Source organism: Agromyces solani (genome assembly GCF_058349925.1).
In genome coordinates this window covers 1,638,308-1,683,454 of sequence record NZ_JBYRER010000001.1, presented here as the reverse complement: position 1 = coordinate 1,683,454, position 45,147 = coordinate 1,638,308, and the positions used below count along the sequence as shown (strand labels likewise).

Here is a 45,147-nt window from a genome sequence, read left to right as displayed (position 1 = left end):
AGGTACTGGATCGCGAGCAGCACCTGCTGCATGCGCTCGCCGATCTCGACGCCGCGCAGCGACACCCAGGTCATGACCGCGATGATCACGCAGCCGAACGCCGTGACGACGAAGCGGTCCTCCGCGAGCGAGCCGTCGCCGATGAGGGTCAGGAGGTAGGCCGAGGCGATCTCCGCGAGGTTCGCCATGACGAGCACGCCGGCGACGGCGATGCTCCAGCCGGCCATCCAGCCGGTACGGGGGCCGAACGCCTTGGCCGCCCAGGTGAACACGGTGCCGCAGTCGGGCACGTCGTTGTTGAGCTCCCGGTACGCGTAGGCCGTGAACAGCATCGGCACGAACGCGAGCACGAACGCGATGGGCGCCTGCGCGCCGACCGCGATGACGACGTAGCCGAGCGTCGCGGCGAGCGAGAACAGCGGCGCGGTCGAGGCGATGCCGATCACGGTCGAGCCCCAGAGCCCGAGCTTGCCGATGGCGAGGCCCTTCGTGGGGGTGCCGGGTGCGGGTTGAGATGCAGTGGGCGCGGTCTTGACCGCTGGGGGGTTCGTCACAGGGGGCCTTCTCGTCGTCGAGTTCAGGGGACTCGACCGAGCATACATGACCGACCGACTAGTTGGTCGGTCCGTCCTAAGCGCGCGATCAGGAGGTGCAATCGGCCGCTCTTGATCCGCTTGCGTCAGGTCAAGAGGCGGCCGAGCGACGCATCGATGAGGGTGTGAACTCGCTCGCGGTGTGCGGGTACCCACTCGGCGTCATAGCCACGGATATCGATCTCAGTGGCGAGAATGAGCGAGTAATAGAGGCGGTACAGCGCGAACCGAACGAATCCGGTGGGCGAGCCGAGTTCGGGAGACAGGACACCCCCAGCGGTCGAGTTGCCGGCGAGGAGGTCCGGGTCGATGTCCCATAGTCCGAGTTGGTCGGCGCCGATGAGGTCGAGCAGCGGATCCCCCCACACGGTCCGTTCAGTGTCGATGACGCCCGTGATGCTCCCGCGCTGATCGAGGAACACGTTCGCCGGCCAGAGATCGTTGTGCACGACGGCTGGCCGTTTGACCGCATCCAAGGCCGGTGCGTGCCGAGCCATCGCATCACGGATGCCAGCAGTGGGGAGGGTCGTGCTGGCGCTGGCCGCGTCTTGGAGGATGCCGTCGACCATGGCGGTGAACGCGGCGCGCCAGGTCGCCGCACGCATGTTCGCCTGCGGTGCCGGGTATCCGAACGCCGGGGGGTGAATGCGGTGCATCCTGGCCATAAGGCTCCCGAGACCACCGCGGACCCTTGCAGCTTCGACTCTGTCGAGGTCGCACTCACTCCACGGAGCCCCCGCGACGTGACTCGTCACGACAACATCGGCGTCGACAACCGTGCGGGAGAAGTCCGTGAGGAGAAGGTCCGGTACTGGGAGTTCGTGCTGAGCGAGCATCGTGTACGTTCGCGCTTCGGTCTGAGCGATGCCGCGTTCGTAGCGGCAGAGCCCACCGATATCTGTGGCGGTCAGCTTCACCACAACCCGCCGGCCACAGTCGAGCGTCACACGATACGTGGAAGCGAACATACCCCCGGTCAACGGTTCCGCATCGAGCAGTTCCCCAAGCGGCCGTACCAGTGCGTCCAGCGGCGGCAGGTATCCAGGAGTGTCAAGCGCCATGCCGATTCCCTGCTCCGACTCGTTCGAGCCAGCGCGTGATGTTGAGCATCCCCTGCTCGAAGTCTCCGCTCACCGGATCATTGAGGAATCCATGCGACGAGCCGGGTACGACTGTTTCCGTGACGCCGACGCCGGATTCTCGGAGTTGTTCAGCGAAGCGCCGACCCGAGGCGCGCAGGCTGTCACGCTCGGCATCCATGATCAGCGTTTCGGGGAGCCCGGTTGGGTCGCCCGCTCCTGGAAACACCTTCGGGTCGGCCAGGAGTCCGTGCGAACCCGCGTAGTTCAGTGTCATGCGCTCCACCCACTCCCCTGCTTCCGCGTCGGCCGGGGAGATCGGACGATCCGCTTCCGCCCCGGTCGGCACCGGCAGGCTCGCATGGAACACCCCGTAGGCGAGCACCAGGCCCGACGGCGGCGGGCTGCCATCCTCCCTCAGTCGTACGGCGACGCTCGCGGCGATGCAGGCACCGGCGCTCGCGCCGCCCAGGAATGCCGCACCGTGCTGCGCGAGGTCGAGAAAGGCGGCAGTCACGTCGTCTTGCGCGGCGGGGTAGCGCCCCGGCGCAGGCTCGAGATTGAGCGGTCCGTGGTCCGGCCACGGCGGAGCCAGACGATACTCCACCGTTCGGACCGGCCACCCACACGCGGCGAGCTGACTGGCGACGGCGTCGGACTCCGGCATGTCGATGCTGCCGCCGGCGAAGCCGCCCCCGTGCACCCAGAGCAACGTCGTCCCAGAGGGATGCTCGGGAACGTAGTCGCGAACGGCCGTCCGCAAGCTCGCGAGCTGCCGATCGTGCACGACGAACTTCACGCGATCCTGTCCTATTCCGTGATCGATGCGGGCACCTCACGATGTGCGGCGAGCACCTCGCGGTAGACCGCTCCCGACTGCTTGACGGTGCGTCGCTGGGTTTCGTAGTCGACGCCGACGATGCCGAAGCGCTTGCTGTACCCCTCCGCCCATTCGAAGTTGTCCATGAGCGACCAAGCGAAGTAGCCCCGTAGCGGCATCCCCGCATCGGTGCACCGGGCCGCCGCCGCAAGATGGTCGAGGAGGTAGGCGACCCGTGACGGATCGACGATCGATCCGTCGGCGGCGGGCTCGTCGGCCCATGCGGATCCATTCTCCGTGATGTAGATCGCCTTCGGGGCGTAGCGTTCGTGCGTCTGGGCGACGATGTCGGTGAGCCCTTGCGGGTACACCTCCCAGTCCATGGCCGTGTAGGTGCCGTCAGGTCGGATTTCCCGGGCGCGAGTCACTGGGATGGTTTCGTCACCCACCACCACGGCTCGCGAGTAGTAGTTGATGCCGACGAAGTCGATCGGTTCGGCGATCGTCTCGAGGTCGCCCGCTTCGACGGGGATCTTCTCGCGGAAGAGTTCCTCCGTGAGCGGGTGGTACTCGCCGTGCGTGATCGGGTGGAGGAAGAGCCAGTTGCGGTACAGGTCGTTGCGCTCGGCCGCCGCAATGTCCTCCGGCCCGGGAGTGGCCGGTTCGGTCGGACTCATGCTGAGCGCGATCCCGATCTCTCGTTCGGTGGGGAGGGCCGCGCGGAGCGCCTGCACGCCGAGGCCGTGCGCCAGCAGCGAGTGGTGCATTGCACGCACGGCGCTCTCCTCGGATGTCAGGCCTGGGGCATGGACGCCCGCGAGGTGCCCGAGGAAGACATACACCCACGGCTCGTTGAGGGTCATCCAGTGCTGCACTCGGTCCCCGAGCCGTTCCCCGACGTGCGTGGCGAACTCCGCGAAGCGGTGCGCGGTGGAGCGATCGGCCCACCCTCCGACTACCTGCTGCCACTGCGGCAGGTCCCAGTGATAGAGGGTGACGAACGGGTCGATCCCGCTCGCCATCAGTTCGTCCACGAGCCGGTCGTAGAAGTCGAGTCCCGCCCGGTTCACGACCCCGTACGGCGAGGGCACGACGCGAGGCCACGCGATCGAGAAGCGGTACGCGCCGAGGCCGAGGTCGCGCAGGAGTGCGACGTCGTCACGCCACCGCCGGAAGTGGTCGTCGGCGACATCGAGCGTGTCGCCCCCCGCGACGGCGCCCGGCACACGGGCGAACGTGTCCCAGATGCTGGGGGTGCGGCCCTCCGCCGAGACGGCGCCTTCGATCTGGGGCGCGGCGGTCGCCGCGCCCCAGACGAAGTCGGCGGGGAAGCGCCCGCCGAGGTCGCGGGCGCGTGCGGTCAGCGCGGCAGGCAGACGAGGGATGCCGCTCATCCGGCATGCCCTTGGACGAAGCGGGAGGTGCTCGAGCCCTGCAGCTCGGCGTCAGTGACCAACGGCGGGATCGTGGTGTCATCGGGCAACTCGATGACCTCGGAGAGGCGGATGTCGCGCGAGGACGCCCCGACCTCTATACGGAACTCGCCCCCTTCCCTGCGCCAGAGCCCGAGACGACCGTCGTCGCGTTCGGCGACCGAGTCCCAGTACGAGAAGTCGCGGTTCTCGAGCTCGAACGCGACGCGGGTGGACTCTCCGGGCGCGAGTCGGACCTTCTCGAACCCCCGCAGCTCGCGGACGGGACGGTACACCTCGGCGTCGGGGTCGCCGACATAGAGCTGCACGATCTCGTCGCCGGCGACCGGCCCGTCGTTCGCGATCGTGACCGACACGATAACGCGTCCGGCTGCGGCATCCGTGATCTCGACCGAGAGGTCGGAGTAAGCGAACGAGGTGTACGACAGTCCGTGACCGAACGGGTATCGCACCGACCGGTTCAGAGCGTCAAACCAGCGATACCCGATGAATACGCCCTCGCCGTAGAGCACGGTGCCGCGTTCACCGAGCCAGTTCGGCTGGCCGGGTGTGTCCTCGAGGGCGAGCGGGAAGGTCTCGGAGATCTTGCCGGCCGGGTTGACGCGTCCGAAGAGGACGTCGGCGACGGCGCCGCCGAGCGCTTGCCCCGTGAGCCAGGACTCGACGACCGCATCGACGCGGTCGTGCCACGGGTCCATCGTGACGGCCGTGCCGTTGGAGAGGACGACCACGAGCGATGCTCCAGTGCGCTCCCGGAGGTCGGCGAGGCGACCGATGAGGGCGACCTGGTCTTGCGGCAGAGCGAGAGTGTCGCGATCGTTGGCCTCCTGCTCGAAGGCGAGCGGCAGGCCTGCGAAGACGACGATCGTCTCGGCGGCTTCGGCAGTGGCGACGGCCTCGTCGATGAGTCGCGCTGCGGTCGGTGAGACCGGACCGTTCACGGCGTGCTGCACGGCCTCGGCGAGCTGGAGTTCTCGTGCAAGGGTCGCCGAGCGGCGTGCGACGGTCGGGCGCTCCTCGACGAACTCGACCTCGTGCGTGGCGAGGGTGGCGACGTTGTCGTCCTGGTACGCGTTCTTGGGCAGGTAGACGTAGCCGGGCGCGTAGACGACCCGTTCTCCGGCGATCGCGCGGATGGCGTCGAGCGGCGCGTCGACTCGGGTGGGATCCACGCCCGACGAGCCACCGCCCTGGATGCGGGCGTGCTGGGCGAAGGCGCCGACGACCGCGACCGTGCCTGCGGCATCTTCGGCCAGTGGCAGGGCAGCAGCGCCGTGGGGTGCGGGTTCGTTGCGCAGCAGGGTGATGCACGCTGCGGCGGCTTCACGCGCGAGCGCATGGTGCTCGTCCGCGCGCAAAAGCTCCAGTTGCGCGGGGGTGAGGCGGTCGCCGGCCTTATGACCAAGACGCATCACGGGGCCGTCGACGAGGTCGGCACCCGGGTAGGCGCGCGCCACGAGACGCAACACTCGACGGGCGGCCTCATCGACCACCGACTCGTCGAGCTCACCGGCGCGCACCGCTGCGACGACGTCGGCATCAGTGCGGCCTTCCGTGCCCGGCATCTCGAGGTCAAGCCCCGCGCGGACGGCGGCGACGCGATCGTGCACGGCGTTCCAGTCCGAAACCACTGCGCCTTCGTAGCCCCAGTCCTCACGCAGCACCTCGGTCAGCAGCCAACGGTTCTCCGAGGCATGCACACCCCGCAGGCGGTTGTACGAGCACATGACCGTCCATGGGTCCGCTTTGAGAACCACCCGCTCGAATGCGGCCAGGTAGGTCTCGCGAAGCGTCCGCTCGTCGGCGACGACCGAGATGCGGGTGCGCTCGATCTCCTGGTTGTTCGCCGCGAAGTGCTTGAGCGACGTGCCGACGCCGGTCGACTGCACACCCTCGACGTAGGCGGCGCCGAGCTCGCCCGAGTGCATCGGGTCCTCCGAGAAGTACTCGAAGTTCCGGCCGCAGAGCGGTGAACGCTTCATGTTGACCCCCGGGCCGAGCACCACTTGGACGCCCTGTGCGCGCGCCTCCTCACCGATCGCCATGCCGACCCGACGCATCAGGTTGCGATCCCACGACGCGCCCATCGCCGACGCCGTCGGGAAGCCGGTCGCCGGCACCCACACCATGTCGACGCCGGTCTCCTTGCGCAGTCCGTGCGGGCCGTCGCCGACTTCGATCGGGGGCACGGGGGCTGTCAGTCCCGGGCGGTCGATGGGCTGCGTGAACCAGTCATCGAGCCCGGACAGCAGCGACGCCTTCTCCTCGAGCGTGAGCTCGGACAGCACGGTGTCGACGTCGAACGGCGGGAGGGTCATGTTTGTGCTTTCTGGTGAATGTTCGTGTGGTCGGCAGTAGCTCGGTCCTGGCCCGGACGAGTCCGGACGGTCATGCCAGTGGCGGCAGGGCGTCCTTCTGGAGTTCGAGGAACTCATCGAGCATCGCGACTGCGCGGTTATGGTTGTCGACGATCGGGTCGAGGAGGATCGCCTGCAGCAGCTTCGCCTTGGACTGCTCGACGTAGGCCTCGACGAGCAGTTTGTGGATCGATCCCTGCAACCGCACCATCGCGAAAATGCCCTCCGGCAGCGCCTCCATCGGCAGCGGTACGAGCGTGCCGTTCTCCGCTCTCGCGGGCACCTCGACGACCATGTCGTCGGGCAGTCCCGGGATCGCCCCTCGGTTCGGGATGTTCACCGCGGGGAGCGGTCGCTCGACGCCGCAGGCGACCCACTCGATGATGGGGATGGCGAGCTCCTCGGAGGCTTCGAGCGGCTGGTCTTCGAGCGCGCCGCTCGGGCGCGGGCCATGGAACGGACGGTCGGTGTCGGCGAGCCCGATGTGGTAATGCCACTCGGGCGTCGATGCGCCCTCACGCCAAGGCGAACCATCGCCGGGGTCGTTGAAGTACTGCAGCTGCGCGGGCACGTAGTCGTCGGCCCACGAGATGTACTCGCCGATGTGGTTCGCGCTCGGCGACGGCCACAGGCCGAAACGGCGGAAGAGGATGCGGGAGAGCCCGATCTCGTGCCAGTCCGACACCCAGTTCGCCTCGTGCTCGAGCTCGCGCAGTCGCGGGTACAGGTCTTCGCCGGTGGCCCTGTCGCGGACCGCCTGGAACCACGTGAAATGGTTGATGCCGGCGGCGGGCAAGTCGAGCTGATCGCTCGGAATGTCGAGCAGCGCCGAGATCTGCCGTACGCCGTAGAAGTAGCCGTGGCAGAGCCCGACCACCTTCACCGAGGTGAGCCGCGAGATCGCCTCGCAGACCTTGTGCTCCGGGTTCGAGAAGTTGAGGAACAGCGCGTCGGGGGCATGCGCCTCGATCGCACGTGCGATCTCGAGCAGCGGGCCGAACTGACGAAGGGCGTGGAAGAGGCCGCCGGGGCCGCCGTTCTCGCCATACACCTGCTTGAAGCCGTACTTGCGCGGAATCGTGAAGTCCTGCGACCAGTAGTGGTAGCGGTCGACCTCGATCGCGGTGACCACGAAAGCGGCCCCGGTGACGGCGTCGTTCAGGTCGGTGGTCGCCGAGACGGTGGCGGCATGGTCGAGCCGCTCGATGAGCTGTCGGGTGTACGTCTCCATCTCCGCGAGCGGCTCGGCGGCGATGTCCATCAACACGATCTCGAGGCCCTTTTCGGCGATGGGCTCGCTCAAGAGGAGGTCGCGGACGATTTTTCCGGCGAACTCGCGGCTGCCTGCTCCGATCAAGGTGACTTTCATGTGCGCGAACGCTCCGTTCTCAGGGGTTGTTGGTGGCTTATCCGGCGATGCCGCGCGCGAGGGCGACGGCACCCATCACGGGAGACCGGGAAAGGATGTGCAATTCGGCGTCGGTATCGTCCCGTTCGAGCGCGGAGCGCAACGCGCTCTGAAGCCGGGGCTGGCGTTCGATCACCGAGCCGCCCGCGACGACGGCATTCGCATGGACGCTGCGCGCGCGGAGCCGTCCGACGAGACTCGCGAGTTCGTCGCCCGCCTTCCGGATGACGTCGGCGGCGAGCACCGACCCTTCGTCGGCGGCGGTGAACACCTCAGGCGCATGGACACCCCAGACCTCGGCCGAAGCGGTCTGCGTCACCGCGAGCGCCAGCTCGGCACCGTCACGGGCGGCGAAAGCGGCCATCAGCCGTTGCCCGAGCACGTCGATTGCCTCGCCTCGGTCGACGTGGGCCAGCACGGCCCGAGTGGCATCGCGGACGAGCGCGGGCGCGCTGCCCTCGTCGCCGAGCAGCCAGCCCCAGCCCCCGGCAGTCAGCAGTTCGCCACCGTCGTCGCGGACCGTTGCGATCGATCCCGTGCCGACCACGACGCCGATCGCACCGCTCACGCCGATGGCGGGTGCCATGAGCTCGGCGTCGTTCACGACGACGACGGGACCGGTGAAATGCCACCGGAGCGATTGTTCGAGCTCGCGGCATTGGCCGGTGTTGTCGCAGCCATGCGCCCCCACTGCGAGCGGCGCCGAGAGCACCGACTCACCGAGATGGCCGACGAGGAGAGCCCGCAGTCCGGCAGCGTCGGCGCGGAAATCCCCGAGCGCACCGCGCCAGGAGGCCGAGGAGACGACGAACTCGTCAGTCCGCCCGCTCCCGGCGGCTTCGACGGGTGCGACCGCCACGTGGGTCTTGGTACCGCCGATGTCCACGGCGACGACGTGACCCGACAACGCGATGCCGTCGCCCGCGATCGGGAGGGTCATGTCATGCTCCTTCAGGCTGATGTAGAGATCCGGCAGTAATTGCAGCGAGTCGTCGCGATAGGGGCTCAGACCGGCAGCGCAGCGGCCTCACGGTCGACGAGCAGCTCCGCGTTGCGGCATTCGGTGACGATCGTGGCCGGCCAAGCCGCTTCGTACGCGTCCGCCGCCGTGATGCGGGCGAACGCCTCGCGCTTGTGCTCGCCGCACAGGATCATCGCAACCTCCGCTGAGAGTCGCGCGATCGTATCGATGCCGACGGTGACGCCGTTGCGCGGGACCATGTCCAGATGCGTGAACTCGGGGAACGTGCCCATGTTGTCTCGGCGAGTCGCCTCGCCGAGGTCGACGATGTGCGTCTTGGTCGCACGCGGTGTGCCGGGCTGGTTGAAGGCGATGTGGCCGTCGCTGTCGCCCGATGCGAGCAGGAACAGGTCGATGCCACCGGCGGCGGCGATACGCCGGTCGAACGCCTCGGGAGCCTTCGGGTCAGCCGTCCACAGGTCTGTGGGCGGCACGGTACCGGCGTCCGCACAGGCCTCCGCGATGGGCGCGAGGATATCGCGACGGGCGAACCCGAGACACGAGTAGGACGCCTCTGGGTCGACGATCTGGAATTCACCCCGCTCATCGGCGACGACGTAGTCGTCCATCATGACGATGACCAGTCGGGACAGGTCGCGTCCCTCGGCGGCATGACGGGCCAACGCCGAATAGACCGGAGCCGCCGTGCGGCCGCTCGGGCAGCCGAGCAGGAAGGGCGCGTCGCCCTTCGCGGTCATCCGATCGAGGATGCGGTCTGCGAGGAGGTCTCCGATCGCGCTCGCGGAAGGGAGGATTTGTGGAGTCAGTTGCACGTTGTTGCCTTTGCTTGAAGAGCACGTCTGCGCAGGGTCATTCCTTGATGGCCCCGGCGAGCATTCCGGAGATGAACTTGCGCTGGAAGATCACGTAGAGGATGAGGACCGGTGCGGCGACGATGAGTCCGCCTGCCGCCATCAGGTTGATCTGGGTCACGTACTTGCCTTGGAAGACGCCGAGCGCGACGGTTGCGGTCTGGTTGTCGCCGTGAAGGAACACGAGCGAGAGGAAATAGTCGTTCCAGGTCCACATGAAGCTGAGCAGGATCAGCGTGTAGACGGCGGGCATCAAGTTGGGCACGGCGATCGACCACAGCATCCGCATCGGTCCGGCGCCATCGAGCGAGGCCGACTCGAAGATGCCCCGTGGCAGGGCCCTGAATGCTGCCCGCATCCAGAAAATCCCGAACGGCACGCCCATTCCCAGGTGGATGAGGATGACGCCGAGGAGGTTGTCGGTCAGCCCGAGAGTACGGAACTGGTAGTAGAGCGGCACGATGATCGCTTCGAGTGAGATCATCATTCCCAGCAGGATCAGGGGGAAGAACCACCGGTCCCCGACGACGCCCAGGACGCCGAATGCGTATCCGCCCATGAGGGCGAGGATGACGCCGACGACGACGACGGAGACGGTGATCACGAGCGAGACCGTCATGGAACGGGCGAACGCGGCGTTCTCCCAGGCCGTGACGAAGTTGCCCCATTGCAGATCGGCGCTCGGGCGTCCGGCACGGTCGGGGCTGAGTGCCGCTGCGAGGAAGGTGCCGACCGGCCACAGCACGATCAGTGCCAGGATGCCGAGGATGAGGTAGTTCCAGATTTTCTCCGCACGGGAGGACATGTTCACTCCTTCTCCGAGATGCGGGTGATCACGAGAGCGATGACGAGGCAGAGGACGGCCATGACGACCCCGATCGCGGCCGCTTGACCGACGTTCGGGTTGACGAACGCCGCCTTGTAGAGTGCGACTGCAGGGGTCAGCGTGGACGTGCCCGGGCCACCTCGAGTCGTGATCCAGATGAGGTCGAACGCGCGCAGGGCGGCGGTGATCGTCAGGGTGAGGGCGACGGCGAGCTGACCGCGCAGCCCGGGGAGGGTGACCGCGAAGAACTCGCGCACGGGCCCAGCGCCGTCCATGCGAGCGGCTTCGTAAAGCTCCGGGGAGATCGAAGAGGCGCCGGCGATGAACAGCACCATGCAGAAGCCGAACGTCACCCACGTTCCGATCAGACCGACGGCAGGCAATGCCCAGGTGAAGTCTCCGAGCCAGTTCTGGGCGAGTTCGCCGAGGCCGACCGCGCGCAGGGCTTCGTTGATCGGTCCTTCAGGTGCGTACATCCGCTTGAAGATGAGCGCGATGACGACGCTCGTGAGCACCTGAGGCAGGAAGAAGATCCACCGGAACACGGCCATGCCGGGCCGTTTGGCGCTCGTGATCATCGCCGCCGAGAGCAGACCGAGCGCGATGGGCAGAATAGCGAAGAAGACGAGCAGGACGAGCACGTTCCCGAGGGTCGAGCGCAGCACGGGGTCGGTGAAGAAGTTGACGTAGTTCTGCAAGCCCACCCATGTGGCGCTGCTGAATCCGTCCCACTTGTAGAAGGAGTACTGCAGCGACTGCACCAGCGGCCAGAGCACGACGGCCGCGTAAAGCAGCAGCCCCGGCGCCGCGAAGAGCAGTCCGACCCAGCGCGTACGGCGATTCGCGTGTGAACCACGGCGCCGCTTTCGCGGGAGCAGCATCGCCCGAGTGGCCGTGGGGCCGCCGCTGTCCGCTACCGAAGTCGCGGCGGCCCCAACCTGCGTAATGCTCATCGTCCGTGCCTACTGCGCGAGGAAGGCGTCGCGGTCCGCGTCGACGGCGGCGGTGAGGTCTTCGGGCGTGGTCTTGCCTGCAAGAAGGAGCTGCGTGTTCTGCGTGAGGATGTCGAGCATCGTCGGGCTTGCCCAGTCGAAGTAGGGCACATAGCCGTCATCGGAGTCGAGGGTCGCGGTGGCCGCGGCCTCGCCGCTCTGGCTGAGCACATCCGGGATCGTGACCTCGTTGAGCATCGGGACGAGGCCCAAGTCGACTGCAGTCTGGCTCGCGTCTTCCGACATCAGGAAGTTCAGGAACGCAGCCGCGACGTCGGGATGCTCGGCCTTCGCCGAGATCACCATGGCGCCGGGCGCTGCACCGACGCCGACGGTGGTGTCGTCCGCTGCTTGCGGCAGTTGGATGTACCCGAACTGGTCGAGCTGGTCACCGCTCAGGCCGAGTGCACCGGTGTAGTCGAAGCGGAAGACGCCGTTTCCGTCGAGGAAGTCGGCCAGTGAGGTCTGGTAGTCGATGCCCTCGAAGTCAGGGGTGAGCCAGCCCTTGCGGTTCCAATCCTCGAGAGTCGTCGCGGCGACGGTGAGTCCAGTGTCCTCCGCCTTGACGTCAGGGTCGCCGTAGACGAAGTCGTTGATGTCGGCTTCGGCACCGTAGAGCGACTGCAGACCGAGGAGCGCTGCGGTGTTGCCGTCCAGGCCGCTGTAACTGAAGGGGATCTCGCCTGCATCCTTCGCAGCGGCTGCTGCCGACTCGAGTTCATCGAGCGTGGCCGGCGCCTCGATGCCGAGTTCCTTCAGCTTGTCGGCGTTGTAGTAGATGCCGATGAGGGACGCGCGGGCGGGAGGGGTCGCGAACCAGGATCCTTCGCCGATCGTGGTGAAGTCGGTCGTGAACTGGTTCTGCCGAGCGATCGTGGTCGGCACAGTGTCGTTCCAGTCATACAGGTCGGCGTACGCGTCGAGGTTGAGCACGAGGCCGGCCTTGGCGAGAGTCCCGAGGGACGACCATCCGTTGTTCGCGGATGCGATGTCGGGCCCCCCCTCGTCCTGGAGCTGCAGGTTCAGCGTGCTCGTGAGCTGGCCCCAGTCCTCACGCGTTCGCTCGATGGTGACGTTCGGGTACTTCTCCTCGAACTGGTCGATGAGGGAGACAATCCACTCCTCCTCGGCCGAAGTCCAGAAGTCCGAGAGCTTGAGCGTGACGTCGCCGGCGGCGGCCACATCGTCTGAGACCGAGGTCGGCGCCGCCGGGCCTGGTGTGCTCGCCGCTGGAGCGCACGCGGTGAGCGCAAGCGCCGCCATCGAGCCGATTGCGACCGCCGCGAGGCGAGTCTTCTTCGAGAACATTTTCACTCCGTCGTGGTGTGTGGGGACGAGAAACCTAATCAGGCCTAGTGCAGCAGCCCGGACGGCGGGGGGACCGTCACGGGCAAGCTACCACGAATAAACCAGTTATTCCAGTTGCGAACCAATACTCAGCAATCTTGCACCAGTCTCGACATGTGGTACCGTGTCGTCGTGACTCTCGCTGCCGCCGCCACGCAGGCCTATGACCAGCTCGCTCAGGAGTTGGACCAGGGCGTCTACGCCGCTGGAACGAGGCTGCCCGGCGAACGCGAGCTGTCTGCACGCTTGGGCGTCAGCCGCGTCACGCTTCGCGCAGCGCTCGCCGCGCTTGAAGACGAGGGTCGCCTCACCCGCTCGGCGCAGCGCGGCTGGTTCGTTCCCGCCAACGTGGTCGGCGAGCCACCGAGCACCCTGCAGTCGTTCACCGAGATGGCACGCGCCCGAGGGCTGCGACCGACGGCGCGAGTCCTCCGCCAGGAGGTGCGCCCGGCCACGTTGTCCGAAGCCGACACGCTCCGCGTCGCGCCCACCTCCCCCGTGATTCAGATCGATCGGCTTCGCGGTCTTGATGGGCGCCCGGTGTGTTTCGATGTCGTCGTCGTGGCCGAGGAACGAGCGCCGCGGTTGGTCGACGCTCCACTCGACGACGCCTCGCTCTACGAGACGCTCCGCGAGCGCTGCGGTATAGCGATCCATCGGAGCGCCTACAGTGTCATGGCCGCAACCGCCGATGCGTCGATGGCGCGGCTTCTCGACACCGTCGTGGGCGCCGCCGTGCTCATCGGCGAGGAGGTCGCCTACACGACCGACGGCACTCCCATCCTCCTCGGCACGAACACGTACCGGGGCGACGCCTACCGATTCCAGGCCGACCTCTTCCGCCGAGCCTGAGCGTTCACGATCTCGCTGCAACGGCCGCATCGCTTCGTCAACGCCGGACCATTCGCTCCAGACAGGGCGCGAACCCGTCGGCGCGCAAGCTCATTCGAAACGACACCCAGCTGGGAGACACCGGCATCCCGACCTGGATGGTCCAGTAACCGGCACGCTGCAATGCATCGATCGCCTCGAGGGTGGCAAGCTGGTTGGAACCGGCCTCGATCGCTGAAGCGCTGAGTACTGCGATTCGATCGGACGACTGCCAAGTGTCGTCAGGACCCGGAACGATCGACAACTGGAATCCTGCCTGCCCAACGAGTTCCGACAAACTTGCAGGCGTCTGCTCGGTTCCTTTCCCGGCGCCTGGTCTTGATCGCATCCAGATCTCCGAGTGTGGCTCGAATCCATGCCGAAGGTAGAGCGACTTCGCTCGATCGTTTCCACTCACGACGTCGAGCGCGGCGACGAGGCCGCGTCGGCGCACTTCGCCGTCGAACGCCGCCATCAGTCGTGTTCCCAGACCACTCGCCCGCGCGTTGGGAGCAACGCTCAGCGTCTCCAGCATCCTGCCCTCGGATCCGGCGACGAACTCGTCGAATGCTAAGGCGTACCCGATCGCCGTGGATTCCCGCCGGGCGATCCAGAGAGTGGGGTTCGCCTCCCCCGCGAATATACGCTCGTAGTGGGCGCGGCGAAGCGACCATGTCTGCTCCCGAGGAATGACGGCGAACCCGGCCGCCCCGATGGAGCGATGATGGTCGAACAGCGTCTCCCACAGCGGCGCCACGACGTCGATCGACTCGAAGCCGACTTCGGTGATGGTCGTCCTCGCGCTCACGAGCTCCTCCTTCGACGCTCTGGGCGAGTCATCTGTCCCTCACGATTGTTCAGCCGCGAGTGGTGTCCACCGCGTTCTTCCCCGCTCGAGGGACGGATCGGGTTGGACCCACGATGGTGACGGGGTGCCCACCACGGGCTCACCGCTCGTACACGATTTCGCCCCCGACCACGGTGACTGCCGTCTGCAGAGAGACGATCGCCTCGGCGGGCAACTCGAACGGGTCGCCCGTGGCGACCGCGAGGTCGGCTCGCTCGCCGACCCGCACGCGGCCCGGGCGGCCGAGCACGAGCTCGGTCGAACCCGACGTGTAGGCCACGAACGCCTGCTCGAGCGTGAGCGCCTGGTGCTCGGCGTCGAGGGTCGGCGGCAGGGCGCCGGACTCGGCGCCCTCGGGCAGCGGCGGCACCTCGACGCCGAGAGGCGGCGGCGCCCAGCGGTTCACGACCACGTGGATCGCGAGCCACGGGTCGGGTGGTGAGACCGGCCAGTCCGAGCCCATCGCGAGCTCCGCCCCGCCGTCGGCCATCGCGCGGAAGGGGTAGCCCGCGAGCATCCGCTCCTCGCCGATCATCGGCACGACGTACGGGTCGGGAGCGGCCCACAGCCCCTGGATGTTCGCGGTGATGCCGAGCGGGCCGAAGCGCGCGGCATCCCCGGGCTGCACCATCGAGAGGTGCGCGATGTGGTGGCGCGGCGCCTGGCCGCCCGCCCCGGAGCCACGTGCGGCCCCGTTCGCCGCGCGCGCCGCCTCGATCGCGTCGAGCGCGACCCGGATGCCGCGATCGCCCATGATGTGCAGGTGCAGCGCAAAGCCCGCCGCATCGAGCTGCGTCACGAACGCCCGGATCACCGCCTCGTCGAAGTGCAGCTCGCCGCTGAACCCGTCGCCGTGGTTGCAGTAGGGCTCGAGCAGCGCCGCGGTCTCGCCGTGCGGCACGCCGTCGATCATGGCCTTCGCCGTCGACGTCGCGAAGCCGGCGTCGGCGTTCCGCGAGCGCTGCTCGACGAACCGGGCGACGAGCGCCGGCACCTCGTCGAGCTGGAGGCCGGGCGCGATCCAGAGCGCCCCCGAGACAGAGCTCCGCAGGCCGCCGGCGGCGATCCCACGCAGGTACGCGGGCGTGCAGTCGGCCTTGCCGTTGTACTCGCCGAGGATCGCCTCGTGCCAGCCTGTGACGCCGATCGACCACAGGTACTCCTGCGCGTTCAGCAGGCCCGCGAGCACCTCGTCGTCGGTCGCGGGCGGGATCACCCGCCCGACGAGCTCGGCCGCGGTCTCGTTGAGGTACCCGGTCGGGTCGCCAGCGGCGTCGAGGTGGATGCGCCCGTTGTGCGGCTGGGGGGTGTCGCGGTCGACGCCGGCGAGCTCCAGCGCCCGCGAGTTGACCCACAGCGTGTGGTGCCCGGCGTCGCTGAGCGCGACCGGGCGGTCGGGCACGATCGCGTCGAGCTCGTGCCGGGTCGGCGCGGGGAACAGTTCGTGGCTCCACCCGCCGCCCGTGATCCACTCGCCGTCGCTGCGCTCGGCACCGGCGCGGATGAGTTCGAACGTCTCCTCGACGCTCTGCGCGGGCGTCAGATCGAGACTCAGCCGCTCGACCCCCGCGAACGCCGCGTGCACATGCGCGTCGACGAACCCGGGGTGGATGACCCCGCCGGCGGCGTCGACGACGCGCGTTCCGTCGCCGCGAAGCTCGAGCACGCGTGCGTCCGAACCGACGCGCACGATGCGGTCGCCCACGACCGCGACGGCGGTGTGCGCCGTGCGCACCCGGCCGTCGAAGACGCGGCCGTTCACGATGGCGAGGTCGGCTGGTTCAGTCATGTCGGTCTCGATTCTCTGCGCGAAGTGCTGCTGGTCGAGATGCCTCGGCCAAGGCATCCCGGTCGGGTGATCCGGTTCATACGAGCCGGAACACCCGGATGATCACAAAGCCCGGTTCGGCCCGGGCGTAGCCGACGAACTGGGACTCCATGAGCCACTGCAGCTCGGGGTGGTCGGTACGGAACTGGAAGGCGGTTCGGTAGTAGAGGTCCTGCTCGGCGACTTCCTCGCCGGCCTCGATGCGCGCCCAGGTGGCCTCGTCGGTGCGCCAGATGCCGCGGTTCACGACCTCGACGGCGGCCGGGCCCGAATCGAGCGCCGCCTCGATCACGTAGCGGGCGTCGAGTTCGACGGTGAGCCCGCGGCCGACCCACCAGTCACCACCGCTGCTCAGCACGACGCCGCGCAGCCGCGGGCCATCGAACGTGCCACCCGAGACACGGGCGAAGTGCCGCCCCTCCCCCGGCGTCGAGCCGCCGAGCGGCAGCTCGTCGTCGACCTGGCAGCGCAGCTCGAAGCAGTACTCGAAGGCGGGTTCCATGAGCGTGGTCGACATGGGCGGGGCGGCTCCGTTCATTCGGTGACCCGAGGTGTCGGGATCAGGCGTCGGGGATCATGGCGCTCGACCGGGTGACGGTCGGCAGCGACTGCGTACGACCCAGTCTGCGCCGTCTGGGCGTCCAGCCCTCACGTGGGATCGAGTCGAGCAGCAGCCGGGTGTACTCGGCCGACGGTTCGTCGAGGATCTGCGCTGCGGTGCCGCGCTCCTCGATGCGCCCCTGCCGCATCACCACGACCTGGTCGCACAGCCGCCGGATGACGGTGAGGTCGTGCGTGATCATGAGCAGCGCCACCCCCGTCTCGCGGCGGATCGAGTCGAGTAGCGTCAGGATCTCCACCTGCGTGGTCACGTCGAGCGCCGACACCGCCTCGTCGAGCACGAGCAGCACCGGGTCGGCCGCGAGCGCGCGTGCGATCGCGACGCGCTGCCGCTGACCGCCCGAGAGGGCGCGCGGCCGGCTGTCGAGCAGGCTCGTGTCGAGCCGCACTTGGGACATGAGCTCGCCGACGCGCGCCTCGACGGCGGCCTTCGCGTCGCGCGGACGGTGCACGCGCACCGCCTCGACGAGGCACTCGCGCACCGTCTGGCGGCGGTCGAGCGACTGGTACGGGTCCTGGAAGACCATCTGCGCGATCTTCGCGCGGCGCCGTCGTTCGGCGCCGCGTCGCGCGGGCGCGCTCCAGTCCTCGCCGTCGACGACGATCGTACCGCCGTCGGGGCGCTCGATCCCGAGCAGCAGGCGCGCGGTGGTCGACTTGCCCGACCCCGACTCGCCCACGATGCCGAGCGAGCCGCCAGGGGTGAGCTCCATCGAGACGTCGTCGACGGCGACGAGTGTCTCCCGCCGACCGCTCGCGCCGCGGACCTGGTACGTCTTGCGGAGGTTCGCCAGCGTCATGATCGGGCGCGCGGCCGAGGCATCCGCGTCGATCGGTGGCGCCTCGTCGAGCGAGGCCGACATGAGCACCCTCGTGTAGTCCTCGCGCGCGTCCTGCCGCATGGTCGCGGCGCGCAGGGCCTCGACGATGCGGCCGTGCTGCATGACGTTCACTCGGTCGCAGACGGCACCGGCGAGGGCGAGGTCGTGCGTGATGAACAGCAGCGACAGCTCGCGGTGCGCCCGTAGGTCGGCGATGACCGCCATGACCTCCTCCTGCGTCGTCACGTCGAGGGCCGTGGTGATCTCGTCGGCGAGCAGGAGGTCGGGGTCCATCGCGAGGGTGGCAGCGATCATGACGCGCTGCAGCAGGCCGCCCGACAGTTCGGCGGGATGCTGCCGCAGGCGCCGGGCAGGATCGGTGATGCCGACCTCGTCGAGCAGGTCCATGGCGCGCCTCGCCGCCGTCTCCGGCTTCTCGCCCTTGACGTGCACGAGCGCTTCCGTCATGAAGTCGCCGATGGTACGCAGCGGGTTGAGGTGCGCGCGCGGCGTTTGGAAGACCATGCCGAGCCGGCGGGCGCGCAGGGCCCGGAGCTCGCGTGCGCCCATCGCGGCGAGGTCGTGCCCGTCGATGCGGATCGTGCCGTTCGTCGTGAAGCCGTCCGGCAGGAGGCCCGCGACCGCCCGCACCGTGAGCGTCTTGCCGGAGCCGGACTCGCCGACAAGCCCGACGGCCTCGCCGCGGCCGACCTCGAGTGTGCTGCCGAAGACGAGCTGCCGGGCGCCGTCGGCGGCCGGGCCGAAGACGTCGAGGCCGGCGATCCTGAGGACTGGTTCGTTCATCGTTCCTTCTCCTCGGCCCAGTCGGTGACGCGGGCGCCGATGATGCCGACGGCGAGCACGGTGACGACCACGAGGATCGCCGGGAAGACCGACTGCTCGGGAGCGCCCGCGAGGATGCTCGCCTGGCCGCTCGAGATCATCGAGCCCCAGTCGGGCGCGGGCGGCTGCTGACCGAGCCCGAGGAACGAGATCGCCGCGAGGTCGAGCATCGCGTAGCCGAAGCCGACGGCCATCTGCGCCGCGACGATTGGGATCATCGCCGGCACGAGGTGCCGGAAGCAGATGGCGAGGCTCGACACGCCCTGCACCCTGAGGGCGGCGATGTACGGCTTGCCGAGCTCGCGCGACGCGGCGGTGCGGGTGAGCCGTGCGACGACGGGGACGTACGCGATCGCGAGCGCCACGACCGGGGCGACGAGCCCCTTGCCGAACAGCGTCACCGCGAGCACCGCGATCACGAGGCCCGGGATCGCGAAGATCACGTCGATGAGGCGCGCGATGCCGCCCGACACCCAGCCGCCGAACCACGCCGCAGTGAGCGCGAGCGCCACGCCGAGGATGGTCGAGAGCAGCACCACGACGACGGGTGCGAACACGCTCGCCCCTGCGCCGATGAGCACCCGCGAGAGGATGTCGCGGCCGAGGTCGTCGGTGCCGAAGAGGTGCTCGGCGCTCGGTGCGCCGTTCACGGGGCCGACGTAGAGTTCGTACGGGTCGTAGGGTGCGAGCCACGGTCCGGCGATCGCGACGATGACGACGATCGCGAGCACGGCGAGCGCGACGACGAACGTCCAGTCGCGTTTCGCCGCGCGGCGGGCCGCGGCGGGCACTACCCCCTGTGCGATCTGCGCGACGCTCATGCGAGGGCACCTCCCTCGACGCTCGTCGGGTCGATGAGCGCGCTGACGAGGTCGGCGACCGCGTTCAGCACGACGAAGATCGTCACGAGCAGGAGCGACACGATCTGCACGACGGGTAGGTCGGCGCGGGCTGCCGCCTGCACGAGGAGCGACCCGATGCCGCCGAGCCCGAAGGCAACCTCGGCGATCGCCGACGCGGCGAAAAGACCGGCGATCGTCGTGCCCGCGATCGCGAGGATCTGGGGCGAAGCGTTGCGGAAGACGTGCGCCCCGAAGATGCGCCCGCGCGGGATGCCGCGCACCTTCGCGGTGTCGACGTGCTCGGAGTGCAGCTGCGCGACGAGCGCGCTGCGGGTGACCCGGCTGATGTACGCGATGAAGAGCACCGCGAGCGAGATCGCGGGCAGCACGAGGTGCCACAGGCGATCCCAGCCCCCCTCGCCTTCGCCATACACGGGGAACCAGCCGAGGCTCTTCGCGAACACCCAGATCAGCAGGATCGCAACGACGAACGTAGGCAGTGCCATGCCGAGCGACGTCCCCGTCGCGACCGCGCGGTCGACCGCGCGGCCCCTCGTGGCGGCGAGGATGCCGGAGCCCACGCCGAACACGAGGATCAGCACGACCGTCAGCAGCACGAGCTGCAGCGTGATGCCGAACCGCGGCGCCACGAGCGTCGTCACCGCCGTCTTATAGACGAACGATCGCCCGAAGTCGCCCTGGATCGCACCCGTGAGCCACTCCCAGTATCGCTGCCAGACCGGGTCGTCGAGGTGGTACTCGGCCCGGATCTCGGCGATGAGCTCAGGCGTCGGCTTCGCGCCTCCGGCGAGCGCCGCGATCGGGTCGCCGGTGAGCAGCACCGCCGAGTAGATGACGACGCTCGCGAGGAAGAGCGTCAGCAGCAGGCCGCCGAGCCGCCCCAGCAGCATCCTGGTCAGGGTGTTCACCGCGCCGTTCCTCTCTTCGCGCTCAGTTCGCGAACGCAGCTTCGCGTGCGCAACCGTCGCCGCCCTACTTGCCACCGAGGTGCAGCGCCCAGGGGCTGCTGTACGCGGCGACCGACGTGGTGACCCCCGTGAGGTCGTCGTTCAGGTAGGTGAGCTGGTACGTGCCCGCGAGCGTGACCTGCAGCTGGTCGGGGGCGTAGACGGCCTGCGCGGCGACGAACTCGTTCGCGGCCGTCTCGGCGTCGGTCGCGTTGCGGGCGGCCATCATGTGCGCGGTCACCTCGACGTCGTCGTAGCCGCTCCAGTTGAAGATGCCGCCCTGTTCGGCGGGCAGCACGAACAGCGACGGGTAGCCGAGCACGCCCGGAGTCTCGAGATACCCCTGCGTCGCGACGAAGTCGACGCCCTCGCGCTTGGCGGGGTCGTAGAACAGCGCACCGAAGTCGGAGGCCTGCATCTCGTCGATCTCGAGGTCGAGGCCGATCTTCTCGCCCGCGGCCTGCATGATGGTCGCGGTCTGCTCGAACTCTTTGGCGCCCGCGGGCACCGCGATGACGAGCGGCTCGCTCACGTCCTCGCCGCTGTCGGCGACGAGCTGCTTCGCCTGCTCGAGGTCGACCTCGGGGTCCGCGAGCGCGTCGTAGCCGGCCTGGTACACGTCGGCCTCCGCCATCGCCTGGAACGAGAACTCGGGCACGAGGGTCTTCTGCACGTAGCCGAGGCCGTTCACGACGGTCTGCAGGTACTGCTCGCGGTCGATCGCGAGGCTGAGCGCCTGACGGATCTTCGGGTTCGCCGCGGGACCCGTGGCGGTCGTCGGGCCGAAGCTGTACGAGGCCGTCGAGTGGCCGATCGTGAGAATGCCGGCGCCGTCGCCCTCGAAGACCGCGCGCGAGCTCGGCGAGACGTTGATGGCGCCGTCGATCTCGCCCTGCGTGAGGGCGGTCGCGAGCGTCGACCCGTCGTTCACGAAGGTGTAGGTCAGCGTCTTCACGAGCGGTGCGCCGTTCCAGTAGTCCGCGTTCGCGGTCGTCGTGATCTCGCTGCCCGGCTTCCAGCCGCCGTCGCCGAGCTCGTAGGGGCCCGTGCACATGAGCCCGCCCTCGGGCGTGCCGAGCGCGTCACCGGCCGCCTCGCCGAACGCCTGCTGCATGACCGCGCCGCCCTGGCCGGCGAGCGCGTCGCGGAAGCTCGAGTCGGGCGCGACGAAGTGCACGGTGACCTCGTTCGGCCCGGTGGCGACGATGCCGGTGGCGGGGTCGGGCACGACGAGCGCGAACGCGCCGTACCACTGCGACTCGGGGTTCATGCCCTGCCGCAGGCTGTAAACCACATCGTCGGCGGTCACGGGGCTGCCGTCCCAGAAGGTCACGTCGTCGCGCAGCTCGATGACGAACGTCACCGGGTCGACGAACTCGGCGCTCGTCGCGATGCCTGGCTCGATCGAGAAGTCGGGCTGCAGCGACAGCAGATTGTCGCACAGGTTCGGGATGATGAGGTTCGCCGATGCGGCCGGGTTCAGGGTGGCGGGCTCGCCCTCGGCGATCGCCCAGGTGACCTCATCGACGGCCTTCGTGCCCGCGGGCAGCGCGTCGACGATCGTGACCTCGCCGGGGTCGCCATCGACCTCGGCGCTGTCACGAGGGGTGCACGCGGTCAGGGCGAGCAACGCGGCGCAGGCGACGGCGCCTGCCGCGAGTCGGATTCGGTTCATGGTGGGGGTCCGTTCGGTCGGTGATGCGGGGTTATGGGGCCGTGTGGGGAATACCGCGGCCGGGGATTCAGGCGACCAGGAAGACGCGGATGCAGACCTGGTCGTCCTCGTCGCGGGCGAGGCCGACGAACTGGTGCTCGGCCAGCCAGCGATGCTGGGGCGCGTCGGTCTGGAAGACCGGCGCGGTGCGGAAGTACAGGCCCGAGTCGTCCTCGGGCACGTGCTCGCCGCGGTCCATCCGTTCGAGCACCTCGGAGGTCGCCCGGAAGTAGCCGCGGTTGAGGATGTCGATCACGGCGCCGTCGTCGGCGCGGATCAGGTAGCGGGCCTCGAGTTGCGCGGTGCCGGAGCGCTCGACCGCCCAGTCGCCGCCGCCCGCGAGCACCTCGCCGTTCAGCCGCGGTCCCGCGACGCTGCCCCCGGAGACCGGGGTGAACGACAGCTGTTCGTCGGGTCCGCGGCCGATGTGGAACTCGGGGTCGATGGTCGCGCGGATCTCGAAGACGTACTCGAGGCTCGGCCACGAGGCGGGAGCGCTGGGTTTCACGGAAGTTCTCCTTCGAGGACGCTGAAGTCCAGCTCGAATCCGCCTGCACCGCCGACGATGAGCGACTGGGTGTTGGCGCGGGTCTCGCCCCAGGTCCATGGATCGGCGCCCGTGCCGGTCTGCGGCAGGAACTCGGGGTAGTCGCTGCTCGACACCTGCACCCGAAGACGGTGCCCCGCCCGCAGCCGGTACCCGACCTGACCGAGGTCGATCTCGACGACCGCGGGGCCGTCGGCGTCGTTCGCGTCGAGCAGCTGCACCTGGCCGCGCGCGATGCGCAGCGCACTGCCGTCGGGGGCGACGTCGAGCACTCGTACGAAGCAGTCCATGACTGGCCCGTCCGAGGCGATCCGCATGCGAGCCGAGACCGGACCCGCGAGATCGACGTCGGCCGCGAGCGGCGGCGAGTCGAAGTGCAACACGTCCGCACGATCGCTGAGTGCCGCCTCGTCGGGCAGGTACAGCAAGAAGGAGAACGCGTCGGGCACACTCGACGGCACGAGGTCGTCGGGATCGTGGACCCACTCGAGCACCGTCTCATCGGCCGCGGGCTCGACTGCGAGGCCTCCCTCGCTCGTCGCGTACCGGATGACGCGACGCGCACCTGCGGGCGGCCATGCCGCGCTCTCTCGCATGCCGTCGGTGCCTGCGAGGTTCCAGGTGACGCGTGGCAGGCTGCCCGCCGATCCGTTGCCGCGCACGAAGACCTCGAAGAAGGCGAGCGCGGGGTCGAGGATGCGCGGCAGGAGGTCGCGGATCTGCTCGTCGCTGCGGTCGGCGACGCGGTCGCCGTCGGCCTCGAACAGCTGAAAGCTCTCGTGATCGATCGACTCGATGCGCAGGTAGTGATGCGCGTCCCAGTTCGGGCGCTGAGAGATCTGTTCGACGTCGGCCCACGACAGCGGGGCGCAGTTGTCCCACCACCCGATGGTGTGCAGCACTGGCACCGATCGCCCGGCGAACGGGTCGCCATTCGGGAAGCGGCGCAGCACGACCGGGTTCGGGTACCACTGGTCGTAGCTCAGCCCGCGAGCACCGACTTCGGCCATGAACTCCTCAGCCTGGGCCGCGAAGTCGCGACGCGTCCAGTCGGGTTCCCAATGCAGCGTGTCGTTGGCGAAGAAGTTGGTAAGCGGATACATGTAGGTGACGCCCCACTCGACCGGCCGGGTGCGCTGAGCGGCGTCGCGACGCACGGGCTCGCCGAGCCTCGTACCGGTCACGCGCGGCGCGATCGCCTTGAGCGCCGGGTGGCCACTCGCGGCGGCCGCCCACTGCGTGTAGCCGTAATAGCTGTCGCCCCACATCGCGACCCGGCCGTTCGACCAGGACTGCTTCGTGATCCACTCGATCGTGTCGTAGCCGTCGTCAACCTCGTTGACGAAGAGCAGCGCGTCGCCCTCGGAGCGGAACTTGCCGCGCACGTCCTGCGCGACGACCCGGTAGCCATGCTGCACGAGGTACTCGGCGACCTGCGGGATGAAACAGTAGACGCCCGACTTGTCGTACGGCAGACGGATGAGAATCGTGTCGCCCGGCGCGGAGTCAGTGGCGTCAGGTGCACCGGGCAGGTAGACATCACCGGCGAGCAGCACCCCATCGCGCATCCGGACCCGCACGGGTTTCGAGAGCGGGCTCTCGGGCGCCGGGGGGATGCGCTGGATGTCGGTCATGTCACTCCTTTGAGACGGTGCTCGGCAGGGTATGCCGATGCGGTGACGGTCACGTTACGGAGATCCCCGTAAATAGTCAAGTCGGACTAGACTAAACTGACCGGACGTTACACTCGGGCAGAGCACCCCACGAGAGGAGAAGGGTCGATGGCACGCCCCTCCGTCGCCGCAGAACGCCGCGAGCAGATCCTCGACGCGACGATGGCGACGATTGCCGAGCACGGCATCCACGGCACGACGCTCGACCGCATCGCCACCGCGACCGGTATGTCGCGCGGCCATGTGCGCCATTTCGTCGGTAACCGTGACAAGCTGCTGCTGGACGCGGCGATCGCGCTCTTCGGCGACCAGATCGGCGAGGTCGGCTCGATACTGCCAGCGGGAACGACCGACCTCGAGTCGGCGCTCGACTACCTGTTCGGCCCCGTGTTCAGCGCCCCCGACCGCGAGAACGCGGTCGTGCTCGGCTTCGTGCAGCTGTCGCGCACCAGCCCCGAGATCGCCGAGGTGCTTACCACCGCCTACACGGCGACCCGGCTCCAACTCGCCGACCTCGTCGCCGCAAGCCATCCCGATTCATCGCCCGACGCCTGCATGACCGTGGCATACGGCGTGCTCACCTGCGCTCTCGGCTCGGTCTTCCTCGGTGACTTCGATGCCGACCCGACTCGGATGACGCGCTCACGCGCCGCCGCCGATGCACTCGTCGCAGCACTTTGACGCTGTGCGGAGCTGCTTGACGAACATCACGGCTCGCGGCACGCGACCGCCTCGCCCGGCGAAGCCCAGGCGGATCAAGCAGCTGGAGACATGCCGCGCGATCGCCCTCAATGCCCCGGAAGATACCAACACGGTTCGCGGGCGTATTCCTCCGCCGACGCAAACGGATGGATTTCCTCCAAGTTGGAACCGCCACACGGCGCGGACCAGAGCCCGCGCCCAAAGCCCTACTGCACATGAATTCTGCGTGCGCCACGCACTGACATCGCTTGTCTGAGGCCCTCATTTCGAGGACGTCGGACCTGAATGGACGGGCACTCCCTGTCGCCAGAACTTCATCGAACAGTTCTCGAGTACGTCGACGATGCCGAGATACGGTTGGATGCTTCTGCGGCTGGATGCACGGGCGCCAGTCGTTTTCCCGACGGGAACATTTGCTCATCATGACCAACGACTCAGCGCGCGACTTCGAGGTCAACTGCCTCGGCTTGCGTACGCATAACGCGCTGGAAACTACCGAGCACCACTGACGTGTCGGGAGCCTGAACGGCACGCTTCGCGTAGTACTGCTCGGTGACGCGCGAACGTTTGTGGCCGGCAAACTGGGCGGCCCCCTCAATGCCGAGTGCGTCGGCAACAGCGGTCACCGCTGACTTGCGGAGCGCGTGCGGCACGAGCTCTTCTTCAAGCCCGGCCCATTCCCGGACTCGCCGGAGCGACCGGTGCACATCTTGCGTGCCGCTGGGTGCCCCAGTGCGAGTATGAAAGACGAACTCGTTGCCGCCCGATGCAATCTTGCGGCGACGGAGCATTGGTACGAGTTCGACTGGAATTGAGATCCGCCGCCAACCTGACTCCGACTTGAGGTAGTCCTCGTAGTGCTTCGGCTGGCCTTTGGAGTCCACGATCTTGCCGGCGATCGTGATGCTCGGCCGTTCGGCGTCGAGGTCAACGAATTGCCACTTGAGACCGACCGCCTCGCTCACGCGAGCGCCGGTGGCGAGGATCAGATCCACGACATCGCCGAGCAGGTCGGATGGCCGCGGCCCCATCCGATCATCGCGATCCTGGTAGTCGCGTATCAACGCCCGGAAGCTCTCCAGCTCCATCGCGTCGGGTGCGTAGATGGGCTTGGGACGTCGCTTCGCGCTCTTCACCTCGCGCGCCGGATTGGCGATCATGAGGTCGTTCATGACGGCGTAGGAGCAAATCTGGCTGATCAGCGCCTTGCACGTGTCGGCCTGTCGCGGCGTCGCCCGGTGGATCGTCTTGTAGACCCGTAGCACCGTGCTCGCTTTGATCTCCCGAAGCGCAAGCGATCCCATCAACGGTGCCAGCTTCTTCTCGATCAGGCGGCGGTTCTCGTGTCGAGTCGTATCCCGTTGATCTCCGGTGAACGCGACGTGCTCCATATACTCGTGCACGAGGTCGATGAACAACGAATCGGCGGTCAGGCCGTCGCTCCGGTTCTGGACCGCCTCGTATTCGCTGTCGACCGCCTCAATAAGTGATCGCCGTGCTTGGGCTTTGGATGCCGTACAGATGCGGCGCTTGCCGTAGCTGCCGTCGATCCGGCGGAAGCGGAGCGTGCCGCGCACGCGACCGTCCGGCAGGTCCTGGTAGGTGATCTCCCCGTGCGATCCGGGCTTCATTCTGCTGCGTGGCATCGTCGTCGTCCTCCGTCTGCGCAGAGCACGAGGCCATCACCCATGGTCACCGTCGATCCGTTCGGGCCTGCAGCCAGGCCTGAACGTTCTCGCGGCTGTATCGCAGATGCTTGCCGAGCTTGGTGGCCTTTGGGCCGGTTCCCTCGAGACGCCAGTGGTAGATCGTCTCTTTGGACAGCTGCAAGTACTGCGCCAACTCGTCGACGCTCAGGTAGTCCCCCAGCTCGTCGACGAACCGCGATGCCGGAACGGTGTGATCGGTTGATGTGCTCATACTCCTAGGAGTGCGCATCACGCCGAATGCTTGCTGTCCGGGGACTTCACATGTGGAATCCTGTGGAAGCCTGTCCCCCGAATCGAAAAAGGCCCCAAAAAGGCCCCAACGACCCCTAATTGCCCTGTTCAACGAGAGAAACCCCTGACAAATCTCTCGATTCATCAGGGGTTCTTGGTGGATCTGAGGGGACTCGAACCCCTGACCCCCTGCATGCCATGCAGGTGCGCTACCAGCTGCGCCACAGACCCGTGCAGAACTCTCGCCCTGCGTGTTTCCCGCTCTCGCGGGGCAACATGTCGAGCTTACACCAGCCGATGCCGCCTCGCGAAATCGGCGGATGCAGCCCGGGCGATTCGCGGCTCGATCAGGACTTCGTCGCGAGCATCGGTTCGACGGGCAGCGCCGGGCAGTCGTTCCAGAGCCGCTCGAGGCCGTAGTACATGCGCTCCTCGTGATGGAACACGTGCACGACGAGGTCGCCGAAATCGAGCAGCACCCAGCGCCCGGCATCGTGCCCCTCTCGCCGGCTCGCCCGACCGAGCACCTCCTCGACCGCGTCGGCGATCGCGACGACGTTGCGCTCCGAGTTGCCGGTGACGAGCAGGAACACGTCGGCGAACGGCAGCGGCCCCGAGACATCCAGTGCGACCAGATCTTCGCCGCCCTTCGCGTCGGCCGCGCGGACGGCGCGGGCCAGGGAGTCGAGGGCTTTCGAGGATGCGGTCATTCGCTCACTTCCGGGTAGGCGGTTCGGCGGAGTCGCCGTGGATCAGAACAGGCCCGACATGGCACCGATGACGAGGGTGCCGACGACGCCGAGTGCGAGCACGCCGGCCGTCACCGCGAGAACGAGCGGCACGTTCATGCCCTCCTTCTTCGGCGGTGCCATCATCGTGCGAGCGGCGCCCTGCGTGCTGATCGCGCTCGTCGCTGCGACCGGAGCGACGCCGGTGCCGACATCTTCGATGCTGTCGAACAGGCGGTCGACGTCGGACGAGTCGATCTGGCTCGGGTGGACGCCGGTCGCGCCGTAGCTGCGCGGCAGGTCGATCGATCCGGTCGCGATCACCTCGCCCGACTGGGCGAGCGTGTCGCCGAAGGCGCCCTGATCGGGCAGCGACGGCAGGATGAGCGCGTTCGTCGTCGTCGGTACGCCGTGGCTCAGCGACCCGCGGGAGAGCAACTGGTCGAACGGACCCGACGGCTGGTCGTCGGGCACGTCGAGCTGCGAGGTCCAATGCGCCGGCGCGGCCGGGGCGCCCGGGGCCGGTGCGTCCCGGAGCGGGGTGGCGAGCGACGCGGGCATCGCCGGCTGAACGCCAGGCAGCTGCAGGGATGCCGGCTGCGACGCGGCGGCGGGCGCCGAGAAGGGCTGCCCCGTCTGGGGGTTCACGATCTGCGGAGCGGCCGGCGCCGCGGCCTGCGGTGCGACGTCGTCGAACTCGTCGTCGAGTTCGTCGAGCGCGGTGCCCTCGAGCATTGCACGGAGCTCACGGCGCGTCAGCGTGCGTTCGGGCGTCTGCCCGGGAACCGGCGCCGCGGCCGGTGTGGGCTCGGCCGGCACCGGAGCGACCGGGATCGCCGGAATCGGTGCCGCCTGCGGCTGGACCGGGACCTGCGGCTGGGGCACGACGGCCGGCTGCGCGGGTACGGGCGCGCTCGGGCGCGGTGCGAACGGGCTCTGCTGCGGCTGCTGCGACGGCGTCGGCGTCTGCGGCGTCGCGATCACCGCGTCGAAGCCGGTCGCAGGGCGGGCCGGCGCGTAGCTCGGGCTGGGCGCCACCTGCGCGGCGGCGGACACGGGAGCCGCGAACTGCGAATTCACCGGCGGAGCCGCAGGCGACGGAGCGACCGGAGTCTGCGGAACGGGCACCGCCGATTGCGGCGCGGCGGCCGGCGGCTGCGGCGCGGCGAACGACGGCGGAGTGGTGTCGGGGGTCGACGAAGCGGCCTGCTGCTCGCGCAGGCGCTCTCGCTCCCGCAGCTCACGACGAGTGAGCGGCGGTTCGTTCGACGACGTCATTCGACACTCCGGTAGAGATGGTGCTTGGAGATGTACTGGACGACCCCATCGGGGACCAAGTACCACACCGGGAAACCCCGGCGCACCCTGCTCCGGCAGTCGGTCGACGAGATCGCCAGTGCCGGAACTTCAAGCAAGCTTACGTCTTGCTCCGGCAATCCCGAAACGCTCAGCACATGTCCCGGGCGACTCACAGCAACGAAGTGGGCGAGTTGCCACAGCTCGTCGACGTCCTTCCAGCTGAGGATCTGGGCGATCGCGTCGGCACCGGTGATGAAGAAGAGATCGGCATCGGGACGCTCTCGTCGGATGTCGCGCAGCGTGTCGATCGTGAACGTCGCCTTCGCCCGGTCGATGTCGACCCGGCTCACGGTGAACCGCGGGTTCGACGCCGTCGCGATCACCGTCATGAGGTACCGGTGCTCGGCCGGCGTGACGACCGTCTTGTAACTCGGCTGACCGGTCGGCACGAAGATCACCTCGTCGAGGTCGTGCGACTGCGCGACCTCGCTCGCGGCCACGAGGTGGCCGTGATGGATGGGATCGAACGTGCCGCCCATGATCCCGACTCGGGATCGGCGGCCCGGCAGCGTCACCGGGCGACCACTCGCCTCAGTGACCGTGCCCGTCGCCCGAGTGGCGGGCGGCGTACGCCTCGGCCTTGGCGCGGTGACGGTTCGCGACGTCGCGGTACGACGCGGTGACGACGCCGAGGATGGCGAAGATGATGATGGCGACGAGCCCGTACACCCAGGCTTCGACCGGCAGCTCTCGCGCGTGCACCGTCTCGGTGAGCACCGTTCCGGTCAACGCTGCGGTGGTGAGGCTCATTCGGCCGTTCCTTTCGAATCCTGCGGGTAACGCTCCCGCCAGTCTAGCGAGGTCGCGGGGCGTGATGTGCTCAGGCGCGCACGTGACCCGCGCCGCGGACGATCCACTTCGTGCTCGTGAGCTGCGGCAGGCCCATCGGGCCGCGGGCGTGGAGCTTCTGCGTGGAGATGCCGACCTCGGCGCCGAAGCCGAACTCGGCGCCGTCGGTGAAGCGCGTGGAGGCGTTCACCATCACGGCTGCGGCATCGACCTCGTTGAGGAAGCGCTCGGCGTTGCCGAGGTCGTTCGTGACGATCGCCTCCGTGTGCTTCGTCGAGTACCGGCGGATGTGCGCGAGCGCGTCGTCGAGCGAATCGACGACGCCGACCGAGAGATCGAGGCTCATGTGCTCGGTCGCCCAGTCGCCGTCGGTGACCGGGACGGTCTCGGGGCGGATCGCACGTGCGCGCTCGTCGGCGTGAACGGTCACGCCGGATGCCTCGAGCCGGTCGATCACGGCCGGCAGCAGCCGTTCGGCGGCGGCACGGTGCACGAGCAGCGTCTCGAGCGCGTTGCACACGCTCGGCCGCTGCACCTTGGCGTTGTGCACCAGCTCGACCGCCCACTCCTCGGGGGCGCTCTCGTCGAGGAACATGTGCACGACGCCCGCACCGGTCTCGATCACCGGCACGCGCGCCTCGTCGACGACGGCGCGGATGAGCCCTGCGCTCCCCCGCGGGATCAGCACGTCGACGTACTCGCGCGCCTGCATGAGGTGGCGCGCGCCCGCGCGACCGAAGTCGTCGACCGTCTGGACGGCGTCGCCCGGCAGCCCGGCCCGTTCGAGTGCGGCGCGCAGCACGTCGACGAGCACGGCGTTCGTCTGCTCGGCGGCGCTGCCGCCGCGCAGCACGACCGCGTTCCCGCTCTTGAGCGCGAGCACCGCGATGTCGATCGTCACGTTCGGCCGAGCCTCGTAGATCGCGCCGACGACGCCGAGCGGCACCCGCACCTGGTCGATGCGGACCCCGCTCGGCAGCGAACGGCCGCTCACCGTCTCGCCGATCGGGTCGGTGAGGGCGATCACCTCGAGTACCGCGTCGGCGAGGGCGCCGACCCGTCGCACATCGAGCGTCAACCGGTCGAGCAGGCCCGTCGAGAGGCCGTTCTCGCGGCCGGCTTCGAGGTCGCGCGCGTTCGCCGCGACGATCTCGTCGGCGCGCTCGCGCAGGATCGCGGCGACCTCGGCGAGGGCGGCGTCCTTCTCGGCCGTCGAGGCCCGGGCGAGCCGGTACGAGGCCGCCTTGGCCGCGGCGAACCGCTCATCGAGCACGGCGGGGTCGAGGTCGGGCTGCTCCATGCTCCAAGCCTAGGCGAGCCGTCGCGTGCGGAGCGCCGTGTGACGTCAGGGAGCGGGCTCGAACCAGGTGCCGAGCGCGGCGCCGGCGAGGGCCTCCGCGACGAGCGGGGTCGCCGTGATGAGCACGGCGGCACCGGCCTCGGCGGCGACGCGTGCGGCGGAGACCTTCGTCTCCGCGCCCCCCGTGCCGACGCCCGCTCGACCGACTGAGCCGATCTCCACACCCGCGAGCTCGTCGCCGAAAGCGACGCGCTCGATGCGCTCGGCGCCGGGCAGGTGCGGCGGCTTCGTGTAGAGCGCGTCGACGTCGGAGAGGAGCACGAGCAGGTCGGCATCGATGAGCTCGGCCACGAGCGCCGCGAGGCGGTCGTTGTCGCCGAAGCGGATCTCGTGGGTCGCGACGGTGTCGTTCTCGTTGACGATCGGCATGATGCGCAGCGCCAGGAGGCGATCGATCGCGCGCTGCGCGTTCACCCGGGGGGTGTCGTTCTCGAGGTCGCCCGCGGTCAGCAGCACCTGTCCGGCGATGATGTCGTAGCGGTCGAGGGCGTCCTGATAGCGCACCATGAGGAGGTTCTGGCCGACCGATGCCGCGGCCTGCTGCGTGGCGAGGTCGTTCGGGCGCGCGTCGAGGCGCAGGTACGGCATCCCGGTCGCGATCGCACCCGACGAGACGAGCACGACCTCGGTACCGCGGGCGTGCGCCGCGGCGAGTGCGTCGACGAGGGGCGCGATCTGACCGGTGTTCTCGCCGCTGATCGACGAGGAGCCGACCTTCACGACGATGCGCCGTGCGCTTGGCACCTCCGCCTGCGACCGGAGCTTCATCGGTCGCCCTCGTCGGGCTCGACCTCGCCGTCGCCCTCGTCGCCCCAGATGCCGGCCTCGCGCTCGCGCTCGAGCTCGGCCCGGGCCTCGGCCTTCGCGTCCATCCGCTCGTGGTAGTCGCTCTTGCGCTCCGCGCGGGTCGCGCGCCGGTTCTCGTCGAGGCGCACGTCGGTGCCGCGCGGGGACGTGATGAGCTCGGCGGTCGAGGTGAGGGTCGGCTCCCAGTCGAAGACGACGCCCTGCCCCTTGCCGATGACGACGGTCGACCCGGCGACGGCGCCGGCCCGCACGAGCTCGTCCTCGACGCCGAGGCGGGCGAGGCGGTCCGCGAGGTAACCGACCGCCTCGTCGTTCGCGAAGTCGGTCTGCTGCACCCACCGCTCGGGCTTCTTGCCGAGGATCCGGTAGATCGTGCCGTAGCTGCCGCCCTCGGGCCGCACGGTGAACTCCACCTCGTCGACGGCCCGGGGATGCATGACGATGCGCTCGGGCTCGGGCGCGGCGGCCGCCTCGGCGCGGGCGCGGTCGACGAGCTCGCCGAGTGCGAAACCGAGCTGGCGGAGTCCCTCGTGGCTCACGGTCGAGATCTCGAACACGCGGTAGCCCCGCGCCTCGAGATCGGGCCGCACGAAGTCGGCGAGTTCGCGCGCCTCGGGCACGTCGACCTTGTTCAGCGCGACGAGCTGCGGACGCTCGAGCAGCGGGATCTGCCCCTCGGGGACGGGGTACGCGGCGAGCTCCGCGAGGATGACGTCGAGGTCGCTGATCGGGTCGCGGCCCGACTCGAGCGTCGCGCAATCGATCACGTGCAGGAGCGCCGAGCAGCGCTCGACGTGCCGCAGGAACTCGAGCCCGAGGCCCTTGCCCTCGCTCGCGCCCTCGATGAGGCCCGGGACGTCGGCGACGGTGTATCGGTGGTCGCCGGCCTGCACGACGCCGAGGTTCGGGTGGAGGGTCGTGAACGGGTAGTCGGCGATCTTCGGGCGCGCGGCCGAGAGCGCCGCGATGAGGCTCGACTTGCCCGCGCTCGGGAAGCCCACGAGCGCGACGTCGGCGATCGTCTTCAGCTCGAGCCGGATCTCGTGCTCGTCGCCGTCGGTGCCGAGCAGCGCGAACCCGGGCGCCTTGCGCTTCGTGGTCGCGAGCGCCGCGTTGCCGAGGCCGCCGAGGCCGCCTGCGGCCGCGACGTAGCGCAGCCCGGGCTCGGCGAGGTCGGCGAGTTCGTTGCCCTCGTCGTCCTTCACGACGGTGCCGACCGGCACGGGGAGCTCGAGGGGTTCTCCGGCGGCGCCCGAACGGTTGTCGCCCTGGCCGGGCTGCCCGTTCGCCGAGGAGCGGTGCGGGCGGCCGTGGTACGCGAGCAGCGTCGTCACCTGCGGGTCGGCGACGAGCACGATGTCGCCGCCGTGGCCGCCGTTGCCGCCGTCGGGGCCGGCGAGCGGCTTGAACTTCTCACGGCGCACCGAGACGCAGCCGTTGCCGCCGTGGCCGGCGCGCAGATACAGCGTCACCTCGTCGACGAAGCTGACCATGCCGAACCCTCCTGAGCGATGAACCGGGTGATGAAACACGTGAGGGCGAGCCGAAGCCCGCCCTCACGAAGACCGTCGTCGGTCGACTATTCGCCGACCGCCACGATGTTGACGACCTTGCGGCCGCCCTTGGTGCCGAACTGCACCGCGCCGGCCTCGAGCGCGAACAGGGTGTCGTCGCCACCGCGACCGACGCCCGCGCCCGGGTGGAAGTGGGTGCCGCGCTGGCGGACGATGATCTCGCCGGCGCCGACGACCTGGCCGCCGAAGCGCTTCACGCCGAGGCGCTGCGCGTTCGAGTCACGACCGTTGCGAGTGGAGCTCGCTCCCTTTTTGTGTGCCATGTCTGATTCTCCTTGGACGCCGCGGGGGTTACTTGATGCCGGTGACCTTGACGCGCGTGAGCTCCTGACGGTGGCCCTGGCGCTTCTTGTAGCCGGTCTTGTTCTTGAACTTCTGGATCACGATCTTCGGGCCGCGGAGGTCGTTGAGAACCTCGGCCGTGACCGTGACCTTCGCGAGCGACTTGGCGTCGGAGGTGATCTTGTCACCGTCGACGAGGAGCACCGGGGTGAGCTGGACGTTGCCGTCCTTGTCAGCCTTGATGCGGTCCATCGTCACGATGGTGCCGACTTCGACCTTCTCCTGCCGACCGCCGGCGCGCACTACTGCGTAAACCACTACTCGTACCTATCTCTGGGGAGCCTCTCGGCTCCGTCTGCCTGATGGGATTGTCACTGCGCGGTCGCCCCAGCGGGAAGAAGGGTGGTGACTGCCAGAAAACGATGTGCAGAGCGAACTGCAAGACGGTGCGCGCTGGGATAAGCAGCGGCACCAACGGTCGAGTTTACCGGATGACCCGGGGGCGGTCAAACGCGCACCGTCGGCGCGTCGCGCGGCGTCCGCGCGTAGCATCCCCTCATGACCGTCCTCATCGACACGCCCCTCTGGCCGAAGCACGGCACCGTCTGGGCGCACCTCGTGAGCGACGAGTCGATCGACGAGCTGCAGGCCTTCGCGCGAAGGGTCGACCTGCCGCAACGGGCGTTCGACCTCGACCACTACGACGTTCCCGTCGAGCGTTACGACGAGCTCGTGGCGGCGGGCGCCGAACCCGTGAGCCCGCGCGAGCTCGTGCGCCGGCTCCGACGGAGCGGCCTGCGGGTCACGCCGCGCGAGCGGCGCGACCGCGCGGGCGACTCGTCACTCTGAGCGGTCGGATGCCTCGCCGTCGGCGTCGGCGCGGGTGATCACGGGGATCGACCCGCCGGCGCTGAGGGCGGCGGTGGACACGCGCCGACTGCGGGTACGGCCCTCCCCCGCCTTCTTCGGCGCGGGAAGCGAGTCGAGGACCGAGTCGAGCAGCACCTCGGCCTCGGCCGTCGGCACCGGGCGCTTGCGCTCGACGGTCGGCTCGGGCAGGTCGATGATCGGCAGTGCCGCCTCGGAGGCTCCGGACTCCGCGGGAGCCTCGGCGGTGACGGGCGCGGCGCCGGAGTCGGCCGGGACCGACTCCTGGGAAACCCGACGGTGCCGTCCGCGACGACGACCGGAGGGCGCTTCGCCCGTCGACTCCGCGGCGGGCGCCTCGGCGGGCACCGGCGTGCTCGCCTCGTCGCCCTTCGACTCGGTGTGCGGAATGGTCGATGCCGCGATCTGCGCGAGCGCGTGCTTCGCGTCGTCGGTGATGGCGTGCGTGCCGGCATGCGGCGCGGCGGGCGTCGCCGGCTGCTGCGGCTGCGACTGGCCGCCCCCACGGTTGCGACGACGCTCGGGCTGCTGCGGCGCGCGGTGCTTCAGGATCGGCTCGTGGTGCACGATGATGCCGCGGCCCGCGCAGACCTCGCAGGGCTCGCTGAAGGACTCGAGGAGGCCGAGGCCGAGCTTCTTGCGGGTCATCTGCACGAGGCCGAGCGAGGTGACCTCCGCGACCTGGTGCTTCGTGCGATCGCGCGAGAGGCACTCGACGAGCCGTCGGAGCACGAGGTCGCGGTTCGACTCGAGCACCATGTCGATGAAGTCGACGACGATGATGCCGCCGATGTCGCGCAGGCGCAGCTGGCGCACGATCTCCTCGGCCGCCTCGAGGTTGTTCTTCGTGACCGTCTCCTCGAGGTTGCCGCCCGAGCCGACGAACTTTCCGGTGTTGACGTCGACGACGGTCATCGCCTCGGTGCGGTCGATGATGAGCGACCCGCCCGACGGCAGCCAGACCTTGCGGTCGAGCGCCTTCTCGATCTGCTCGGTGATGCGGAACTCGTCGAACGAGTCGCGCTCGCCCGCGTACGCCTCGACCCGCTCGAGCAGGTCGGGCGCGACGGCGCGCAGGTACTTCTCGATCGTCTGGCGCGCGGCGTCGCCCTCGATGATGAGCTTCTGGAAGTCCTCGTTGAAGACGTCGCGGACGATCTTGATGAGCAGGTCGGGCTCGGAGTGCAGGAGTGCGGGCGCCTGCACCTTCTCGAGCGTCTGCTGGATGTCGGCCCACTGCGCGATCAGCCGGTTGACGTCGAGCGTCAGCTGCTCCTCGGTCGCGCCCTCCGCCGCGGTGCGCACGATCACGCCCTGGTTCTCGGGCAGCACCTCCTTGAGGATCTTCTTGAGGCGCGCGCGCTCGGTGTCGGGGAGCTTGCGGCTGATGCCGTTCATCGAGCCGTTCGGCACGTACACGAGGTAGCGACCGGGCAGCGAGACCTGGCTCGTGAGCCGCGCGCCCTTGTGGCCCACCGGGTCCTTCGTGACCTGCACGAGCACGCGGTCGCCGGGCTTCAGCGCGAGCTCGATGCGACGGGGCTGGTTCTTCTCGCCGTTCTCGGCGGCGGCCTCCCAGTCGACCTCGCCCGAGTAGAGCACCGCGTTGCGCCCGCGGCCGATGTCGACGAACGCGGCCTCCATGCTCGGCAGCACGTTCTGCACGCGGCCGAGGTAGACATTCCCGATCAGGGATGCATCCTGGTTGCGGGCGACGTAGTGCTCGACGAGCACCCCGTCCTCCAGCACGCCGATCTGGATGCGACCGCCCTTCTCGCGGACGACCATCGAACGGTCGACCGACTCGCGGCGGGCGAGGAACTCGGCCTCGGTGATCACCGCGCGGCGACGGCCCGCGTCCCGACCGTCGCGGCGACGCTGCTTCTTCGCCTCGAGACGCGTCGAGCCCTTGACCTTCTGGGGCTCGGTGATGAGCTCGGGCTCGCGGGGCTTGCGCACCTTGACGACGTTGTTGGCGGGCTCGTCGCCGGTGGGCCGGCTGTCTTCACCGGAGCGGCGGCGGGTGCGGCGGCGAACGCTCGACGCCTCCTCGGCCTGCGGCTCGTCGCGCTCGGGCACCTCGAACACGGGAGGCGCGTGGAAGATGAGCGACGTCGTCGTGAGGGTCGCGGGGATCGGCGAGACGACCGGAGCCGGCTCTTCGACCGGGGACGCCTCGACCGAGGGCTCCTCGGTGACCGCCTCCGCCTCGGGCTCGGCCGCTGGGGCCTCGACGCCCGCGGGAGCGGCCTCGGCCGCGACATCCGCGGTGGGGACCGCCTCGGGCGTCACCGACTCGGCGGGCGCGGACTCGACGGCCGAATCGCTGGTGGCCCGACGCGATCGCCGGGACCCGAAGAGGCCGCCGCGACGCTTGGGCGCCGCCCCGCGCGAATCGGGTTCGTTGGTGTTCTTCTCGTTGCCTTCCACCATCTCTGGTGCACTCCTACACCGGATGCCTCGGCCGCGCCGTGGATCCGTACTCCTCTGGAGCGGTACCGCGCCATGCGCAGAACCGCCGAACCTTCACTTCTGCGATCGGCGGGTGCCGTGATCGCCACGTCTTGCGGGTTTCTCCCGCCCACTCGGATGCATCGCATCCTCAAAGCCTTCGTTGGCGCCGTTCCGGGCGCGGCCCGGACGACTCCCTCGATTATCGCATGCTCTGACAGCGACGTGGGGAATCGGCATGCCATAATCCGAGCATGCCCGACACCGCCGAGCGCCCGAAGCCGCTCGCCCTCGCGATCTTCCTCATCATCGCCGGCGCCCTCGGGCTGCTCGCGGCGTTCGAGCTCTCGGTCGAGAAGGTCCTCACGCTGCAGGATCCCAGCCACATCCCGAACTGCAACGTCGGCGTGCTCGTGGGGTGCAGCACCAACCTGGCTTCGTGGCAGGGCGCCGTGTTCGGCTTCCCGAACCCGTTCATCGGGCTCATGGCGTGGCCGGTGGTCATCACGATCGCCGTCGCGATCCTGGCGGGAGCGACGTTCGCCCGCTGGTTCTGGATCGGCTTCAACGTCGGCGTCGCCGGCGCACTGGTCTTCGTCGGCTGGCTCATCTTCCAGAGCATCTACGTGCTCGACGTGCTCTGCCCGTGGTGCATGCTCACCTGGGCGGTCACGATCCCCACGTTCTGGGCCGTGACGCTCGACAACCTGCGCGAGGGACGTATTCCCGTCTCGGCACGCATCCGCAGCCTTGCCGCGACCTGGATGAAGTGGATCCCGCTCATCACCGTCGTCTGCTACGCGATCGTCATCGTGCTCGCGCAGGCGCAGATGAACGCGATCCCCCGGGTCATGATCGACCTGCAGAACCTCTGAGGCTCCGTCACGTCGGCCGAGCAGCGACGAAAGAGTCGGTCGAGTAGCGACGAAGGAGTCGGTCGAGCAGCGACGAACGAGTCGGTCGAGTAGCGACGAAGGAGCGTATCGAGACCACCCGCAACGCGGTCTCGATACGCGTGCTCCGGAGTCGCTCGCTACTCGACCGACCGGGTGGTCAGGCGAACCAGAGGGCGAGCTCGCGCTCGGCCGACTCGGGCGAGTCGGATCCGTGCACGAGGTTCTGCTGCACCTTGAGGCCCCAGTCACGACCGAAGTCGCCGCGGATCGTGCCCGGTGCCGCGGTCGTCGGGTCGGTCGTGCCCGCGAGCACGCGGAAGCCCTCGATCACGCGGTTGCCGGCGACGCGGATCGCCACGACGGGACCCGACTCCATGAACTCGACGAGGGGCTCGTAGAACGGCTTGCCCTCGTGCTCGGCGTAGTGCTTCGCGAGCAGTGCGCGGTCGGCCTGCACGAGCCGGATGTCGACGAGCGAGTAGCCCTTCGCCTCGATGCGGCGCAGGATCTCGCCGGTCAGGTTGCGCGCGACGCCGTCGGGCTTCACGAGCACGAGGGTCTCTTCGATCGCAGTGGTCATTGCTGTTCCTTCCCCGGCGCGGTGAATTCCGCGCGCTGTCGGTCGATCCGGCTCCCGGCGACCATGCAGTACCACCACATGCCGCCGAATAGCGCCCCGACGACGAACATCGCCGGGTTGATGAAGCCAGAGGCGATGATGAGCACCTGCAGCACCCAGCCGAGCGTGTACGCCCAGTCGAAGCGCAGCAGGCCGATCGTCGCGATCAGGCCGAGAATGATGACGCCGCCCGCGACGAGCGCGATCCACGGCGGAAGCGTTGATTCGACCCCCAGTGCGGCGTCGCCCTGCGCGAGACCCCAGACGACGAGCGCCGCGAGGAAGACCACGATCGTCTCGAAGGCGAGCACGATCGCGGCGAGGCTCTGGCGGATCGATCGCTGCGGGCGTGCGGGCGCCGCGGCCCCGCCGTCGGGGCCCGGCCCATCCTCGGCGCCGGGTGCGCCGCCGGCGGCCGGCACGTCGTCGCCGCTCATGCGCCGCCCCATTCGTGGTCTTCGGCGTACGCCATGGCCTCGCCGACGAGCACGATCGAGCCGGTGACGAGCACCGCTCGCTTCGGCTCGGCGGCGGCCCAGTCCCGCGCCTGCTCGAGTGCGTCGTCGAGTCGTTCGGCGACGGTGACGCGGTCTCCCGCGCGGGCGGCGACGATCGGCGCGAGCGCGTCGGCGGGCAGCGCCCGGTCCGACTCGGGCGCGGTCACGAGGAACGGGCCGGTGATCGCGGCGAGCTCGGCCACGATGCCGGCGGCGTCCTTGTCGTCGACGACGCCGAACACGACCGCGATCTCGTCGAAGTCGAACACCTCGTCGAGGGCTGCGACGAGCGAGCGTGCGCCGTGCGGGTTGTGCGCCGCATCGACGAGGACGGTGGGCTCGGTGCCGATGACCTGCAGGCGGCCGGGTGAGGTCGCCTCGCCGAGACCGCGCTCGACGACCTCGTCGGCGAGTCGCACCGATCCGCCGCCGATGAACGCCTCGACGGCCGCCACCGCGACGGCCGCGTTCTCGGCCTGGTGCGCGCCGAACATGGGCAGCAGCACGTCGCGGTACTCCCCCGCGAGGCCGCGGATCGTCACGAGCTGGCCGCCGACGGCCACGGCCGTCGAGACCACCGCGAAGGCGTCGTCCTCGACCGCGAGGGTCGACTCGGTCAGCTCGGCGGCATCCTCGAGCACCCGCAGCGCCGCATCGGCCTGCCGCGCCGTCACCACGGCCGCGGCGGGCTTGATGATGCCCGACTTCGTGCGCGCGATCGCCTCGACCGTCGAACCGAGCCGCGCCTGGTGGTCGAGCGCGATCGGGGTGAAGACCGCGACCTGTCCGTCGGCCACGTTCGTCGAGTCCCACTCGCCGCCCATGCCCACCTCGAGCACGACGACGTCGACGGGGGCGTCGGCGAAGCAGGCGAACGCGAGCACGGTGAGCGCCTCGAAGTACGTCAGCGGCTGCTCTCCGGCAGCTTCGAGCTCGGCGTCGACGATCGCGATGAACGGGAGGATCTCCTCCCAGTTTCGGGCGACCGCCTCGTCGCTGATCGACTCGCCGTCGATGCGGATGCGCTCGGTGAACCGCACGAGGTGCGGGCTCGTGAGCAGGCCCGTCCGCAGCCCCGAGGCGCGCAGCAGGCTCTCGATCATCCGGCTCGTCGACGTCTTGCCGTTCGTGCCCGTGATGTGGATCACGGGAGCCGACCGGTGCGGGTCGCCGAGCAGCTCCACGGTGCGGCGGGTCGGCTCGAGCCGGGGACGCGGGGCGCCCTCGCCCGCGCGGGCGATGAGCGACGCGTACACCGCATCGGCGGCGTCACGCGCCTCGAGGTCGTCGGGGCCGGTCATGCGCGCTCCAATCCGATCAGCAGTCGCGAGTCGTCGCCGACGGCTTTCGCCTCGCCGTCGAGGTCGCCCGAGGCGACCACCTCGAGCGACGTCGCGAGGGTCTCCCCCGCGATGAGCTCGCGGTGCGCCTCTGCGGCCGATGCGCCGGCGGGGTCCAGCGTCAGGGTCAGCGCGATGCGGTCGCCGACCTCGAGCCCGGCGGCCTTGCGCGCCTCCTGCACCGCGCGAACGACGTCGCGCGCGAGGCCCTCGGCCTCGAGCTCAGGGGTCGTCGCGGTGTCGAGGATCACGAAACCGCCGTCGGCGAGGAGGCCGAGCGCCCGCTCGTCGTCGCCCGACCCGGCCTCGAGGACGAGGTCGTACTCGTGCGGCTCGAGGGCGATGCCGCCGGCGACGACGGTCTCGCCGTCGAGCGACCAGTCGCCCGCACGGGCGGCCTGGATGGCCTGCTGCACCTGCTTGCCGAGGCGGGGTCCGGCGGCGCGCGCGTTCACCGTGAGCCGCTTGGTCACGCCGTAGCGCTCGGCGCTCTGCTCGTCGAGCTGCACGAGCTCGACCGACTTGACGTTGAGTTCGTCGCGCAGGATCGCCTCGAACGGCGCGAGCGCCGAGGCATCCGCGCCGACGACGGTCAGCCGGGCGAGCGGAAGCCGCACCCGGCGACCCGCCTGCTTGCGGAGCGACAGCGACGTGGAGCTGATCTCGCGCACGGCGTCCATAGCGGCGACGAGCGCCGGGTCGGCCGGGAACTCGCTCGCCTCGGGCCAGTCGGTCAGGTGCACGCTGCGCCCGCCGGTGAGACCGCGCCAGACCTTCTCGCTCACGAGCGGCAGGAGCGGCGCGGCGAGGCGCGTGAGCGTCTCGAGCACCGTGTACAGCGTGTCGAACGCCTCGCGGCCCGAGCCGTCGTCGCCGACACCCTGCCAGAACCGGTCGCGCGAGCGGCGCACGTACCAGTTCGTCAGCACGTCGCCGAAGTCGCGCAGCTTCTGCGCGGCGAGCGGCGAGTCGAAGTCGTCGAGGTCGGCGGTGACCGATTCGACGAGGTCGCGCAGCTTCGCGAGCAGGTAGCGGTCGAGCACGTCGGTCGAGCTCGTCGAGCGGGATGCCTCGTAGCCGCCCTCCTTCGCCGTGTTGGCGTAGAGCGAGAAGAAGTACCAGGTGCTCCAGAGCGGCAGCATGAGCTGCCGCACGCCCTCGCGGATCCCCTCTTCGGTCACGACGAGGTTGCCGCCGCGCAGGACCGAGCTCGACATGAGGAACCAGCGCATCGCGTCGGAACCGTCGCGGTCGAACACCTCCGAGACGTCGGGGTAGTTGCGCAGCGACTTCGACATCTTCTGGCCGTCGCTGCCGAGCACGATGCCGTGGCTCACGACGTTCGAGAAGGCGCGCCGGTCGAAGAGCGCGGTCGAGAGCACGTGCATGACGTAGAACCAGCCGCGCGTCTGGCCGATGTACTCGACGATGAAGTCGGCGGGGTTGTGCGTGTCGAACCACTCGCGGTTCTCGAACGGGTAGTGCACCTGGGCGAACGGCATCGAGCCCGAGTCGAACCAGACGTCGAAGATGTCGGTGATGCGGCGCATCGTCGAGCGGCCGGTCGGGTCGTCGGGGTTCGGCCGGGTGAGCTCGTCGATGTACGGCCGGTGCAGGTCGGGCTTGCCGTCGGGACCGAGCGGCAGCCGGCCGAAGTCTCGCTCGAGCTCCTCGAGCGAGCCGTACACGTCGATGCGCGGATGCTCGGGGTCGTCGCTCTTCCACACCGGGATGGGCGAGCCCCAGTACCGGTTGCGGCTGATCGACCAGTCGCGGGCTCCGGCGACCCACTTGCCGAACTGGCCGTCCTTCACGTTGTCGGGCACCCAGTTGATGTCCTGGTTGAGCTCGCCCATGCGGCCCTTGAACTCGGGCACCTTGATGAACCAGCTCGAGACGGCCTTGTAGATGAGCGGGTTGCGGCAGCGCCAGCAGTGCGGGTACGAGTGCTCGTAGCTCGCCTGGCGGAGCAGGCGCCCCTCGGCCTTGAGCAGCTGCGTGAGCGGCTTGTTCGCGTCGCTCCAGAGGAGGCCCGCCACGTCGGTGACGGCGGGCAGGAACTTGCCGCCCTCGTCGAGCGAGATGATGACCGGGATGCCTGCGGCTTCGCCGATCTTCTGGTCCTCCTCGCCGTAGGCGGGGGCCTGGTGCACGATGCCCGTGCCGTCCTCGGTCGTGACGTAATCGGCGACGAGGATGCGCCAGGCGTTCTGCAGCCCGTAGGCCTCGACGTCGGCGTAGTAGTCGAACAGCCGGTCGTAGGTGACGCCGTCGAGCTCGGCGCCGAGCACGGTGCGCGACACCGCCGCGCGCGCCTCGTCGGCCGTCTCGTAGCCGAGTTCCTTCGCGTACCCGCCGACGAGGTCGAGGGCGAGCAGGTACTCGCCGCCGAGCACCTCGGGCGCCTCGCCGCCCTCGGCCTGCTCGCGGAGCACGGTCGCGTCGGGCGTGCCGTTCGGACCGGCGGGCACCACGGCGTATTCGATGTCGGGGCCGACGGCGAGCGCGAAGTTCGTCGGCAGCGTCCACGGCGTCGTCGTCCATGCGAGCGCGCGCACGGCGGTGAGCCCGAGCGACTCGGCCTTCGCGCCGGTGAGCGGGAAGGTCACCGTGACCGTCTGGTCCTGGCGCATCTTGTAGACGTCGTCGTCCATGCGCAGCTCGTGGTTCGAGAGCGGCGTCTGGTCGCGCCAGCAGTACGGCAGCACGCGATGGCCCTCGTAGGCGAGGCCCTTGTCGTAGAGCGTCTTGAAGGCCCAGATCACGCTCTCCATGAACGTTACGTCGAGGGTCTTGTAGTCGTTCTCGAAGTCGACCCAGCGGGCCTGGCGGGTGACGTACTCCTCCCACTCCTTCGTGTACCGCAGCACCGACTCGCGCGCGGCGCGGTTGAACGCCGCGATGCCCATCTCCTCGATCTCGCTCTTGTCGGTGATGCCGAGCTGGCGCTCGGCCTCGAGCTCGGCGGGAAGGCCGTGCGTGTCCCACCCGAATCGGCGGTGGACCTGGTGGCCGCGCATGGTCTGGAACCGCGGGAACAGGTCCTTCGCGTAGCCGGTCAGCAGGTGGCCGTAGTGGGGCAGCCCGTTGGCGAACGGCGGGCCGTCGTAGAACACCCACTCGGGCGCGCCCTGGCGCTGGTCGATCGAGGCCTGGAAGGTGCCGTCGGCCTTCCAGAAGGCGAGCACCTCGCGCTCGACGGCGGGGAAGTCTGGTGAGGGGGCGACACCGTGGTCGTGTGGGGTACGGGGGTACACGCTCGCTCCTTGTGGGACGGATGCTTCACGAGGACGCCGGCCGCTCGATCGAGCCGCCACCGCGGTACCACCTCGTTTGCGAATCGGCCTCCGACAGGGTCGCCGACCGATTCGCCCCTCATTGCCGGCTGTGACGGGCCGCCCCGTTCGGTTCTAGTGACGGTCGACGCTCGCTTCGACAGGCTCAGCGAACGAGGACCGCGTTCTTCCGAAGACTCCCCGGTGATGGCCGGATCGACGTCGTTGCCGTCAAGAATACCGTGTCGAGGGCGGGCCCGTCGGACGCATCGGGCGCACGACGCCGATCTGCGGGGCCGAGCGGTACGCGGCGCGGACGAGTTCGAGCAGCGCCGCCTCGGGCAGTCCGTGCTCGCGGGCCTCGTCGACGAGGTCGTGCACGGCGCCCGCGAGCGCGGCATGGCCGCCGATGCGGACGGCCACCACGGCGCCCCGGCCTCGATGCACCTCGATGAGTCGCTCGTCGCGGAGCCGGTGGTACGCGCGCAGCACCGTGTGCACGTTGACGCCGAGCTCCGACGCGAGCGTGCGCGCCGCCGGCAGTCGCTCGCCGCCCGAGAGTCGACCGTCGATGATCGACGACCGGAGCGCGGAGGCGAGCTGGTCGGCGAGCGGCGTCGGCGAGGCGGGGTCGAGTCGGATCAGCACCGTGTCAGCCTAATTGTTCTATTGCAATGCGAACAAGTTGCTTGTCGGGGCCGTGACACGGTGTCAGGATGGCTCAGGGCCGACGCCGTCCCGGCCCGATTCCATCTCCCCCTTCCGAGGATTTCGATGCACGCTGCACTCCGCACCCTCCGCCGCCCGCGCACGCTCGGGCTCGCCGCCGTCGCGCTCGCCGGCGCCGTCGTGCTGGCCGGCTGCCAGGCCGCCGAGCCCGACGCCTCCGACGAGCCCGTCTCGGGCGGCACCCTGCGCTACGCCTCGGGCGACGCCGAACCGACGTGCCTCGACCCCCACGTCGGCGGCAACTACCCGCAGGCGCTCCTCGCGAGCCAGTTCCTCGAGTCGCTCGTCTCCCGCGACGAGTCGGGCGAGATCATCCCGTGGCTCGCCGAGTCGTGGGAGGCCGCCGACGACGGCCTGAGCTGGGAGTTCACGCTCCGCGACGACGTCGAGTTCACCGACGGCACGCCGTTCGACGCCGAGGCCGTCAAAGCCAACGTCGAGCACCTCAAGGACCCGGCGACGCAGTCGTCGACCGGCTACCTCGCGCTCGGCAAGGTCGACCGGGTCGAGGTCGTCTCCCCCGACGTCGCCCGGTTCGTGCTGACGGTGCCCGACAGCGCCCTGCTCGAATCGCTCTCGCAGCCCTGGCTCGCCATCGAGTCGCCCGCCGGCCTCGCCCGCGGCATGGAGGAGAACTGCCAGGCGCCCG

42 protein-coding genes and 1 tRNA gene (1 of these 43 running past the window's edge) are annotated in these 45,147 nt (G+C 69.3%); 5 read left to right on the top strand and 38 right to left on the bottom strand.

The window, feature by feature from the left end:
- From AC3RJ7_RS07730 to AC3RJ7_RS07680, 11 genes are all read right to left on the bottom strand, one after another.
- On the bottom strand, nt 1-476 hold a 476-nt coding region (locus AC3RJ7_RS07730), incomplete at its 3' end, for an amino acid permease (protein ID WP_491455249.1).
- Nucleotides 477-679: 203 nt separating this feature from the next.
- A complete protein-coding gene (locus AC3RJ7_RS07725) occupies nt 680-1,654 on the bottom strand; it encodes a phosphotransferase family protein (RefSeq protein WP_491455200.1) in 975 nt (324 codons plus the stop codon).
- Nucleotides 1,644-2,471, bottom strand: a complete 828-nt coding sequence (locus tag AC3RJ7_RS07720) for an alpha/beta hydrolase fold domain-containing protein (protein ID WP_491455199.1) — start codon at nt 2,469-2,471, stop codon at nt 1,644-1,646. The genes AC3RJ7_RS07725 and AC3RJ7_RS07720 overlap by 11 nt, the downstream gene beginning before the upstream one ends.
- An 11-nt stretch (nt 2,472-2,482) precedes the next feature.
- Nucleotides 2,483-3,886 carry a GH1 family beta-glucosidase gene (locus tag AC3RJ7_RS07715; RefSeq protein WP_491455198.1) on the bottom strand — a complete coding sequence of 468 codons (1,404 nt, stop codon included), beginning with the start codon at nt 3,884-3,886 and terminating at the stop codon, nt 2,483-2,485.
- On the bottom strand, nt 3,883-6,243 hold the full coding sequence (locus AC3RJ7_RS07710; protein ID WP_491455197.1) for a beta-glucosidase family protein: 2,361 nt from the start codon (nt 6,241-6,243) through the stop codon (nt 3,883-3,885). Before AC3RJ7_RS07710 ends, AC3RJ7_RS07715 begins: the two co-directional genes overlap by 4 nt.
- 70 nt (nt 6,244-6,313) lie before the next feature.
- A complete protein-coding gene (locus tag AC3RJ7_RS07705; protein ID WP_491455196.1) occupies nt 6,314-7,651 on the bottom strand; it encodes a family 4 glycosyl hydrolase in 1,338 nt (445 codons plus the stop codon).
- A 37-nt stretch (nt 7,652-7,688) separates the two neighbouring features.
- Entirely contained in the window at nt 7,689-8,630 is a 942-nt protein-coding gene (locus AC3RJ7_RS07700) for an N-acetylglucosamine kinase (RefSeq protein WP_491455195.1), read from the bottom strand.
- Between the two features lie 65 nt (nt 8,631-8,695).
- The gene (locus AC3RJ7_RS07695) at nt 8,696-9,484 is read right to left on the bottom strand and encodes a 6-phosphogluconolactonase (protein WP_491455194.1); all 789 of its coding nucleotides are present in this window, start codon (nt 9,482-9,484) and stop codon (nt 8,696-8,698) included.
- A 37-nt stretch (nt 9,485-9,521) separates the two neighbouring features.
- Nucleotides 9,522-10,328: a carbohydrate ABC transporter permease gene (locus AC3RJ7_RS07690; protein ID WP_491455193.1), complete on the bottom strand. Its 807-nt coding sequence runs from the start codon at nt 10,326-10,328 to the stop codon at nt 9,522-9,524.
- A 2-nt stretch (nt 10,329-10,330) separates the two neighbouring features.
- Nucleotides 10,331-11,302, bottom strand: coding sequence for a carbohydrate ABC transporter permease (locus AC3RJ7_RS07685; protein ID WP_491455192.1), 972 nt, complete (start codon nt 11,300-11,302; stop codon nt 10,331-10,333).
- Nucleotides 11,303-11,311: 9 nt separating this feature from the next.
- Nucleotides 11,312-12,523, bottom strand: a complete 1,212-nt coding sequence (locus AC3RJ7_RS07680) for an ABC transporter substrate-binding protein (RefSeq protein ID WP_491455191.1) — start codon at nt 12,521-12,523, stop codon at nt 11,312-11,314.
- Between the two features lie 297 nt (nt 12,524-12,820).
- Here AC3RJ7_RS07680 and AC3RJ7_RS07675 point away from each other — a divergent pair, with 297 nt between their 5' ends.
- Nucleotides 12,821-13,540: a GntR family transcriptional regulator gene (locus AC3RJ7_RS07675; protein WP_491455190.1), complete on the top strand. Its 720-nt coding sequence runs from the start codon at nt 12,821-12,823 to the stop codon at nt 13,538-13,540.
- A gap of 37 nt (nt 13,541-13,577) precedes the next feature.
- Here AC3RJ7_RS07675 and AC3RJ7_RS07670 read toward each other — a convergent pair whose 3' ends face one another.
- The 9 genes from AC3RJ7_RS07670 to AC3RJ7_RS07630 all read right to left on the bottom strand — a co-directional run bounded on the left by AC3RJ7_RS07670 (nt 13,578) and on the right by AC3RJ7_RS07630 (nt 24,223).
- Nucleotides 13,578-14,366, bottom strand: a complete 789-nt coding sequence (locus AC3RJ7_RS07670) for a GNAT family N-acetyltransferase (RefSeq protein WP_491455189.1) — start codon at nt 14,364-14,366, stop codon at nt 13,578-13,580.
- Between the two features lie 139 nt (nt 14,367-14,505).
- The gene (locus tag AC3RJ7_RS07665; RefSeq protein WP_491455188.1) at nt 14,506-16,194 is read right to left on the bottom strand and encodes an amidohydrolase; all 1,689 of its coding nucleotides are present in this window, start codon (nt 16,192-16,194) and stop codon (nt 14,506-14,508) included.
- Nucleotides 16,195-16,270: 76 nt separating this feature from the next.
- Nucleotides 16,271-16,771: a DUF3237 domain-containing protein gene (locus AC3RJ7_RS07660; RefSeq protein WP_491455187.1), complete on the bottom strand. Its 501-nt coding sequence runs from the start codon at nt 16,769-16,771 to the stop codon at nt 16,271-16,273.
- A gap of 22 nt (nt 16,772-16,793) precedes the next feature.
- Nucleotides 16,794-18,479 carry an ABC transporter ATP-binding protein gene (locus tag AC3RJ7_RS07655; protein ID WP_491455186.1) on the bottom strand — a complete coding sequence of 562 codons (1,686 nt, stop codon included), beginning with the start codon at nt 18,477-18,479 and terminating at the stop codon, nt 16,794-16,796.
- Nucleotides 18,476-19,339, bottom strand: coding sequence for an ABC transporter permease (locus AC3RJ7_RS07650; RefSeq protein WP_491455185.1), 864 nt, complete (start codon nt 19,337-19,339; stop codon nt 18,476-18,478). The genes AC3RJ7_RS07655 and AC3RJ7_RS07650 overlap by 4 nt, the downstream gene beginning before the upstream one ends.
- Nucleotides 19,336-20,289: an ABC transporter permease gene (locus tag AC3RJ7_RS07645; RefSeq protein ID WP_491455184.1), complete on the bottom strand. Its 954-nt coding sequence runs from the start codon at nt 20,287-20,289 to the stop codon at nt 19,336-19,338. Before AC3RJ7_RS07645 ends, AC3RJ7_RS07650 begins: the two co-directional genes overlap by 4 nt.
- A 64-nt stretch (nt 20,290-20,353) precedes the next feature.
- The gene (locus AC3RJ7_RS07640; protein ID WP_491455183.1) at nt 20,354-22,003 is read right to left on the bottom strand and encodes an ABC transporter substrate-binding protein; all 1,650 of its coding nucleotides are present in this window, start codon (nt 22,001-22,003) and stop codon (nt 20,354-20,356) included.
- A gap of 67 nt (nt 22,004-22,070) precedes the next feature.
- On the bottom strand, nt 22,071-22,550 hold the full coding sequence (locus AC3RJ7_RS07635) for a DUF3237 domain-containing protein (RefSeq protein ID WP_491455182.1): 480 nt from the start codon (nt 22,548-22,550) through the stop codon (nt 22,071-22,073).
- Nucleotides 22,547-24,223: a CocE/NonD family hydrolase gene (locus tag AC3RJ7_RS07630; RefSeq protein WP_491455181.1), complete on the bottom strand. Its 1,677-nt coding sequence runs from the start codon at nt 24,221-24,223 to the stop codon at nt 22,547-22,549. The genes AC3RJ7_RS07635 and AC3RJ7_RS07630 overlap by 4 nt, the downstream gene beginning before the upstream one ends.
- 147 nt (nt 24,224-24,370) lie before the next feature.
- On the opposite strand from AC3RJ7_RS07630, the gene AC3RJ7_RS07625 reads away from it, so the two are divergent.
- The gene (locus tag AC3RJ7_RS07625) at nt 24,371-24,943 is read left to right on the top strand and encodes a TetR/AcrR family transcriptional regulator (RefSeq protein ID WP_244853951.1); all 573 of its coding nucleotides are present in this window, start codon (nt 24,371-24,373) and stop codon (nt 24,941-24,943) included.
- Nucleotides 24,944-25,398: 455 nt separating this feature from the next.
- Here the strand turns inward: AC3RJ7_RS07625 and AC3RJ7_RS07620 are convergent, their stop codons facing one another.
- The 12 genes from AC3RJ7_RS07620 to rplU all read right to left on the bottom strand — a co-directional run bounded on the left by AC3RJ7_RS07620 (nt 25,399) and on the right by rplU (nt 34,121).
- Complete coding sequence (locus AC3RJ7_RS07620; RefSeq protein ID WP_491455180.1) at nt 25,399-26,610, bottom strand: tyrosine-type recombinase/integrase; 1,212 nt, start codon at nt 26,608-26,610, stop codon at nt 25,399-25,401.
- A gap of 46 nt (nt 26,611-26,656) precedes the next feature.
- Nucleotides 26,657-26,884, bottom strand: a complete 228-nt coding sequence (locus tag AC3RJ7_RS07615; RefSeq protein ID WP_244853949.1) for a helix-turn-helix transcriptional regulator — start codon at nt 26,882-26,884, stop codon at nt 26,657-26,659.
- Between the two features lie 175 nt (nt 26,885-27,059).
- Nucleotides 27,060-27,135, bottom strand: a tRNA-Ala gene (locus AC3RJ7_RS07610).
- A gap of 116 nt (nt 27,136-27,251) precedes the next feature.
- On the bottom strand, nt 27,252-27,614 hold the full coding sequence (gene rsfS, locus AC3RJ7_RS07605) for a ribosome silencing factor (protein ID WP_491455179.1): 363 nt from the start codon (nt 27,612-27,614) through the stop codon (nt 27,252-27,254).
- A 42-nt stretch (nt 27,615-27,656) separates the two neighbouring features.
- Nucleotides 27,657-28,910: a hypothetical protein gene (locus tag AC3RJ7_RS07600; RefSeq protein WP_491455178.1), complete on the bottom strand. Its 1,254-nt coding sequence runs from the start codon at nt 28,908-28,910 to the stop codon at nt 27,657-27,659.
- The gene (gene nadD, locus AC3RJ7_RS07595; RefSeq protein ID WP_491455177.1) at nt 28,907-29,506 is read right to left on the bottom strand and encodes a nicotinate-nucleotide adenylyltransferase; all 600 of its coding nucleotides are present in this window, start codon (nt 29,504-29,506) and stop codon (nt 28,907-28,909) included. Before nadD ends, AC3RJ7_RS07600 begins: the two co-directional genes overlap by 4 nt.
- A gap of 16 nt (nt 29,507-29,522) precedes the next feature.
- A complete protein-coding gene (locus AC3RJ7_RS07590) occupies nt 29,523-29,741 on the bottom strand; it encodes a hypothetical protein (RefSeq protein WP_491455176.1) in 219 nt (72 codons plus the stop codon).
- A 70-nt stretch (nt 29,742-29,811) separates the two neighbouring features.
- Complete coding sequence (locus AC3RJ7_RS07585) at nt 29,812-31,080, bottom strand: glutamate-5-semialdehyde dehydrogenase (RefSeq protein WP_491455175.1); 1,269 nt, start codon at nt 31,078-31,080, stop codon at nt 29,812-29,814.
- 45 nt (nt 31,081-31,125) lie between these two features.
- A complete protein-coding gene (gene proB, locus AC3RJ7_RS07580) occupies nt 31,126-31,908 on the bottom strand; it encodes a glutamate 5-kinase (RefSeq protein ID WP_491455174.1) in 783 nt (260 codons plus the stop codon).
- Nucleotides 31,905-33,440: a GTPase ObgE gene (gene obgE, locus AC3RJ7_RS07575; protein ID WP_491455173.1), complete on the bottom strand. Its 1,536-nt coding sequence runs from the start codon at nt 33,438-33,440 to the stop codon at nt 31,905-31,907. Before obgE ends, proB begins: the two co-directional genes overlap by 4 nt.
- Nucleotides 33,441-33,526: 86 nt before the next feature.
- Nucleotides 33,527-33,784, bottom strand: a complete 258-nt coding sequence (rpmA, locus tag AC3RJ7_RS07570; protein ID WP_491455172.1) for a 50S ribosomal protein L27 — start codon at nt 33,782-33,784, stop codon at nt 33,527-33,529.
- 28 nt (nt 33,785-33,812) lie between these two features.
- Complete coding sequence (rplU, locus tag AC3RJ7_RS07565) at nt 33,813-34,121, bottom strand: 50S ribosomal protein L21 (protein ID WP_136706928.1); 309 nt, start codon at nt 34,119-34,121, stop codon at nt 33,813-33,815.
- A gap of 240 nt (nt 34,122-34,361) precedes the next feature.
- Here rplU and AC3RJ7_RS07560 point away from each other — a divergent pair, with 240 nt between their 5' ends.
- Nucleotides 34,362-34,652, top strand: a complete 291-nt coding sequence (locus AC3RJ7_RS07560; protein ID WP_491455171.1) for a DUF4031 domain-containing protein — start codon at nt 34,362-34,364, stop codon at nt 34,650-34,652.
- On the opposite strand, the gene AC3RJ7_RS07555 is transcribed toward AC3RJ7_RS07560, so the two are convergent.
- Nucleotides 34,644-37,124: an Rne/Rng family ribonuclease gene (locus AC3RJ7_RS07555; protein ID WP_491455170.1), complete on the bottom strand. Its 2,481-nt coding sequence runs from the start codon at nt 37,122-37,124 to the stop codon at nt 34,644-34,646. The two genes, AC3RJ7_RS07560 and AC3RJ7_RS07555, sit on opposite strands and share 9 nt — an antisense overlap.
- Before the next feature lie 272 nt (nt 37,125-37,396).
- Between AC3RJ7_RS07555 and AC3RJ7_RS07550 the strand changes: the two genes are divergently transcribed.
- Entirely contained in the window at nt 37,397-38,017 is a 621-nt protein-coding gene (locus AC3RJ7_RS07550; RefSeq protein ID WP_491455169.1) for a vitamin K epoxide reductase family protein, read from the top strand.
- Between the two features lie 178 nt (nt 38,018-38,195).
- On the opposite strand, the gene ndk is transcribed toward AC3RJ7_RS07550, so the two are convergent.
- The 5 genes from ndk to AC3RJ7_RS07525 form a co-directional block, all read right to left on the bottom strand.
- Complete coding sequence (ndk, locus tag AC3RJ7_RS07545; protein WP_491455168.1) at nt 38,196-38,618, bottom strand: nucleoside-diphosphate kinase; 423 nt, start codon at nt 38,616-38,618, stop codon at nt 38,196-38,198.
- Nucleotides 38,615-39,094 carry a DUF4233 domain-containing protein gene (locus AC3RJ7_RS07540; protein ID WP_491455167.1) on the bottom strand — a complete coding sequence of 160 codons (480 nt, stop codon included), beginning with the start codon at nt 39,092-39,094 and terminating at the stop codon, nt 38,615-38,617. Before AC3RJ7_RS07540 ends, ndk begins: the two co-directional genes overlap by 4 nt.
- Nucleotides 39,091-40,455, bottom strand: coding sequence for a bifunctional folylpolyglutamate synthase/dihydrofolate synthase (locus AC3RJ7_RS07535; RefSeq protein WP_491455166.1), 1,365 nt, complete (start codon nt 40,453-40,455; stop codon nt 39,091-39,093). The genes AC3RJ7_RS07540 and AC3RJ7_RS07535 overlap by 4 nt, the downstream gene beginning before the upstream one ends.
- Complete coding sequence (gene ileS / locus AC3RJ7_RS07530) at nt 40,452-43,751, bottom strand: isoleucine--tRNA ligase (protein ID WP_491455165.1); 3,300 nt, start codon at nt 43,749-43,751, stop codon at nt 40,452-40,454. Before ileS ends, AC3RJ7_RS07535 begins: the two co-directional genes overlap by 4 nt.
- Nucleotides 43,752-44,000: 249 nt before the next feature.
- Nucleotides 44,001-44,417, bottom strand: a complete 417-nt coding sequence (locus AC3RJ7_RS07525; RefSeq protein ID WP_491455164.1) for a GntR family transcriptional regulator — start codon at nt 44,415-44,417, stop codon at nt 44,001-44,003.
- Between the two features lie 126 nt (nt 44,418-44,543).
- On the opposite strand from AC3RJ7_RS07525, the gene AC3RJ7_RS07520 reads away from it, so the two are divergent.
- Nucleotides 44,544-45,147, top strand: the 5' portion of a protein-coding gene (locus AC3RJ7_RS07520; RefSeq protein ID WP_491455163.1) for an ABC transporter substrate-binding protein. It continues 1,055 nt past the right edge of the window; the window shows 604 of its 1,659 coding nt (coding positions 1-604); its start codon is at nt 44,544-44,546; its stop codon lies off the right edge, out of view.

Bases quoted from the DNA above. Each gene is read 5' to 3' on its own strand.
- AC3RJ7_RS07725 (WP_491455200.1), bottom strand. From the start codon at position 1,654: ATGGCGCTTGACACTCCTGGATACCTGCCGCCGCTGGACGCACTGGTA.
- AC3RJ7_RS07715 (WP_491455198.1), bottom strand. From the start codon at position 3,886: ATGAGCGGCATCCCTCGTCTGCCTGCCGCGCTGACCGCACGCGCCCGC.
- AC3RJ7_RS07710 (WP_491455197.1), bottom strand. From the start codon at position 6,243: ATGACCCTCCCGCCGTTCGACGTCGACACCGTGCTGTCCGAGCTCACG.
- AC3RJ7_RS07705 (WP_491455196.1), bottom strand. From the start codon at position 7,651: ATGAAAGTCACCTTGATCGGAGCAGGCAGCCGCGAGTTCGCCGGAAAA.
- AC3RJ7_RS07700 (WP_491455195.1), bottom strand. From the start codon at position 8,630: ATGACCCTCCCGATCGCGGGCGACGGCATCGCGTTGTCGGGTCACGTC.
- AC3RJ7_RS07690 (WP_491455193.1), bottom strand. From the start codon at position 10,328: ATGTCCTCCCGTGCGGAGAAAATCTGGAACTACCTCATCCTCGGCATC.
- AC3RJ7_RS07685 (WP_491455192.1), bottom strand. From the start codon at position 11,302: ATGAGCATTACGCAGGTTGGGGCCGCCGCGACTTCGGTAGCGGACAGC.
- AC3RJ7_RS07665 (WP_491455188.1), bottom strand. From the start codon at position 16,194: ATGACTGAACCAGCCGACCTCGCCATCGTGAACGGCCGCGTCTTCGAC.
- AC3RJ7_RS07660 (WP_491455187.1), bottom strand. From the start codon at position 16,771: ATGAACGGAGCCGCCCCGCCCATGTCGACCACGCTCATGGAACCCGCC.
- AC3RJ7_RS07655 (WP_491455186.1), bottom strand. From the start codon at position 18,479: ATGAACGAACCAGTCCTCAGGATCGCCGGCCTCGACGTCTTCGGCCCG.
- AC3RJ7_RS07650 (WP_491455185.1), bottom strand. From the start codon at position 19,339: ATGAGCGTCGCGCAGATCGCACAGGGGGTAGTGCCCGCCGCGGCCCGC.
- AC3RJ7_RS07640 (WP_491455183.1), bottom strand. From the start codon at position 22,003: ATGAACCGAATCCGACTCGCGGCAGGCGCCGTCGCCTGCGCCGCGTTG.
- AC3RJ7_RS07630 (WP_491455181.1), bottom strand. From the start codon at position 24,223: ATGACCGACATCCAGCGCATCCCCCCGGCGCCCGAGAGCCCGCTCTCG.
- AC3RJ7_RS07625 (WP_244853951.1), top strand. From the start codon at position 24,371: ATGGCACGCCCCTCCGTCGCCGCAGAACGCCGCGAGCAGATCCTCGAC.
- AC3RJ7_RS07620 (WP_491455180.1), bottom strand. From the start codon at position 26,610: ATGCCACGCAGCAGAATGAAGCCCGGATCGCACGGGGAGATCACCTAC.
- AC3RJ7_RS07615 (WP_244853949.1), bottom strand. From the start codon at position 26,884: ATGAGCACATCAACCGATCACACCGTTCCGGCATCGCGGTTCGTCGAC.
- rsfS (WP_491455179.1), bottom strand. From the start codon at position 27,614: ATGACCGCATCCTCGAAAGCCCTCGACTCCCTGGCCCGCGCCGTCCGC.
- AC3RJ7_RS07600 (WP_491455178.1), bottom strand. From the start codon at position 28,910: ATGACGTCGTCGAACGAACCGCCGCTCACTCGTCGTGAGCTGCGGGAG.
- AC3RJ7_RS07590 (WP_491455176.1), bottom strand. From the start codon at position 29,741: ATGAGCCTCACCACCGCAGCGTTGACCGGAACGGTGCTCACCGAGACG.
- AC3RJ7_RS07585 (WP_491455175.1), bottom strand. From the start codon at position 31,080: ATGGAGCAGCCCGACCTCGACCCCGCCGTGCTCGATGAGCGGTTCGCC.
- proB (WP_491455174.1), bottom strand. From the start codon at position 31,908: ATGAAGCTCCGGTCGCAGGCGGAGGTGCCAAGCGCACGGCGCATCGTC.
- obgE (WP_491455173.1), bottom strand. From the start codon at position 33,440: ATGGTCAGCTTCGTCGACGAGGTGACGCTGTATCTGCGCGCCGGCCAC.
- rpmA (WP_491455172.1), bottom strand. From the start codon at position 33,784: ATGGCACACAAAAAGGGAGCGAGCTCCACTCGCAACGGTCGTGACTCG.
- AC3RJ7_RS07560 (WP_491455171.1), top strand. From the start codon at position 34,362: ATGACCGTCCTCATCGACACGCCCCTCTGGCCGAAGCACGGCACCGTC.
- AC3RJ7_RS07555 (WP_491455170.1), bottom strand. From the start codon at position 37,124: ATGGTGGAAGGCAACGAGAAGAACACCAACGAACCCGATTCGCGCGGG.
- AC3RJ7_RS07550 (WP_491455169.1), top strand. From the start codon at position 37,397: ATGCCCGACACCGCCGAGCGCCCGAAGCCGCTCGCCCTCGCGATCTTC.
- ndk (WP_491455168.1), bottom strand. From the start codon at position 38,618: ATGACCACTGCGATCGAAGAGACCCTCGTGCTCGTGAAGCCCGACGGC.
- AC3RJ7_RS07540 (WP_491455167.1), bottom strand. From the start codon at position 39,094: ATGAGCGGCGACGACGTGCCGGCCGCCGGCGGCGCACCCGGCGCCGAG.
- AC3RJ7_RS07535 (WP_491455166.1), bottom strand. From the start codon at position 40,455: ATGACCGGCCCCGACGACCTCGAGGCGCGTGACGCCGCCGATGCGGTG.